This is a genomic window from Amorphus sp. 3PC139-8 (assembly GCF_040750475.1).
Taxonomy (GTDB): Bacteria; Pseudomonadota; Alphaproteobacteria; order Rhizobiales; family Amorphaceae; genus Amorphus.
This window is the reverse complement of record NZ_JABJVY010000005.1, coordinates 1-56174: the sequence shown is the minus strand read 5'-3', so window position 1 is coordinate 56174 and position 56174 is coordinate 1. Positions and strand designations below refer to the sequence as shown.

At 64.0% G+C, this 56174-nt stretch carries 52 protein-coding genes, 1 tRNA gene and 1 pseudogene (1 of these 54 running past the window's edge); 31 read left to right on the top strand and 23 right to left on the bottom strand.

The window, feature by feature from the left end; all coding sequences use genetic code 11:
• On the top strand, positions 1 to 553 hold the 3' portion of the coding sequence (locus HNS03_RS06820; RefSeq protein WP_367193976.1) for a branched-chain amino acid ABC transporter permease. It extends 431 nt beyond the left edge of the window; only the last 553 of its 984 coding nucleotides appear in the window; its start codon lies off the left edge, out of view; the stop codon is at positions 551 to 553.
• 124 nt (positions 554 to 677) lie between these two features.
• Here HNS03_RS06820 and HNS03_RS06815 read toward each other — a convergent pair whose 3' ends face one another.
• Positions 678 to 1418: a FadR/GntR family transcriptional regulator gene (locus HNS03_RS06815; RefSeq protein ID WP_367193974.1), complete on the bottom strand. Its 741-nt coding sequence runs from the start codon at positions 1416 to 1418 to the stop codon at positions 678 to 680.
• Between the two features lie 110 nt (positions 1419 to 1528).
• Between HNS03_RS06815 and HNS03_RS06810 the strand changes: the two genes are divergently transcribed.
• The 7 genes from HNS03_RS06810 (at position 1529) to HNS03_RS06780 (ending at position 11011) form a co-directional block, all read left to right on the top strand.
• A complete protein-coding gene (locus HNS03_RS06810) occupies positions 1529 to 2746 on the top strand; it encodes a CaiB/BaiF CoA transferase family protein (RefSeq protein WP_367193973.1) in 1218 nt (405 codons plus the stop codon).
• A gap of 6 nt (positions 2747 to 2752) precedes the next feature.
• Positions 2753 to 3526 (top strand): enoyl-CoA hydratase/isomerase family protein, encoded by a 774-nt coding sequence (locus HNS03_RS06805; protein WP_367193971.1) that lies wholly within the window; start codon positions 2753 to 2755, stop codon positions 3524 to 3526.
• The gene (locus HNS03_RS06800) at positions 3527 to 4654 is read left to right on the top strand and encodes a thiolase family protein (RefSeq protein WP_367193969.1); all 1128 of its coding nucleotides are present in this window, start codon (positions 3527 to 3529) and stop codon (positions 4652 to 4654) included.
• 54 nt (positions 4655 to 4708) lie between these two features.
• On the top strand, positions 4709 to 6730 hold the full coding sequence (locus HNS03_RS06795; protein ID WP_367193967.1) for a hydantoinase/oxoprolinase family protein: 2022 nt from the start codon (positions 4709 to 4711) through the stop codon (positions 6728 to 6730).
• Complete coding sequence (locus tag HNS03_RS06790) at positions 6730 to 8523, top strand: hydantoinase B/oxoprolinase family protein (protein WP_367193966.1); 1794 nt, start codon at positions 6730 to 6732, stop codon at positions 8521 to 8523. The genes HNS03_RS06795 and HNS03_RS06790 overlap by 1 nt, the downstream gene beginning before the upstream one ends.
• On the top strand, positions 8507 to 9379 hold the full coding sequence (locus HNS03_RS06785; protein WP_367193964.1) for an oxidoreductase: 873 nt from the start codon (positions 8507 to 8509) through the stop codon (positions 9377 to 9379). The genes HNS03_RS06790 and HNS03_RS06785 overlap by 17 nt, the downstream gene beginning before the upstream one ends.
• Positions 9380 to 9580: 201 nt before the next feature.
• On the top strand, positions 9581 to 11011 hold the full coding sequence (locus HNS03_RS06780; protein ID WP_367193962.1) for an NAD-dependent succinate-semialdehyde dehydrogenase: 1431 nt from the start codon (positions 9581 to 9583) through the stop codon (positions 11009 to 11011).
• A 182-nt stretch (positions 11012 to 11193) separates the two neighbouring features.
• Here HNS03_RS06780 and HNS03_RS06775 read toward each other — a convergent pair whose 3' ends face one another.
• Both HNS03_RS06775 and HNS03_RS06770 read right to left on the bottom strand, forming a co-directional pair.
• Positions 11194 to 12522 (bottom strand): pyridoxamine 5'-phosphate oxidase family protein, encoded by a 1329-nt coding sequence (locus tag HNS03_RS06775; RefSeq protein ID WP_367193960.1) that lies wholly within the window; start codon positions 12520 to 12522, stop codon positions 11194 to 11196.
• Positions 12519 to 13004, bottom strand: coding sequence for a pyridoxamine 5'-phosphate oxidase family protein (locus HNS03_RS06770; RefSeq protein WP_367193959.1), 486 nt, complete (start codon positions 13002 to 13004; stop codon positions 12519 to 12521). Before HNS03_RS06770 ends, HNS03_RS06775 begins: the two co-directional genes overlap by 4 nt.
• Before the next feature lie 164 nt (positions 13005 to 13168).
• On the opposite strand from HNS03_RS06770, the gene HNS03_RS06765 reads away from it, so the two are divergent.
• On the top strand, positions 13169 to 13804 hold the full coding sequence (locus tag HNS03_RS06765; protein WP_367193958.1) for a YceI family protein: 636 nt from the start codon (positions 13169 to 13171) through the stop codon (positions 13802 to 13804).
• 138 nt (positions 13805 to 13942) lie between these two features.
• A complete protein-coding gene (locus tag HNS03_RS06760; RefSeq protein WP_367193956.1) occupies positions 13943 to 14767 on the top strand; it encodes an arylamine N-acetyltransferase in 825 nt (274 codons plus the stop codon).
• Positions 14768 to 14927: 160 nt separating this feature from the next.
• On the opposite strand, the gene HNS03_RS06755 is transcribed toward HNS03_RS06760, so the two are convergent.
• From HNS03_RS06755 to HNS03_RS06740, 4 genes are read right to left on the bottom strand one after another with little or no spacing between them, the layout of a single operon-like run.
• Positions 14928 to 15845, bottom strand: coding sequence for an alpha/beta hydrolase (locus HNS03_RS06755; RefSeq protein WP_367193954.1), 918 nt, complete (start codon positions 15843 to 15845; stop codon positions 14928 to 14930).
• A complete protein-coding gene (locus HNS03_RS06750; RefSeq protein ID WP_367193953.1) occupies positions 15835 to 16632 on the bottom strand; it encodes an ABC transporter permease in 798 nt (265 codons plus the stop codon). Before HNS03_RS06750 ends, HNS03_RS06755 begins: the two co-directional genes overlap by 11 nt.
• Positions 16629 to 17453, bottom strand: coding sequence for an ABC transporter ATP-binding protein (locus HNS03_RS06745; protein ID WP_367194198.1), 825 nt, complete (start codon positions 17451 to 17453; stop codon positions 16629 to 16631). The genes HNS03_RS06750 and HNS03_RS06745 overlap by 4 nt, the downstream gene beginning before the upstream one ends.
• Positions 17454 to 17485: 32 nt before the next feature.
• Positions 17486 to 18541 (bottom strand): ABC transporter substrate-binding protein, encoded by a 1056-nt coding sequence (locus HNS03_RS06740; RefSeq protein WP_367193951.1) that lies wholly within the window; start codon positions 18539 to 18541, stop codon positions 17486 to 17488.
• A 468-nt stretch (positions 18542 to 19009) separates the two neighbouring features.
• On the opposite strand from HNS03_RS06740, the gene HNS03_RS06735 reads away from it, so the two are divergent.
• Positions 19010 to 19921, top strand: a complete 912-nt coding sequence (locus HNS03_RS06735; RefSeq protein WP_367193950.1) for a LysR family transcriptional regulator — start codon at positions 19010 to 19012, stop codon at positions 19919 to 19921.
• A gap of 18 nt (positions 19922 to 19939) precedes the next feature.
• Here HNS03_RS06735 and HNS03_RS06730 read toward each other — a convergent pair whose 3' ends face one another.
• From HNS03_RS06730 to HNS03_RS06695, 8 genes are all read right to left on the bottom strand, one after another.
• Positions 19940 to 21076, bottom strand: coding sequence for an FAD-dependent monooxygenase (locus HNS03_RS06730; RefSeq protein ID WP_367193948.1), 1137 nt, complete (start codon positions 21074 to 21076; stop codon positions 19940 to 19942).
• A gap of 133 nt (positions 21077 to 21209) precedes the next feature.
• On the bottom strand, positions 21210 to 21746 hold the full coding sequence (locus HNS03_RS06725) for a cupin domain-containing protein (RefSeq protein WP_367193946.1): 537 nt from the start codon (positions 21744 to 21746) through the stop codon (positions 21210 to 21212).
• Positions 21747 to 21751: 5 nt separating this feature from the next.
• On the bottom strand, positions 21752 to 22666 hold the full coding sequence (locus tag HNS03_RS06720; protein ID WP_367193944.1) for an aspartate dehydrogenase: 915 nt from the start codon (positions 22664 to 22666) through the stop codon (positions 21752 to 21754).
• 267 nt (positions 22667 to 22933) lie between these two features.
• Positions 22934 to 23719 (bottom strand): ABC transporter ATP-binding protein, encoded by a 786-nt coding sequence (locus HNS03_RS06715; RefSeq protein ID WP_367193942.1) that lies wholly within the window; start codon positions 23717 to 23719, stop codon positions 22934 to 22936.
• On the bottom strand, positions 23719 to 24813 hold the full coding sequence (locus HNS03_RS06710; RefSeq protein WP_367193940.1) for a FecCD family ABC transporter permease: 1095 nt from the start codon (positions 24811 to 24813) through the stop codon (positions 23719 to 23721). Before HNS03_RS06710 ends, HNS03_RS06715 begins: the two co-directional genes overlap by 1 nt.
• A gap of 8 nt (positions 24814 to 24821) precedes the next feature.
• Positions 24822 to 25925: a DUF2218 domain-containing protein gene (locus tag HNS03_RS06705; RefSeq protein ID WP_367193938.1), complete on the bottom strand. Its 1104-nt coding sequence runs from the start codon at positions 25923 to 25925 to the stop codon at positions 24822 to 24824.
• Between the two features lie 46 nt (positions 25926 to 25971).
• Positions 25972 to 27126, bottom strand: coding sequence for an ABC transporter substrate-binding protein (locus HNS03_RS06700; protein WP_367193937.1), 1155 nt, complete (start codon positions 27124 to 27126; stop codon positions 25972 to 25974).
• Positions 27120 to 29279: a TonB-dependent siderophore receptor gene (locus tag HNS03_RS06695; RefSeq protein WP_367193935.1), complete on the bottom strand. Its 2160-nt coding sequence runs from the start codon at positions 29277 to 29279 to the stop codon at positions 27120 to 27122. Before HNS03_RS06695 ends, HNS03_RS06700 begins: the two co-directional genes overlap by 7 nt.
• Positions 29280 to 29627: 348 nt before the next feature.
• Here HNS03_RS06695 and HNS03_RS06690 point away from each other — a divergent pair, with 348 nt between their 5' ends.
• Positions 29628 to 30353 carry a TetR/AcrR family transcriptional regulator gene (locus HNS03_RS06690; RefSeq protein ID WP_367193934.1) on the top strand — a complete coding sequence of 242 codons (726 nt, stop codon included), beginning with the start codon at positions 29628 to 29630 and terminating at the stop codon, positions 30351 to 30353.
• Between the two features lie 178 nt (positions 30354 to 30531).
• On the opposite strand, the pseudogene HNS03_RS06685 reads toward HNS03_RS06690, so the two are convergent.
• Together HNS03_RS06685 and HNS03_RS06680 are read right to left on the bottom strand one after the other, a co-directional pair.
• A pseudogene (locus tag HNS03_RS06685) lies at positions 30532 to 31120 on the bottom strand (IS5 family transposase).
• 94 nt (positions 31121 to 31214) lie between these two features.
• Positions 31215 to 31304 (bottom strand) — tRNA-Ser (locus HNS03_RS06680).
• A 591-nt stretch (positions 31305 to 31895) separates the two neighbouring features.
• On the opposite strand from HNS03_RS06680, the gene rplU reads away from it, so the two are divergent.
• The 14 genes from rplU (at position 31896) to HNS03_RS06610 (ending at position 44354) form a co-directional block, all read left to right on the top strand.
• Entirely contained in the window at positions 31896 to 32219 is a 324-nt protein-coding gene (rplU, locus tag HNS03_RS06675; protein ID WP_367193932.1) for a 50S ribosomal protein L21, read from the top strand.
• A gap of 38 nt (positions 32220 to 32257) precedes the next feature.
• Entirely contained in the window at positions 32258 to 32527 is a 270-nt protein-coding gene (gene rpmA, locus HNS03_RS06670) for a 50S ribosomal protein L27 (RefSeq protein WP_367193931.1), read from the top strand.
• 120 nt (positions 32528 to 32647) lie between these two features.
• Complete coding sequence (locus tag HNS03_RS06665) at positions 32648 to 33217, top strand: GNAT family N-acetyltransferase (RefSeq protein ID WP_367193930.1); 570 nt, start codon at positions 32648 to 32650, stop codon at positions 33215 to 33217.
• 492 nt (positions 33218 to 33709) lie between these two features.
• Positions 33710 to 34753 (top strand): GTPase ObgE, encoded by a 1044-nt coding sequence (obgE, locus tag HNS03_RS06660; RefSeq protein WP_367193928.1) that lies wholly within the window; start codon positions 33710 to 33712, stop codon positions 34751 to 34753.
• Positions 34750 to 35904: a glutamate 5-kinase gene (gene proB, locus HNS03_RS06655; RefSeq protein WP_367193926.1), complete on the top strand. Its 1155-nt coding sequence runs from the start codon at positions 34750 to 34752 to the stop codon at positions 35902 to 35904. The genes obgE and proB overlap by 4 nt, the downstream gene beginning before the upstream one ends.
• Before the next feature lie 26 nt (positions 35905 to 35930).
• Positions 35931 to 37202, top strand: coding sequence for a glutamate-5-semialdehyde dehydrogenase (locus HNS03_RS06650; protein WP_367193924.1), 1272 nt, complete (start codon positions 35931 to 35933; stop codon positions 37200 to 37202).
• A complete protein-coding gene (locus HNS03_RS06645; RefSeq protein ID WP_367193922.1) occupies positions 37199 to 37834 on the top strand; it encodes a nicotinate-nucleotide adenylyltransferase in 636 nt (211 codons plus the stop codon). The genes HNS03_RS06650 and HNS03_RS06645 overlap by 4 nt, the downstream gene beginning before the upstream one ends.
• A gap of 260 nt (positions 37835 to 38094) precedes the next feature.
• Entirely contained in the window at positions 38095 to 38511 is a 417-nt protein-coding gene (gene rsfS, locus HNS03_RS06640; RefSeq protein WP_367193920.1) for a ribosome silencing factor, read from the top strand.
• A 141-nt stretch (positions 38512 to 38652) separates the two neighbouring features.
• On the top strand, positions 38653 to 39135 hold the full coding sequence (gene rlmH, locus HNS03_RS06635; RefSeq protein WP_367193918.1) for a 23S rRNA (pseudouridine(1915)-N(3))-methyltransferase RlmH: 483 nt from the start codon (positions 38653 to 38655) through the stop codon (positions 39133 to 39135).
• A 105-nt stretch (positions 39136 to 39240) separates the two neighbouring features.
• The gene (locus HNS03_RS06630) at positions 39241 to 40575 is read left to right on the top strand and encodes a murein hydrolase activator EnvC (protein ID WP_367193917.1); all 1335 of its coding nucleotides are present in this window, start codon (positions 39241 to 39243) and stop codon (positions 40573 to 40575) included.
• Positions 40572 to 41900 (top strand): S41 family peptidase, encoded by a 1329-nt coding sequence (locus HNS03_RS06625; RefSeq protein WP_367193916.1) that lies wholly within the window; start codon positions 40572 to 40574, stop codon positions 41898 to 41900. The genes HNS03_RS06630 and HNS03_RS06625 overlap by 4 nt, the downstream gene beginning before the upstream one ends.
• 162 nt (positions 41901 to 42062) lie before the next feature.
• Positions 42063 to 42557 (top strand): RNA pyrophosphohydrolase, encoded by a 495-nt coding sequence (locus HNS03_RS06620; protein WP_367194196.1) that lies wholly within the window; start codon positions 42063 to 42065, stop codon positions 42555 to 42557.
• A 251-nt stretch (positions 42558 to 42808) separates the two neighbouring features.
• The gene (locus HNS03_RS06615) at positions 42809 to 43540 is read left to right on the top strand and encodes a BA14K family protein (protein WP_367193915.1); all 732 of its coding nucleotides are present in this window, start codon (positions 42809 to 42811) and stop codon (positions 43538 to 43540) included.
• Positions 43541 to 43727: 187 nt separating this feature from the next.
• Positions 43728 to 44354, top strand: a complete 627-nt coding sequence (locus HNS03_RS06610; protein WP_367193914.1) for a BA14K family protein — start codon at positions 43728 to 43730, stop codon at positions 44352 to 44354.
• A gap of 81 nt (positions 44355 to 44435) precedes the next feature.
• Here the strand turns inward: HNS03_RS06610 and HNS03_RS06605 are convergent, their stop codons facing one another.
• The 3 genes from HNS03_RS06605 to HNS03_RS06595 all read right to left on the bottom strand — a co-directional run bounded on the left by HNS03_RS06605 (position 44436) and on the right by HNS03_RS06595 (position 48519).
• Positions 44436 to 45641: a porin gene (locus HNS03_RS06605; protein ID WP_367193913.1), complete on the bottom strand. Its 1206-nt coding sequence runs from the start codon at positions 45639 to 45641 to the stop codon at positions 44436 to 44438.
• A 609-nt stretch (positions 45642 to 46250) separates the two neighbouring features.
• Complete coding sequence (locus HNS03_RS06600) at positions 46251 to 47657, bottom strand: aminomethyl transferase family protein (RefSeq protein ID WP_367193912.1); 1407 nt, start codon at positions 47655 to 47657, stop codon at positions 46251 to 46253.
• Between the two features lie 112 nt (positions 47658 to 47769).
• Complete coding sequence (locus tag HNS03_RS06595; RefSeq protein ID WP_367193911.1) at positions 47770 to 48519, bottom strand: GntR family transcriptional regulator; 750 nt, start codon at positions 48517 to 48519, stop codon at positions 47770 to 47772.
• Between the two features lie 186 nt (positions 48520 to 48705).
• On the opposite strand from HNS03_RS06595, the gene HNS03_RS06590 reads away from it, so the two are divergent.
• The 4 genes from HNS03_RS06590 to HNS03_RS06575 are packed head-to-tail and all read left to right on the top strand — an operon-like array spanning position 48706 to position 50915.
• On the top strand, positions 48706 to 49416 hold the full coding sequence (locus tag HNS03_RS06590) for an alpha/beta fold hydrolase (RefSeq protein WP_367193910.1): 711 nt from the start codon (positions 48706 to 48708) through the stop codon (positions 49414 to 49416).
• Positions 49409 to 49750 carry an extradiol ring-cleavage dioxygenase gene (locus HNS03_RS06585; protein WP_367193909.1) on the top strand — a complete coding sequence of 114 codons (342 nt, stop codon included), beginning with the start codon at positions 49409 to 49411 and terminating at the stop codon, positions 49748 to 49750. The genes HNS03_RS06590 and HNS03_RS06585 overlap by 8 nt, the downstream gene beginning before the upstream one ends.
• A complete protein-coding gene (locus HNS03_RS06580; RefSeq protein ID WP_367193908.1) occupies positions 49750 to 50592 on the top strand; it encodes a class III extradiol dioxygenase family protein in 843 nt (280 codons plus the stop codon). Before HNS03_RS06585 ends, HNS03_RS06580 begins: the two co-directional genes overlap by 1 nt.
• Complete coding sequence (locus HNS03_RS06575) at positions 50592 to 50915, top strand: YciI family protein (protein WP_367193907.1); 324 nt, start codon at positions 50592 to 50594, stop codon at positions 50913 to 50915. The genes HNS03_RS06580 and HNS03_RS06575 overlap by 1 nt, the downstream gene beginning before the upstream one ends.
• A gap of 222 nt (positions 50916 to 51137) precedes the next feature.
• Here HNS03_RS06575 and HNS03_RS06570 read toward each other — a convergent pair whose 3' ends face one another.
• From HNS03_RS06570 to HNS03_RS06560, 3 genes are all read right to left on the bottom strand, one after another.
• Complete coding sequence (locus HNS03_RS06570) at positions 51138 to 52022, bottom strand: methylenetetrahydrofolate reductase (protein ID WP_367193906.1); 885 nt, start codon at positions 52020 to 52022, stop codon at positions 51138 to 51140.
• Positions 52023 to 52061: 39 nt separating this feature from the next.
• On the bottom strand, positions 52062 to 52910 hold the full coding sequence (gene purU, locus HNS03_RS06565) for a formyltetrahydrofolate deformylase (protein WP_367193905.1): 849 nt from the start codon (positions 52908 to 52910) through the stop codon (positions 52062 to 52064).
• A gap of 513 nt (positions 52911 to 53423) precedes the next feature.
• The gene (locus HNS03_RS06560; protein ID WP_367193904.1) at positions 53424 to 54344 is read right to left on the bottom strand and encodes a LysR family transcriptional regulator; all 921 of its coding nucleotides are present in this window, start codon (positions 54342 to 54344) and stop codon (positions 53424 to 53426) included.
• An 81-nt stretch (positions 54345 to 54425) separates the two neighbouring features.
• Between HNS03_RS06560 and HNS03_RS06555 the strand changes: the two genes are divergently transcribed.
• The gene (locus tag HNS03_RS06555) at positions 54426 to 55928 is read left to right on the top strand and encodes a CoA-acylating methylmalonate-semialdehyde dehydrogenase (RefSeq protein ID WP_367193903.1); all 1503 of its coding nucleotides are present in this window, start codon (positions 54426 to 54428) and stop codon (positions 55926 to 55928) included.
• Positions 55929 to 56174 lie beyond the last annotated feature (246 nt).

Below are 56174 nucleotides of genomic sequence, written 5' to 3'. Positions count from 1 at the left end.
AGCTCCGTTCACCGGCGGCGAGGATGGGCTGCAAGGGGTCCCTCGCGGCGCGCTGTTCTCGGTTCTCGACCTGTCGTCAGACATAACGTTGTACTGGGTGGTGCTCGCCATCTTCGTGCTCGGTTGGTTCGGCACCTACAGGATCGTGCACTCGCCATATGGACAAGTTTTGCGAGCCATTCGCGGTAACGAGGAACGCGCGATGTCGCTCGGCTACGATGTTTACCGTTACAAGGTGTTGTTGTTCGTTCTGTCTGCGGGATTCGCAGGTTTGGCCGGAGCAACGAAGGCGATTGCGTTCCAACTCGCGACGTTGACGGACGTCGCGTGGACGATGTCAGGCGAAGTCGTTCTCATGACGTTGGTCGGCGGCATGGGTACGTTGTTCGGTCCCGTCGTCGGGGCGGCGCTCGTGGTTGCGATGCAGAACTATCTCGCCCACCTGGGTGCCTGGGTCATGGTCGTCCAGGGCGTCATTTTTGCGGTGTGCGTGTTGACCTTCCGAGAAGGCATCGTGGGCGTGGTCGCCAAATTCACCCGAAAAGAGCTGTAGAGGCGACAGACGCCTTTCGCGTCGGCCAGTGCCGGCCTGAGGGGAGCGGGAATAGTCCGTTTCCTCTTCATTTCAAGGCGTTTCGGAGCCCGTGGTCGCGCTCAATTGCGTGAGGCGGTCCAGCTTACTCAAGCTCGATTTCCCGCGGAGCGACCTCGCCGAGCTCGCCCGAATAGGCGTTCAGATGGCGCGCCATCCGCCGATGTGCGGCAGCGGCGTCCTGAGCTTCGATGGCCTCGAAAATGCGGCGGTGGGCGCGGATCAGGTCCTTTCGCAGCTCGTCGGATCCATAGTCTTCAAGCGCGGAGGCGCGAAGGCAGGCGCTGGCGATCGAATTCATGAAGGCAGTCAGAAGCTCGTTGTGGCTTGCTGCGGCAACCGCCAGATGCCAGCTCACATTGAGACTCGCCATATCGCCTTCCGCATCCGTATGGGCCTGCTCTAGTGCGAGCGTCGCCTCCTGAAGAGTGGAAAGATCCGTCTCCGTGCGATTGAGCGCGGCAAGCTCTGCCAGCGTCGGTTCGATCGCCTGTCGCGTTTGTAGCAGCGTCTCGAACTTGATCCGGCGGCCCTTGATGAACAGGTCGACCAGCCGGCCGATCGCCCGCTCCGCTCCCTGATGGACGATCGTCCCGCCATATCGGCCCGGTCGGGTCTGGACGAGGCCTTCTGCCTCCAGGACGCGCAGCGCTTCGCGCACCGACCCGCGGCTCAATCCCGTTTGTTCGACGAGCTCTCGCTCGCCGGGCAGGACCGTTCCGTTCGCGTATTCGCCGGAAAAAATCTTCTCTCGCAGGACATCGGCAAGCACATCGTAGCGGTTTGGCACTTTGATGCGGTCGAGCTTCGGGCGGGAGGGCGCCATTTGATCTCCTATGTTGACGTCTTTAAGCGAAGGTGGGATAGGTGACGTCAAATGGTCTAACCATTGAATTTGTGATTCTCGCCGCCTTTTGTAGCTTGGGATGTCCGCGCTTGAAACCGCTCACCGGCATACGGGTCGTCGACATGACAAAGGTCGTCGCTGGCCCCCTGTGTACGCAATATCTAGGCGACATGGGCGCCGAAATCATAAAGATAGAGCCCCCACAAGGCGATGATACACGCCGTTGGCCACCATTCCACGAGGATGAAGGCAACGGAGATCGCACGGGTACCGTCTTCCTCAGCATGAACCGCAATAAGCGGAGCTTCGCAGTCGACCTGAAGACGGCGGAGGGGCAGTCAATTGTCCAGCAATTGATTCAAAGCGCCGACGTCGTCGTCGAAAGCTACGCAACGGGCGTTACCGAACGCCTTGGGGTGGACTATGAGACGGTTCGGAAAGTCAATCCAGGGTTGATATATTGCTCGATCTCCGGCTTCGGCCGAAACGGGCCGATGAAGAACGCCAAAGGCTACGATCTCATTCTGCAAGCCTATAGTGGGATCATGGCCATGACGGGCGTGCCGGGCGGCCCTCCGATCCGTACTCCCTTGTCCCCGATCGACCAGGCGACCGGCCTTAATGCGCAGAACGGTATCCTTGCGGCGCTGTTTCATCGCGAGCGAACAGGGGAGGGCGCCTATCTGGAGGTCTCGCTGTTCGAGACGGCTTTGGCCTTGCTTGCGTTTAACCTGCAGCGCAGCTGGCGTCGCGGGACGCCGCCTGAGAAGTCCGGGACGGGGCATGAATCGCTTTGCCCTTACGAGGTGTTTCAGGCGAGCAATGGCGACGTGCTCATCGGGATCGCGAACGACAGCCTCTGGCAAAAATACTGTGAGGCTGTCGAGCGGCCGGAGTTGGCTTCGGAAGCTCGTTTTCTCACCAACGCGGACCGGGTCCGCAATCGCAAGGAAACCAACGGGCTCGTCCGCGAGATCACCCGTTCGCGGACCATCGAGGAATGGGTCGCGGCGCTGAATGCGGCGGGGGTGCCGTGCGTTCCGGTCAACACGGCTCTCGATGTTCTCCGAAGCCCCCAGACCGCCGCGCTCGGGATGGTGATCAACTACGACCATCCGCAGTTCGGAGAGCTGAAGGCGATCGCAAATCCTGTTCATTTTGCCGGTGACGACCGCGGCGATGTTAATCCGCCGCCGGCGCTAGGGCAGGACACGTCCGCGATCCTGAGAGATCTCGGCCGGGACCAGGCGGAGATCGACCGACTGATCGACACCAAGGTCGTGTCGACCCCTGACCGGCGGGGATAGCGAAACATGGCTATCGATTTTGAGGTCGCCGACCACATTGCGACCATTACGATCAACCGACCCGAGCGTCTCAACGCCCTCGATCAAGAGCACTACGAGGCTCTGTCGCGCGCTTGGATGGAGGTTCGCGACAATCCAGAGATCCGTGTGGCGATCGTCACCGGGGCCGGCGAGCGGGCCTTCAGCGCCGGGGCGGACCTCAAGACCTACGATCCCGCATCGAGGGAGTGGTCAACGTTCTGGACAACCCAGCGCGATGCACTCCTCAACCGGGGGCTCGAAGTCTGGAAACCGGTCATTGCCGCCATCAACGGATATTGCGTCGGGGGCGGCCTGACGCTGACGTTGGCGACGGACATTCGGGTTGCCGTGCCGGAGGCGCACTTCGGTCTGTCCGAGGTCAAGCGCGGTATCATTGCGGCGAATGGCGGTACCCAACGTCTGATCCGCCAGGTGCCCCACGCGATTGCGATGGAGATGCTTCTCTGCGGCGACATGGTCGATGCGGAGACCGCGTTGCGGTGGGGGCTGATCAATCGGATCGTGGAAGCCCCCGACCTCATGGACGCTGCGACTGAATACGCGCGTCAGATTGCCCGCAACGCGCCGCTCGCCGTGCAGGCGAGCAAGGAGCTCGCGGTGCGTGGCCAGGATCTCGACCTTGTCGCCGGGCTTCGTCTGGAGCAGATGAGCGCACGGCTCTTGCGGGAAACGGCAGACGCGAAGGAAGGCCCCATGGCCTTTGCAGAGAAGCGGCTACCGAATTTCGAGGGTCGTTAGATGCGGGGTAACGTCGTCATCGCCGGAGTCGGCCACACCGCATTCGGCAGGCTGCCGGGACAGACGCCCGTTTCGATGATCGTGGACGCGGTGGCAAATGCGCTGGACGACGCCAGGATCGAAAAGGACGTGATCGATGGCGTTATGGTCAAGTTTCCGACTTCGCAGCCTCAGTTCATGTACGGCCAACGGGTGGCTGAGGCGCTAGGGCTGCAGCCGAAGGTCGGAGGTGTCTGGGACCAGGGTGGCGCCGCCAATATCGGGCTGATTTCCTACGCGTCGCTTGCGATCGAAGCCGGGCTCTGTGAAGTCGCCGTCGTTTGCTTCGCCGACAATCCGAAGACCGGCAGTCGTCACAACTACAGCCGTCCCCACGGCGAAGACGCCGTGCATGGCTGGTTCGGCACGCCGGCGGGCTACGCGATGATCGCGCGTCGCCACATGGCCGATTTCGGCACCACCGAGGAAGAGTTGGCCGCGGTCGCGATGGCGTCCCGCCGACACGGTGCGGCCAACCCCAACGCACAGCTTCGCAAGCCGCTGGATCTTGACGGCTATAGGACGTCGCCGCTGGTGGTGTCGCCACTGCGTCGCGACGACTGTGCGCTCATCAGCGACGGCGGAGCGGCGGTCATTCTCATGAGCGCCTCTCGAGCGCGCGAACTGAATGTGCGCGCACCGGTTCCGGTCTTGGGCTTCGGGCAGGGTCAGACGTCATGGAACGTCGTGCAGAGGCCGGATCTGACAACGACCAAGGCGCAGGAGTCCGCGGCCACAGCCTTCGAGATGGCCGGTCTCACACCGAAGGATATCGATGTCGCGCAAATCTACGACTGCTTCACGATCACCGTCCCGATGACGTTCGAGGACTACGGCTTCTGCCGCAAGGGCGAAGGCGGCCGCTTCGTGTCCGACGGTCGCATCGAGATCGACGGTGAGCTGCCGACGAATACGTCCGGCGGACTGCTTTCGGAGACGGGTATGCCCGGTCTTCAGCTTGTCATCGAAGGCGTCCGCCAGATGCGTGGGGAAGCAAATCTTCAGGTCAAGAATGCCCGCACGTGCATCGTCAGCAATCAGGGAGGCGTGATGACGACGCACGCCACCTTGATCCTCGGCCAGGACTGACGAGCCGCCGGCAGAAATATGGCTCGGGCTGAAGCCCGGCTGAGAGGAGACAGGATGGGTAGGATAGTCGGCATCGATGTCGGTGGTACCTTCACCGATTTCTACAGTCAGGATTCAGAGACCGGCGCCCGTCGTGTCTTGAAGGTGCCTTCGACACCTGATCAGCCGTCGCGGGGACTTCTGAACGCGCTTTCGGCGGCCGAACTTGCACCGGAATCGATCGATGCCCTGGTGCATGGGACGACCATTGCGACCAACGCCGTGATCGAGCGCAAGGGCGCTCGTTGTGCGCTGATCACCACGCGGGGTTTCCGCGACGTGCTCGAGCTCGGGCGGCGCGACCGGCCGGAGATCTACGGCCTCAACGGGGTCCAAAATCCCCTGATCCCTCGCGACCGCCGCTGGGAGGTCCTTGAAAGGGTCGATTATCGCGGTGAGGTGCTGATCCCTCTCGACGAGGAGGCCGTGAGCCAGCTCGTCGACGTAATGCGGCAGGATCGGATTGAGTGCGTGGTCATCGCCTTGCTGCACGCCTACGCCAATCCGTCTCACGAAGTGGCTATCCGAGACATCTTTCATCGTCAGGCGCCCGATTTGCCGGTGGTGCTCGCAACCGATGTGCTGCGCGAGCAATACGAATTCGAGCGGACGAGCACGGCTGCGGTACAGGGATTTCTGCAGCCATTGATTTCTGGCTACGCCGACAAGCTTAGCTCCGCGCTGAAGGAGTATGGCTACGACCAGGACGCGCTGGTCATGCAATCCAACGGGGGCGTCATTTCCCTCGATCAGCTCGGCTCCCGCGCCACGAACATCATTCGCTCCGGTCCTGCCGCCGGCGTCGTCGCGGCTGCCCGGATCGCGGCGCAGGCCGGTTTCAAGAATGCGATCACCGGCGATATGGGCGGCACGAGCTACGACGTCGCCGTCGTCATCGATGGCAAGCCCGACATCGCGGAAACGACCCTCCTCGATTTCCGGGTTCCGTTGAAGGTGCCGATGATCGACGTCCACACGATCGGCGCCGGCGGTGGCTCGATCGCCTGGGTGGATCGCGGCGGAATGCTGCATGTCGGCCCTCAGAGCGCCGGCGCGTCGCCCGGACCGGTCTGCTATGGCCTCGGTGGCACCCAGCCAACTGTGACCGACGCGAATCTCGTGCTGGGCCGGATCAACGCCGAAAAGCCGATCGGCGACGGCAAGCGGGCCGCCCTGGATCTGGACGCTGCGCGAGCGGCCGTTGGCGAATTGGGGAAGGCTCTGAAGCTGGGCGTCGAGGAGACGGCTGCGGCGATCCTGGCCATCGTCAACCAATCCATGGCCGGCAGGACCCGCCTGATGTCGGTGGAGCGGGGCTACGATCCGCGTGACTTTGCGCTCGTGATTTTCGGCGGAGCCGGTCCACTCCATGGAGCCGCGATCTTTGCCGACGTAGGGATCGGGACGATGATCATTCCGCCCTATCCCGGTGTCTTGTGCGCGATGGGCTGCGCCGTGGCGGATCTCCGCTACGACTTTGCCCGCACCCTCGATCGACCGCTTCCCGCAGTGGACCTCGAAGAGCTCGGGCAGATCCTTGCCGAACAGGAAGCCGAGGGGCGGGCTCGTACGGACGAAAACAAGGTCGAGCTGAGCGAGATCGAAGTGATCCATTTGGCCGACATGTCCTATGCGGGTCAGATCCACACTATCCGCGTACCGCTCCCCGTGTCTCTGACACGGGACGAGATCAAGGCTGTCTTTGAGAAGGCCTACCTCGAGCACTACGGCGTCAAGCTCGCGGACGTCGATCCGGTGATCGTGACGCTTCGAACGACGGTGACAGGCATGCGTCGGGCGCAGCCGGTCGACCGTGTCGCCAGCGAGGAGGCGACGGAGCCCACCCCTTCGGAACGGCGTCAGGTCTACTTCGACGCTTGGCGCGATACGCCCGTCTATTGGCGCGAAACTCTCAAGCCGGGAGATGTCTTCATGGGCCCGGCGGTCATCGAGCAGAGCGACACAACCAGCATCATCGAGCCAAAGATGCGCGCCCGGGTCGACGGAATCGGCAACATTCTGGTGGAGCTGGCCTAATGGATACCGTTACGCTTTCCGTCGTCCGCGGCGCTCTGGAGCAGGTCGCGAACGAGATGGACCTGCATTTCATCCATTCTGCGTTCTCGCCGATCATTTCGGAAATGAACGACTGCGCCAACGGCATCTACCATCCGACCACGGCCGAGACGATTTCCCAGGGGCAGTACGGCCTGCCCGTCTTCCTGGCGAACATGCAGCTTGCGGTGCGAACGCTGATCCCCGTGGTGGAAGCCGCGGGCGGTTGGCGGCCGGGGGATGTGTGGGCCGTAAACGACCCCTATCTCGCCGGGACGCACCTCTCCGACGTGACGATGGTCGCTCCCTACTACAGGGACGGAAAGGTCGTCGCACTTCTCGCCAGCACGGGCCATTGGATGGATATTGGCGGCGGCGCAGCCGGTGGCTGGGCTCCGCAATCTACGAACATCCACCAGGAGGGCATCCTCATCCCGCCGATGAGGCTCGTCGAAGGCGGCGTCCTGAACGAGACGCTGACGGGCTTCATTCTGCGGAACTTGCGGCTTCCGGCCGAAGTCCGCGGCGATATCGCTGCCATGCAGTCGGTGTTTGATGTCGGTCAGAAACGGCTCGACACGCTATACGACCGATATGGCGTGGAAGAAATGGAGTCGGGCATCGATGAGATGATGGCGCGCTCGGAAACGCTGATGCGCTCCTACATCGCGGAAATGCCGGACGGGGACCACCGGTTCGTCGACTATATCGACAACGACGGTCACTCCGATCAGCGGCTGCCGATCGAGTTATGCGTGACGGTGAAAGGAGATCAGCTCCACCTGAATTTTGCAGGTACCGCACCGTCTCCCAAAGGGACGCTGAATTTGCCCGAGATCACCACGATTTCGGTCTGCTACGTCGCAATCAAGCACCTGTTCCCCGAAGTTCCGGTTAATGGCGGAACGTTCCGGCCGTTCACGTTCGACATTCCGGAAGGATGCCTGCTGGCGGCAGAGTATCCGAAGCCGGTTGGCGGATATCTGGAAGTCTCGAGCGCCGTCATGAATGTGCTGTTCGGTGCAATGGCGCCAGCGTTGCCGGATCGCGCCAGCGCCGCTTGGTTCGGAACGACCGGTGCTCTGACATTTGGGGGCACGCATCCCGAGACCGGCCGCTATTTCGTGTCCACATGGATTTACCCGGGCGGCTACGGGGCCAGCAAAGCGGGCGACGGTCTGGTCCACGGAACGTCGCCGCTTTCTCTGGCCAGGATCATGTCCTTCGAGCTGGCGGAGCGGCGTGCGCCGATCCGCTTCAAGGAAGTCGCCTTGCGGGAGAATACCGGCGGTGCGGGTTGGCACCGCGGGGGATGTGGCTCGACCTACGAAATCGGTGTCTGGTCGGAGTGTTCGGTCTCGATCCTCGGAGACCGGTCCGAACACACGCCCTTCGGCATCTTCGGCGGCGCCGCGGGGGCTGGCAACGAAGTGGGCTTCAAGACCGACGATCGGTCATGGACGCCCGAGATGCGCTCCAAGTGCCAGAACGTGACGCTTCGTCCCGGAGACCAGGTCCGGGCCTCGTCGCCGGGCGGCGGTGGTTACGGCGATCCTTTGGATCGGGCCCTGGAGAGCGTCGAGGCGGATCTGAACCTGGGCTATGTGAGCGAGGCCACAGCACAGGATGTCTATGGCGTGGTCGTGGCTTTCAAATCGCCGATCGGAGACCGGTGGCGCTACGAGCTCGACAAGGACGCCAGCCGCAAGGTTCGGCAGGACCGGAAGCGTCAAAACGAAACGAAGGGAGTAAACGGCGATGGCATTGCCCACTGATGACCCAAAAGTCTGGCTGGTCACCGGTTGCACGTCGGGGTTCGGCCGCGCGATCGCGGAAGTGCTCCTGGAGCAAGGCTACCGGGTGATCGTCAGCGCCATTCGCGCGGACGACGTCCGCAATTTGGCAGAGCGTTATCCCGAGACGGCGCGCGCGGTCACCCTCGACGTGACCAAACCTGAAGACGCCAAAGCCGCAGTTGCCCTTGCGGAACGCGAATTCGGGCGCGTGGACGTCCTCGTCAACAATGCCGGTTTCGGGTTTATGGGCGCGGTAGAGGAAAGCGCGCCGGACGAATATCGGCCGATGATGGAGGTCAATCTCTTCGGTGCCATCAACATGATGCAGGCGGTGTTGCCTGGAATGCGGGCGCGCGCGAGTGGACACATCTTCTCCATTTCGTCCGTCGGTGGATTTACGGCATCGGCCGCATTCGGCCTGTACGCCGCGTCCAAGTTCGGGATCGAGGGTGTCTCGGAGGCTCTGGCTCTCGAAGTCGCGCCGCTCGGCATTCGCGTGACCGTCATCGAGCCGGGCCAATTCCGGACGAACTTCCGGGGCTCCTCCATGAGCCGCGCCAAGCAGGTGATCGACGCTTATGCGGAGACCACCGGCAAGACGCGGTCGTTTATCGACAGCTCCAACGGGACCCAGGCCGGCGATCCGCGCAAAGCCGCTGGCGTCATCATCTCGGTGGCCGAGGATCCCAACCCGCCGTTCCGCCTTCCGCTGGGTGCGGACGCCTATGCGCGGATCAGGGCCAAGCTGAAGAACGTCGAAGCGGACATTGCGCGCGTCGAGGCACAGGCTTGCGACGTGAACTTCGAGGGTACCGAGACGACGATGAGGGTCTAGAGCGCTTCCCGTTCAGGTTGATTCTGTCTGAACGGGAAGAATCCTCATAAGTCATTGAATTTGCATTGTTTCTCTCTCGATCAGGCGGTTTCGCCTGATCCGGCCGAGCTTTCGCACTATTCGGACGGATGCGTGGTCGCCCCCGCGTCTACGACTTGCTCGCGTCGATGTTTCACCAAGACCGTCCAGGAAGGCGCTTCCATGTCCCAGCAATACGGATCCGTAAACCTGTTCATCGATGGCGCCTGGCGCGAAACCGTGCGGACGGATGCGGTCGTCAATCCTGCGACCGGCGCGGAGATCGGGCGTGTTGCTCATGCCGAAGCGGCCGATCTCGAACAAGCGCTGGATTCGTCCCGGCGCGGCTTCGAGATCTGGCGCGACACGGGTGTCGACAAACGCACCGCGATCCTGTTGGAGGCCGCTCGGCTGATCCGCGAGCGGGCGGGCATGATCGGCGACCTCATGAGCCAAGAGCAGGGCAAGCCAGTGGCCGAGGCCCGGGGCGAGGTCATGCGGGCGGCCGCCCTTATCGGATGGGACATTGAGCAGGGTCGGCGTATCTATGGCCGCACGATTCCGGGGGCTCAGGGGTTTTCGAACATGGCTCTGAAATTGCCGATCGGACCTGTGGCGGGCTTTACCCCTTGGAATTTTCCCGCGAGCATTCCGGCGCGTAAGCTGTCGGCTTTGGCCGCTGGCTGTTCGCTCATCCTGAAGGCCGCAGAGGAAACACCGGCCACGGCGGCTGCTCTGGTGCAGTGCTATGCGGACGCCGGCCTGCCGGCCGGAGTCCTCAATCTGCTCTTCGGCGATCCCGCCGAGATTTCGGAGGCGCTGATCTCGTCGCCGGTCACACGGATGGTGACGCTGACGGGCTCGCTGCGTGTCGGCAAGCTGCTGGCAGGGTTGGCGGCGAGCCACATGAAGCCGGTAGTGATGGAGCTCGGCGGCCACGCGCCTGTGATCGTTTGCGAAGACGCCGATGCGGCGGCCGCTGCCCGGATGGCGGTTGCTGCAAAGTACCGCAATTGCGGTCAGATCTGCACGTGCCCAACCCGGTTCATCGTGCATGAGGCTGTCTACGACACCTTCGTCTCCACGTTCGTTGAGGCAACGAAGTCCGTCAAGATCGGCGGTCCGTACGACGAAGGTGTTCAAATGGGGGCGGTTCAGAACCAGAACCGCATCGCGGCGCTCGAAGCCCTCGTGGCAGATGCCCGCGCCAAAGGCGCGAACGTACTGCTCGGCGGCAATCGGATGGGGCGTGAAGGTTTCTTCTTCGAGCCGACGATTCTGGCGGACGTGCCGACCGATGCCGAAGTGCTTCAAGAGGAGCCGTTTGGACCGGTCGCCGTTATCCAGCGTTTTGGAGACCTTGACCAGGCGATCGAAATGGCAAATGCCACGCCTTATGGTCTTGCGAGTTACGCTTTCACCAATGCCTTAGACACCGCCGCGCGTCTTTCCGAGCGGGTGGAGGCGGGCCACATGTCGATCAATCATCTCGGAGCTTCCCAGCCGGAAGGGCCGTTCGGCGGCGTGAAAGGCAGCGGCTACGGTCGGGAAGGCGGCATAGAGGGCGTCGAAGAATATACGTTTACCAAGTATATTTCTGCGAAAGTCGGTTAAGGGCCTTTGATCAGGCTAACGAAGGTTGAGCTGTTGTCGGTCTCTCGGATACCGAGATTGGTGTTTGATGGACGCGAAGCCCAGTTCGCGGCCGACAACGGCTCGAGCGCTTGATGCGGGAGAACGATCTGGCCACCCGAGCGCGCCGCATCGCGTTCACCGGTCCGACAGGAAGAGATCACCTATGGACGGTTCCGCAGAGCTGGCGCGCCATAAAGGACGAGCCTGATCTGGCCCCGGCCCTGGCGCGACAGCCGTACCGGTAGCGAACGCTCGTCGAGCCGGCGCTGCAAGAGCAGCAGCCGCGTCTCCAAATTGTCCTTGAACTCCGGCAGCCTCAGTTCCCGCGACAGACGGATCTCGCGGTTGGTGAAGTCTGTCCGCCCCTCGCGCAAATAGGCTTCAAGCATGTGGACGAGCAGGCGGCCTGCGACGCCCTTGATGACATAGCTGCCGTCGATAAAGACGCTGTCGTCGAAGGCGTGATGATCGACATGAAAGATCGGCGCGGCCGGCTCCGCGATGGTCGTGGCGGGATCGGCGGGAGTTGCCTCCCGCGACAACGCCTCGGCGAGCGCCACCGCAAGCGCGGCATGTCGTGCTACGATCGACAGTCCAACCTCCGCCTTGGCTCCGAATGCCATTCGCTCGCGGCTTTCGGCGAAAAGCACGCCCTGCATCCCGCCTTGGACAAGCATCGGAACGGCGATCTGGCTCATGGCGTCGGGCAGGCCGGGCAGCGCGATGGTTCGCAGACGGTCCTCGTCCATACCCGACGCGCGCACGGCGGCGCCGTAGCGGCGAACGCGACTCATGTCGCTGACCTTGACCGTCTGGCGCCGAGCGGCGGCCATGCCGATCACGCCGTCACCGACCGCCACTTCGGAGCCGATGCCGGAGCGCGCGTAGCCGAGGCTACCCACCGTGGTCAGCACATCGCCGATCGGGCCAAGCAGGATCATGATGCTGCCAAAGCCGAAATGGGCTTCTGTGGCCGTGAGTGTCGCGTCGACCACGGCTGTCAATTCGCTCTGCGCGGAAATCGCTTCGATCGCGCCCGCGACTCCATCGAGATCCGGCTCGCGGGCGAGCGGTGTCGAAGGCGCGCGGGAGGGCGACGGATAGGCAACGATATCCTCGACACGGAAGAGGTCGACACTGCGCAGACGCATCACGCCGGCCATTCCGACCTGGGCGCTGCTTGCGGCGAGTTGTGCCGCGACCCGCTCAAACAGCGGCCCGCCTTCGACCGCGCGCACAAAACGCACCCCAACGCGGAACTGCCTGCCATCCCGTCCATCGACGAGGAGCAGCGTCGCAACAGGATTGGCGCGTAGGTTCGCGGCCGTTTTCGTGAAGAACTGGTTCGACAGCGCAAGGTGGTTTTCGTCCACCATCACCACGTGGGAAAGGTAGGAAACGTTGGGCGTGCCATCGTCCGAAACGGTCGCCACGATCGACGGAATGACGCCTTCGAAGCAGGCGGCAAGGTCGGCCAGGTTCGGAGTCACAGCGCCCCCTTAAGCGCAGCGCCGGCTCCTGGTCCGGGCGTTTGCACGAAAACCGCCTCGGGCATGACGCGAACCAAAGTCGGTTCGCGGCTCGTTAGCCAGGCACCCGACATTTCGGGCGTGACACCGAGCAATGCCAAAGTCTCCGTCATCGCGGCAATGTAGCGGGCGGACAGCACGAGCCCCGCAGGCCCCGCCTCGCTTACGCTCGCCTTTCCTTTGATCTGATAGCAGACATAGTCGGACGGGCGCACGAAAGTGATGGCGATCGCACCACCGTGCCGCAGATTGTCGATCGTGGCGCCGTATTGCCAAGCCGAAACGACCAGTTCCAACCCGGAGCCGTCGACCGTTGTCCTTGCGCCGACGGCGCGACCAATGTCCGGCCGGCCCGCCCGGTCGCGTGTCCCAACGATCATCATCACGGGGCTGGTCATGAATTCGGCAAGGTCTGAGCCGATGAACATCGCCTTCGCAGCCAAGAATAAACACTTCAGACAACGGCAAGACTGATCTTAGTCGACTTTTAGGATTTGGTCGCCCGCTTTAGGAGCCAATTAGGAAGCGGTGCGCACGCCCCTTTCGTAGGAACTCCCGCGACGCGGCCGAAAGCACTCGGCGGCACATCAACAAGGGAGCTGCGAAAATGGAATTCCGTCCTTCGGCAAGCGTCGGTCCGCTGGGTCTCGCCCTTGCCGCTGCACTTGTCGCCTTCATTCCGGGATCCCCGCAGGCCGAGCCGGCCCCCGCGCCATCCGGGCATTATATAGCCGACCCGGCGCACACCAGCCTGGTCTGGCGCATCGGCCATTTCGGCCTCTCGCACTACACCGCGCGGTTGACCGCCGTGACCGCCGAACTCGACTGGGACCAGGAACAGCCCTCGCTGTCCAAGCTGACCGTCGCAATCGATCCGATGTCGACGAGGACGGAGTTCCCGTTTCCCGAGGTCGAGAACTTCGACGAGAAGATCGGGACGCACCCCGATTTTCTGGCGGGTCAGCCCATCACCTTCGTCTCGCGGTCGATCAAGCAGACCGGCGAAGATGTCGGCTTTATCCGGGGCGATCTGACCTTTCGCGGCGAGACGCATCCGATGACCCTGAAGGTTCGCTACAACGGCTCCATGGCCGAGCATCCGATGGAAAAGGTGGCGAAGCTCGGCTTCTCCGCGACGGGCGTGGTGAAACGTTCCGACTGGGGCTTGGACTTCGCCATTCCGGCGCTGAGCGACGAGGTGGAGCTCGTCATCGAGAGCGAATTCATGCCGCCGCGGACGTAGCACGACAAGACCGTGCTCGAGCGATTGGTCGTGAGCCATTTCTTGTCGTGCAGGTGTTTTCACCCGCGCGGAAAAGGCTCCAAGTTCGACCTCCATTCGGCAAACAAGACTTCTCATCTCCCCGACAGGATGACGATCATGACTTTCGACCTGGAGACCTATTTCGCCCGGATCGGCCTGACGATGTGCCTTCCCACCTTCGACGGGTTGGAGACGCTTCAGTGCGCGCAGATGGCCTCAATTCCTTTCGAAGACGTCGAACCTTTTCTCGGGCGTGTGCCGGATCTTGCGCCGGAGGCCGTGTGGCAGAAGCTGGTCGCGCAGCGGCGAGGGGGCTATTGCTTCGAGCTGAATGCCCTGTTCGGCCAGGCTCTGGCGGCCGTGGGCTTTTCAGCAAGGCCGATCCTCGCCCGTGTCCGCATGGGAGCGCCCATCGGCGGCATCCGTGCCCATCTCGCGTGGATCGCCACGGTGAACGGCCGCGAATGGCTGGTCGACGCGGGTTTCGGCGGTCCCGGCCCGTTCGGGCCCCTGGAACTCGTTATCGGGCCGCATCAGACGGTGTCGGGCTCAACATTCCGATGCACCAGCGACCGGCAGACCGGGGAGACTGTGCTGGAACGGAGGGACGGCGAGAGCTGGCTGTCGCTCTTCGGTTTTGATGAGAGCCCCTTCGCTGCCGTCGACGTGCAAAGCGCCAACTATCTTTGCACGCACTGGCCACTCGGCGCACCATTTCCTCAAAACCTTATGATGAGCCGCGTCGGATCGGAGGCTCAGCTTAGCCTTATGAACCGAGAGGCCAAGGAGGTGACGCGGCGCGGCACGAGAAGCTGGACGATCGCCTCGGAAGCCGAGCTGGAGCGAACCATCCTCGAAGAGTTCGGTCTGCACTACGACCGTGCGACGATCGGAGCGCTCTGGGAGAAGCTGATGACCGGTCAGGTCGGACTTGCGGCCTGACCCAAAGCCTTGATGCCGGACATGATAGCTACGCCTCTGCCATCGGTCCCCGCGGCAGAGGCGAGATGACCAGCCGACTTGACCGCGCGGGGGCTGGTTACTGCGCTCAAAGTCCCGACCTGTCACTCCCTTACGGCCAGCTCCGTCCCGGCGCCACCTGCTATTTCAATCCGGCGATGAACGCGAGAATAGCCTGAGCAAGTCGGTCTTCGCTCGTGTTGATGTGGGCTATGATCGAAGTGTGATTGTGCCCGGCCAGGCGAACGACCGGCGGTGCGCGCCGCTTTGCGGCGGCTAGCCGATAAGCGAGTTCGAGACAATAGACGTCGAGAAGCGGGTTTTCGTATTCGGCGTAGGCGATGAACGTCGGGGGGCTGCCGGCGTCGACATGGCTGACTGCCGAGGCTGCGTCCAGGATCGCCGGGTCCGAACTGCCGTAGTAGGTTTCGACCTTCGCCGCATTCGGATTGTCGGGAGCGGTATCGGCGCGAACCCGGCCGCTTACCACGATCAGGCCGGCCAGGCCGGGTCCTTCCGCTGGATGGAGGCGCCGGTCATAGGCGTAGCTGGCGGCGTGGGCCGCGCCTGCAGAATGGCCCATCAGCACGATCCGATCCGCGTCGACGCCGAGGCGCTCGGCGTTGGCGCGGGTCCAGGCGATGGCCGCCGCCACGTCCTCGCTCGCGCCGGGAAAGGTGGCCTCCGGGGCGAGTCGGTATTCCACGTTGATACCGACGATGCCGGAGCGGGCGAAGCGATGCATCACATTGGCGTAGATTTCGTCCGTGGAGTTGCGGTCCCCCTGCACGAAGGCACCGCCATGGACGAACACGAGCGCCGGACCCCGCATGGGGGCTCCGATGTCGGGATGGTAGACGTCGAGCCGGTGGCGCGGATGCGGGCCGTAGGCCTGGTCGCGTTCGATCCGCGAGACCTTTGGCGCAGCGGCAAGCAGCGGGCCGAATGCCCGGGCCATCTGCCGGACGTGGCTGGACACGTCCTCGGCCCAGCGCGGGCCGATATCCGCAAGCTCTCGCAAAAGGTCGGCCGGCAGCGAAGAGGCCTTGTCAGTTTCCAAACTGGTGCACCTCGGTGCGGTGTTGATTGCGAGTGGCCCAGCCCGTGGTGCGGCGCTCGATCACGGCGAACAGCAGGTAGGTCGCGACGCCCATCAGGCCAATCACGATCAGGGCTGCGAACATCAGCGGCACACGGAACTGAGTCGATGCCTGCAGCATGAGATAGCCGATACCCTCGTTCGAGGCGATCGTCTCCGACAGCACGGCACCAACGAAGGCGAGCGTGATGGAGATTTTGAGCGAGGCGAAGAAATAGGGCATTGCGCGGGGCAGTCCGACCTTGGTCAGAACGTCCAACTTGGAGGCGCCGAACGAGCGCAGTAAGTCCTCCATCTCCGGCTCCATCGTCGCGATGCCGGTGGCGACGTTGACGATAATCGGGAAAATCGAAAGCAGACAAGCGGTCGCGATCGCCGGAGGCTCGCCGATCCCGAGCCAAAGGACGAGGATCGGCGTGATGGCGACCTTCGGCACCGAGTTGAGGCCGATCAGCAGCGGATAGAGACCGGCATAGGCGAGGCGCGACGCCCCGATCGCGACCCCGAGCACAAGGCCGAGAACGATCGCGAGCCCGAAGCCGAGCGCCGTGTTCTGCAGCGTGAACATCGCGTGGCGAAGGATCGTCTTGTGGTAGGTCAACAAGGCCGCGACCGTGTCGAGCGGCGACGGCAGAACGATCGAGGACACTTTCAGACCGCTGACGGCAAGCTGCCAGATCGCGATGAAGGCGACGGCGACCAGCCAAGGCATGGCCCGTTCCAGGCGGTGCCAGGAGCGACGGGTCATTTTACTTCTCCGACAGCGCCATGGGGCCGGTCGATTTGATGACGGATGGTCTTCACCAGCTTGGCGAATTCCGGCTCGAACGTGATGTCGAGCGAACGCGGACGCGGGAAATCGATCCGATGCTCGGCAATCACCCGGCCCGGGCGCGGTCCCATGACGAAGACGCGGTCGGACAGGTAGACCGCTTCGCGCAAGTCATGGGTCACCAGAATGCAGGTGAAGTCGTGCTCTTGCCAGAGCCGCTGCAGCAGGCCCCAAAGCTCTTCACGAGTGAAGGCGTCGAGCGCGCCGAACGGTTCGTCGAGCATTAACAGCTCGGGGTCGTGGATGAGCGAGCGGCAGAGATTGACGCGCTGCTGCATCCCGCCGGACAACGCCCACGGGTTCTTGTCGGCAAAATCTTCCAATCCGACCAGCGCCAGCAAGTTCTTCGCCTTGCGCACGTCCGCCTCGCGGTTCCCGAAGCGCTTGCGGCGCTTCATCCGGGAGACCTCGGTTGGAAGAAGCACGTTACGCAGCGTAGAACGCCACGGCAGCAATGTCGGGTTCTGGAATGCCATGCCGACGATGTGGAGCGGATCGCGCACCACATCGCCCGCGACGCGGATGGTGCCGGCCGAGCATGGCAGGAGGCCGGTCACCAGCTTCATGAGCGAGGACTTGCCGCACCCGGACGGGCCGACGACGCTGACGAACTCGCCTTTCCCGACCGTCATCGACAGGCCATCGAGGGCCATCGTCCCGTCCGCTTCGCCGAACATCAGCTTGACGTCCGAAAGCTCGACGAAGGGAGCGGACAGGCTGCTTTCCTGTGCCAGCATGTGGGGGGAGAGACGGGTATCGACGACGGTCATCAGATGTTGGGCTGTCTTTCTGAGAGGGGCGGGAGGAAGCTCCCGTCATAGACTTCGGCGACCTCGGGCGTACGCGGGAGGTCGAGACCTTCCGCCACCGTCTTCACGCCGCGTGCCAGCCGGTCGGGTTCCAACGTACCGAGACCTTTTTCGCGGAACTCCGGGGTGAAGACATGCTCGTCGAGCACCCAATGCAGACGGGTGGTCTCCAGCTCTGTGTCGATGAGGTCATCGCGCTGCTTGATGGCGGCGATGGTTGCATCGGGATCGGCGAGGGATGCGAGCCAAGTCCTGGCGGCAGCGAGCGCGATACGCTTCACCAATTCCGGGTTCTTTTCGATCTGCTCTTGAGACGCGATCAAGCCGTTGGCGTAAAAGTTGAAGCCGTAGTCGGCGAAGGGGAGGATCTCGATGTCCTCGCGGGCAATTCCGTTCGACATTAGGTTCAGCGTGGTGGTGTAGTCGAAACCGATCACGGCATCCGCCTGATCCTGCAGGAGCAAGGCATCGCGTAGGGGCGGAGTGGTGACGACGCGCTCGATGTCGCTGCCGTCGACCTCGTTGTATCGCAGCAGCGAGGGGAAGATCCGCGAGCCGCCATCGGTTGATGTCACTCCGAGCCGCTTGCCTTTGAGCGCGGCGAGCGAATCGATCCCCTTCGACTTCAGCGAGATGATCGATTGGGCCGGCCGCTCGAACAGGACCATAATCATCTTCGGAGCGATGTCGGGCTGCTGAGCGGCGAACTCCACCAGGCTGTTGAGATCGGCGCAGCCGAAGTCATAGGCGCCGCTCGCGACCCGCTTAATAGCGTCGACAGAGCCGGACGACCCGTCAACCGTGGCGTCGATGCCGAGATCCTCGAACAGGCCGAGATCCTTGCCGTAGAACCAGGGTGCGGTTTCGCCGTACATGCGGAAATCGCAGGTGAACATCACCTTCGTTGCCTGGGCTTGCGCGATGTGCGGGAAGCCGAGAGCGCCGACAGCAGCGGCTGCGCTACCAGCGGCCAGGAATTGACGGCGGTTGAGACGGGACAGGGGCGGCTTGGTCATCGACTGCTCCGGGCTGGCGCGGCAGGTGGCGCCATCGCCACGAGACGGACCGAAGGGAAGAAGGCCCGAAAGGCGGACGCTGGCGGCGACGGTTCGGCCGATCCGGATCCTGGACAGAGTCACGTGCTGGCCGACGGCGTCATTTATCCCGTAGATCTACCCCGGTGAGATATAGCGAAGGTTCGACGGTGGTGTTGCTTTAGATTGGACGCAATTGCTGCTCGTGTCGCGTTTTTGCTTAAACGGCGGGCTCTCTGCCTGAATTGGCGTCAGCCTGCGTCGCGAATGGAGGCAACTCCTTGCAGGCACGCGGCCAAGGGCAGCCGATGTGCGTGGGGCCCGTGGCGTCTAGCCGCGATGCCAATGGTCCGCTCTTTGCTTCGCTCCGCGCCGTCGTGATCGAGTTAGTCGCACACCGCGCCACGATGGAGCCGCCGACGAGGGCTCGCGTAAGAAGGAGCCACCGTCATGTTTCCCGGACCGTTGCGTGCATTCTACGAAGCCGTTCGAAGCGGGTCCGTCCGCAAGGCCAGCGACCGGCTCGGCCTCGCGCCGTCCTCGGTTAGCCGCCAGATACTCATCTTGGAGCGCCAGATGGGTGTTCCGCTGTTCGATCGCTCGACCTCTGGCGTCACGGTCACCCACGCCGGGCGCTTGGTGGCGGAGTACGCTCGGTCCGTCATCCTGGACTACGATAGCCTTCGGGAGGATTTGAACGGACTGAAGGGCACACTGCGGGGGCTCGTGCGCGTTGCGTGCGTGGAAGGTGCGGTGTCGGAGGTGGTGCAGGGCATCACCGTGTTTCGGACCCGCTATCCGGACGTGCAATATCAGGTGCGGATGCTGACAGCGCAGAAAGTGGTCGAGGCGATCAAGCTCGGCGAGTGCGATATCGGCGTGACGTTCTGCGGCCGACCGGACGTGGAACTCCGCCAGGAAGCCCGTTACCGCGATCCGATCGTGTTGGTCGTTGAGCCGGGACATCGGCTTGCGGGCGCGGAACGGGTCTCCATCCACGAGCTCGCGGATCTCCTTCTCGCCGTGCCTGAAGGGGCGTTCAACATCCGCCAAGTCCTTGAGGAGGTGAGCCAGGAGGCCGGCCACGCTCTCAATCCGGTGCTGACGACCGATTCCTTCGTCGCGCTGAAGACGTTCGCACGCGCGAGCTCCGGGGCCTCCGTGATGGCGCGGATGTCGGTTCAGGCGGAGGTTGAGCTCGGGCTTCTGAAAACGGTGCCCATCGATGCGCCGCTGCTTGAGCGGACCACCATCGACCTTTTGACGTTGAAGAAGCGGCGGCTGCCGAGCGTGTCGAAGTTTCTGCTGACGGAGCTGAAGCGGACGCTGGAGAGCGTCTCGCTCGGGGTTGTCACTGGCTGATCGCCGAAGGAGCGACGGTCAGTCGATGATGCCGTTCCAGGCGTCGTAGCCGTAAAGCCAGTCGGTATCGGTGTCACTGGCCGTATGCATCCACTTGTTCTGCGAAGCCGCTCGTTGGATGCGGGTGGTGCGGGGGATGCGGTGCGCCTCGTAGACCTTCAGCGCGGCGGGATATCCGTCGGGGTCGGTCTTTGAGAGGAGCCGTGCCAGGATGATGGCATCTTCCATCGCGCTGCCGGCGCCTTGCGCCATGTACGGCACCATCGGATGCGCAGCGTCGCCCAGAAGGGTGATCCGTTCGTCGGACCAGCTCTGGAGAGGTTTGCGCACCGCCAGCGCCCATTTGCGCACGTCCGGCGCCGATTCCAGAACGATCCGGGCGTCGGGATGAAAGCCCTCGTAGGCGGCGAGCAACGTGTCGCGGTCGCCGAGGGCAGACCACGATTCCACTTCGAAGTCCGGTTCCGGTGTCGAGGCGATGAAGTAAAGTTCCTCGCGTCGCGGGTCGATCTTGTAGGTTACGATGTGGCGTTCCTCGCCCCACCATTTCACGCGATCGTCGATTTTGCGCCCCAGCCGCTCGGATCGGTAGACCGAGCGGTAGGCAACACGTCCGGTAAAGGAGAGGGCTTCCTCGCCGACCAGGGTGTGGCGGACGATCGAATGGATCCCGTCGGCCCCGATTACCAGGTCGGCTACGACGCTGTCGCCGTCCTCGAAGCTGAGCCGCACCGCGTCGCCCTCCCGGTCGACGCCGGCAAGCACCTTGCCGAATGCGATCTGCTCATGGGGAATTTGCGACTCCAGCGCGCCGTGCAGCACCGCCCGGTGCATGGAGAGGTCTGGCGCATCGTAACGATCCTCAGTGACCTTTCCCATCGGATGCAAAAAGGTGACGTCGCCGGTCCGAGCATCGCGATTGTAGCCGACCTCGGGCGCGAACGCCGCGGCGCGGACCTGCTGCTCCAGCCCGAGCACGCGCAGCACCTTGACCGCGTTGGGCGTTAGCTGGATCCCGGCCCCAACGCGCCCGAAGGCCGGTGCCTGCTCGTAAATGGTTGCCGGGAGGCCGAGTTTTCGGAGTGCGGCGGTGACGGTCAGGCCGCCGATGCCGGCCCCAACGACGGCAATCCTTGGAGGCCGGCGATCGGACATTTTGTGGAACTTTCGGTGCGGTTAGAGCATGTCCAGGCCAAGTGGAAACCGGTTGGACGTCCGGACATGCGTTAAAGCAAAGGGTTAGAGCCCCTCGGCGTTTCCGTGAAACGCTGACAGGCTCTAGAGGCGGTCAGGCAAGGTGGGAGTCGCGCTTGGCGAACAGCTCACTGGAGGCGAAGCCGGCCGTTTCGGGGCGGCCCCGGCCGAGCATCACCTGCAGGTAGCAGGGTTCCAGCGTTTCGTTGACGTAGCCATGGATCACGCCGGCTGGGCAGGAGATGCATTCCCAGGGACCCAACGTCTCCGAGACCCGCTCGCCTTCCTCGGTCTCCAGGAACACGGTGAGGTAGCCCTGCAGCACGAAGAAGCACTCTTCCACCTCGTGGGTGTGAGCCGCATTCCCCTGACCCGGCGGGACGTGCATGATGGAGAGCGTGAAGTTGCCGGCCGGAATGATATCGGACGCGTCGTGCTTTCCCGATGCGCCAGCACCGATAAAGCGGAACTGGGCGCGCTTGAAGCCCTCGATGCTGGCATCGGCGAAGGCGTTCCAGTCGGCGCGTTTGTCTTTGTACTTGCCGACATAGGTGGCCATGATCTCGTCCAGCGAGGCATCCTGCAGCTCTGGCGGGCGTGGATGCCGGGCGACGTTCGACTTCTCACTCATCGTCATCACTCCTGACGGGTTTTCCGTTCACCGACCGTAGACAAGCCGGCCATCGGGACGAAGTGCAAAGGCTGATTGACCGTGTTGCGGGACGCGTGACGGGGATCGTCGCCCGAGGAGCACGCGACCGCGGCAAGGGGCATGCCGATTCCGTAACGGGCGCACTCCAGCAGCGAGTAGGCGGTCAGCATCGAGGACTTCGGGTTCGACGGAAAGGCGTGGGCGTAGATCTCGAACCGGAACCAGCCGAACGCACCGGAGGCCTCGACGACTCCGAGTGGGTCGGTGACGCGTCGCGACGAGACGAGACGGACCTGGGTGCGCTCCGGTCCGATGCCGGCCAGCGCGATCGCGGCGGAAACGTTGGCGTTCTTGGGGAACCGGACGGCGGCGTCCCGCGCGGTGCCTTCGAAGAAGACGACCTCATCCTCGATGTGGTCGAAGTCGAGCGTGCCTTCTGCCGCCGTGCCGAGCCAGGCGTGCGGTGGCTTGTGCGACGTGTAGCGCACTTCATCGAGCCCGGCGAGGCGGGCCGCGACGAGCCCGTCTAGTCCTGCGATCGCTCCCGATGGAATGAGCACCTTCCCCGGAGCTGTGTCGTCTTTTCCTAGAAGTGTCGCCATCAGCGTTTTGTCCATCAGCGCGCCAACGGATGAAGCGACGAGGTCGATGCCGGCCGCCGCGACCGCCGGGCCAATGTGGGTCAGTGCGCGCTGACCAGCAGCCTCGATAACGACATCCGGACCGGAGGAAAGAAAGTCGGCGAGGTCATCGAAAAGCGGAAGGTCGTCGGCCGGCTTCCGTCCCGGTCGGATCAGAACGCAAGCGAGGTCGTCAAAGGTCCCCTCGAGCCGTAGCCGCTCCACGATCGCCTGGCCGATGGCGCCGTAACCGATGATGCCAAGTCGACGCGCGGGCAACGGGAACGCACTCCTGCCATTGGTCCGGAGCGGCCGGCTTCGACACAAGACATCGGCCGCGAAGGTGTCCCGCGATGCGCGAGACCGGGATGCCGCACAAATGGATCAGCGATGGGGTGTGGCGGAAGGCGAAACCGTCGAACACCGCGGTGCGCGATACGGCGCATCCAATTTGCGTCGCCTGACGGAAAACACGTGGGCTGGGATGTGTGCGTGATTTAGAAACAGGGCGCGGTGCGTAAGGGAGGCGACGGCGTTCGATCGCATTCAATCGATCTTGCCATCGATGAGCACATGGGATTGGCCGCGCGAACATCGCTCGATCCGGGCTGCGACTTTGTAGGCGTCCGCCAGCGTCTGAGCCGTTACGGCGTCCTCGGGAGGCCCCGAGGCCGTCACGATGCCGTCCGCAAGCAGGGCGATCGTGTCCGCCCAGCGCAGTGCGAGATTGAGGTCGTGCAGGACGGCAAGCACGATCGTCCGGTCGGTGATGGCGCTTTCTCTGACCGCTTCCATCACATCGATCTGGTGACGCGGATCGAGCGCGCTTGTGGGTTCGTCAAGAAGCAGGATCTTTGGGCGGCGAACGATCGCCTGCGCCAGGCTGACGAGTTGCCGCTGTCCGCCGGAAAGCCTGTCGAGCGGGGACAGGGCGAGGTGGCCGATATCTAGCCGCCGCAGAATGGCGTTGACAGCGGCGTGTATGCTCTCTGCGGAGATCGGGCCGGAGGAGGGCGCTGCGCGAAGCGCTGTGGCTATGGCTTCCACCACGGTCAAAGCTACGCCTTGGGGGAGCGATTGCGGCATGTAGGTAACAAGGCGGGCCCGCTCGGCTGGTCGGCATCGCAACAAGTCCCACTTGCCGAAGCGGACTTCGCCTGCCGCAGGCAGAAGACCTGCCAAGGCGCGAAGGAATGTGGTTTTGCCGGCCGCGTTCGGACCGATCACCGCGGTCAGCGTTCCCGCCGGCAAGGACGGCAGCGACAGGTCAGTAATCACCTGGCGGTTCGGATACTGAACGGACAAGCCATCGATCTTCAGTGCGTGTTCCATCAGGCCTCCGAGCGGCGGAGGATCAGCGCGACGAACACGGGAATGCCGATCAGGGAGGTCATGATCCCGATCGGCAACAGTGTGCCTGCGACCAGAATTTTGCTGACCAGCGAGGCGAAGGAGAGCACCGCAGCGCCTGTTAAGAGGCTCGCCGGGAGGAAGAAGCGGTGATCCTCGCCGACCAGGAGCCGCGCGATATGGGGACCGACCAGGCCGATGAACCCGATGGTTCCGACAAATGCGACGGAAAGCGCGGCCAAGAGGCTGATGCGGATGAGCACCACGAACCTTAGCCTTGCCACGGGCACACCGAAGCTCTGTGCTCGGTCCTCGCCGAACCGCAGCGCGGTCAGGTGCCAGCGCGCGGCAAATGCGGTTGGAAAGGCAAGGGCAAGTGCTGCGGCAAGCAAGGCAACTTCCGGCCAGCCTGTGCGCGAGATGGACCCCATGGTCCAGAAGACGAATTGCTGCAGAGCGGTCTCGGACGCCACGAACTGAACCAACGCCACCAGCGCGTTGAAGGAAAAGACCATGGCGATGCCGAACAGCACCAAGCGATCCGATCCAGCGCCGCGCCTTAAAGTCAGTGCCTGCAGGACCAAAACCGAGCCGAACGCGAACAAGAAGGCGTTGGTGGGCACCAGCCAGGTGGTCGGTAGAAAGGGCAGGCCTGCCCCCAGGATCATGGCGAGGGCGGCCCCGAACGAAGCGGCCGACGACACGCCGAGCGTGAACGGGCTCGCCAGCGGATTGTCGAGGATCGTCTGCATCTCGGCCCCGGCGAGCGAAAGGGCCGCGCCGACAAGAATGGCGGTGAGCGCTTGCGGCAGGCGGACGCTCCAGAGGATGACGATGTCGGTCCGGCTCGCGCCTTCGATGCCGAGCAGTGCTTTCAGCGATTGATCAAGGCTCAGGCCCGCCGGGCCGATTGCCACGTCCAGGACGAAAGCGATGAGCAGGATGCCGAGAAGCGCGACCAGCACGCGCTGGCGTCGACGGATCAGGCGGTCGTAGCCGCCGGTCTGGTCCGGAGCTTCGAGGTCTATCGGCGCGGTGTGCGTCTGATCGGGGAAGAACGGACGGCGTGACCGCATGGCGGATGTCATGCGGAAATGGCCGACGCGCCGGCCTCGGCAATCTCTTCTTCGCTCATGCCGCGCCGCCAGTGGGAGAAGGCGACGATGCGGGAGCGCGGAAGTCCGATCTCCTGGGTGAGATAGGTGCGCATGGTCTTAAAGGTGGCGAACTCCGCACCGCCCCAGAAGAAGAGGCCGGTCTTGTCTGCCGGCAGATCCAGGGCGCACACGGTATCGGCTAGAAGAGAAGTCGTGCCCGAGGCGGCACCGTTGCGGTGCAGCCAACGGATCTCGACCCCTGAGGGGCCCTCGATTGGCTGTTCCTCGCGGGTATCCGCCACCTCGATCAAGGCGACGCCTTGGGCTGAGGCCGGCAGGTTCTCCAGAATACGGGCGATGCCGGGCAACCCGGTCTCGTCTCCAGCAAGCAGGACCCAGTCCGCGGGTTTCGGCCCATAGGCGGCAGGGCCCAAAATTCCGACGATGTCCCCGGGGGAAGCCGTGTTCGCCCATTTCACGCCCGGGCCTTTGCCGCCATGCATGAAGAAATCGATATCGAGCGTGCCAGACGCCGGATCGATCCGGCGGATCGTGTAGATCCGGGTCGCCAGCTTGCCGGCCGCTGGCCAGAGGATACGGCCGTTGTCGCCGAGGTGCGGCCATTCGGGACTATGTGTCCCCTTTTCCTGAAACAGTAGGCGACAATGGATTTGGTCGGACACGGCGTAGCGGCCGAGATCGTCGCCCTGCAGCGTGAACCGGCGCATCCGGGGGGTCAGGTCGTGGACCGTGCGGACGGTGAGGATCCGAAGGTCGGGCGGTGGAGCGGCGCCGGTCGCGTCGCCGGTCCAGACGATCGTGAGAGCTTCGGAGCGAGCGACGAAATCGATGAGGCTCGTGAGATCGTGCTTCATCCGATTGAATGCGGCCGGATCTTCAGCCTGGACGAGAAGGTGCAGGGCAGAAGGTGCGGTCTCCAGGTGCGCCGTTCCAAACGCCGACCTCACATCATATCCGTCGCCGTCGGCCTGAACGTCCATGTTGTGTGCCGCAAGCGATGCGGCAATCTGGTCAAGATAGGCGTCGATATTGGGAAACGCGATGGCCGCTCGGGCCGTGAACTGGGGCATAGGGAAAAGCTTTTCAGGTTCGCGATTGCGTTGAGCCTTGCCGTGGTCAGGCGGCAAGGCTCAGCCAGCACGGGCCCGGAAGGGGCTTCGCCAGGAACTGCTCGTTAAGCGCGTTGAGCGTGTCCGTCGGCTCGAGATCGGCAAAAAGGTCGGGATGCAGCCACTTGGCGGCGCATTCGACGAACAGGATGTTGAACGGTGCGATCGTGAGAAGTCCGGTCCACACGCCGTGCACCCGGCCATCCTGAACGGCCGGCAGGGTCTCAAACCCGGTGCGTTCGGTCAGGCGGCGCAGCCCCTCGCCGCCTTCGTCCGGATCGAGACCCGGGCCGATCGCGGGCCGGATCCCGCGTCCGAAAGCGCCGCCGGAGGCGATGTAGATTTCCGGCGCTTCGGCGATCAATTGCTCCAAGGCGACCTTCGCGAACCAAGGCGCGTCGACGGCGGAGAGATTGTGTCCGCCGGCCAGCGCGAGCAGGTCTCCCCAGATGCGGTCGCCCGCTGCCCAGCAGCAATCATCATAGGTCGATTGGACCTCCAGATAGGCCTTGGTCGGCGAGGTGGCCCCGAGCCGCTGCCGCACCTCGTTCAAGTGCTCGTGGGCGAAGCCTACGAACGTTTCCGCGCGGTCGGATTTGCCGAGGATTTGCCCCCACATCCGCATGGTGCGGGCCATTGCGGCGAAAGGATCGCGGTCGGCCTCGGTCGTCTGTTCGTTCGATGCGGTGTTGCTGAACACCACCGGAATACCGGCCGCTTCCAACCGCCTTGTCAGGACGCCGTCGCCGAGTTCCGGCTCCATGTAGGCGGTTGTCACCACCAGGTCGGGCTTGAGGGCAAGAATGCGCTCAAGCGACACGGTCGTGGCTGTTTGTCCGCCAACGACCGCGATCTCGCCGCTTCCGTCCGGACGCGTCTCATAGTGCCGGCGCAGAAGATCGCTGTCCAAGGTGTCGGCGCCGGCCCAACCGATCACCACGCGCGCCGGGTCAGGGTGTAGAACCGCCATGCTGACGATGTCGCGGGCATCCAGCAGGACGATCCGCTCCGCCGGTTTGATCAGGGAGACCTGGCGGCCGGCCATGTCGACGACGCCTTCGGCCGCCGCCGCGACCGCGAACGATGGCGACAGCAGGATTGCGCCAAGACCGGCGGAAAATTGGCGGCGATTCAGCATCAGAGAGCGGCCGTTGGTCACCATTCGTATTGCAGCCCCACCAAAAACTGGGTGCCGTTGCCGAATTGGCAGTAGTAGTTCGAGCTGCAGCTTCCGTAATATTCCTCGTCGAGAAGATTGGTGACCTTGAAGGTCGCGCGAGCGCCTTCGAATGTCGGATTGATGTTGCCGAAGTCATATTTCAGGGCCGCATCGACCACCGTGTAGCCGGGGGTGCTGATGGTGTTGGCATCGTCGGCGAAGCTACTGCCCACGAAGCGCACGCCCCCGCCTATGGACAGCCCGGTGAGCGGCCCGCGGTCGACCATGTATTCCGCCCAAACCGACGCGAAATATTCCGGAACGCCTTGCGGGCGGTTGCCGATCGCAGCCGGGTTGGTGGATTCCGTCACCTCGGTGTCGAGGAACGTCAGGGCGCCGATGACTTCCAGGTTGGGCAGGAGGTTGCCGCGACCTTCGAACTCCAGACCGCGCGAGCGGATCTCTCCTTGCTGAACGCTGAAGCCGGGCATGGATCCGGGCGTGAGGACATTCTGCTGATGAATGTCGAAACCGGATGCGGTGAACAGCGCATCCATGAAGGTGGGTTCGTATTTCACGCCCACCTCCCATTGCTGTGCCTCGGTCGGAACGAAGCTGTTGCCGGCGGCATCGACGCCGATGACCGGCTCGAACGAGGTCGAGTAGCTGACATAGGGCGCCAGGCCATTGTCGAACATGTACAGAAGTGCGGCGCGATAGCTCGGCGACCCGCTCGATTGGTCGCTGGTGGTGTTTGTCAGCCGATTGTGCGTTTCCTGATCCGTCCAGTCATAGCGGGCGCCGAGCACGGCTCTCAGATTGCCGAGGCTGAGCTGGTCCTGCACGTAGAGTCCGGCCTGCTGCAGCGTTTGCCGGTTGTCGATGATGGTGGCCAGGGGGCCGACGGAGACACCGTATTGCGGGTCGACGACATTGAGGGAGGGGGCGAGGCCGAACTGGTATTCCCAGTTGCTGGTGGAGTGCTGGTAATCGAAGCCGGTGAGGATCTCGTGCCCGACCGGTCCGGTGATCACGTCGAACGTGGCGTGGTTGTCCATCGAGACGCCCTGCACGTCCTCGATCGAGCGCAGCGCCTGCCTGGGAAGCAATCCGTTGGGTGTCAGCGGCGCCATCATCTGGAGCGAGCGAAAGTCGAGATCGATCGTCGAATAGCGCAGGTCGGAACTGACTGCGAAGGCTTCGTTGAAGCGATGATCGAAGGCGTAGCCGATCCCGTACTGTTGCCGGTCGAAATAGTCGTAGGTGGGGTCGCCGACATTCAGTTCGGGATTGAGGTAGGGCTTGTAGGCTTCGGGCGCGAGGAAGGTGGGATAGATGGAGTTGAAGTAGCCGCCGTCGGGATCATCCTGGATAAAGCCGCGCACTGTCAGTCGGGTATCTGCGCCCGGCTCCCAGGTGAGTGCAGGCGCCAGGCCGAGGCGCTGTTCGTCGACGTCGTCGTAGCGGGTGCCGGAGTCGCGCCCGATCCCAGTGATGGCGTATTGAAACGTCCCAGCCTCGTCGATCGCGCCACGGCTGGTAAATCCGCCCTGGAGGCGGCCGTAGCTGCCTCCTTCCACCCGCACCTCGTTTTGGGTGGCGGCGGACGGCGCCCGGCTAACTTGGTTGACGAGACCTCCCGGACTGCTTTGGCCGTAAAGGACGGCAGATGGCCCCTTCAGCACATCGACCCGGTCGAGCAGGTAAGGATCGACCGCGGGCAAGGCGAAGGCCTGACCGCGTGGAAGCCTCAAGCCGTCGAGAAAATCGACAACGTTGGTTGAGGTGCCAAACCCGCCGAAGCCGCGCATGAACACGCTGTCATAGCGGCTTGTGGTGTCGATCCCCGAAAGCACGCCGGAGGTGTAGTTGAGGGCCTCTCGAACCGTCTGGGGGGTCTGGTCATTGAGCTGTTCGCGCGTGATCGTCGAGATGGACTGCGGAATTTCGATGACCGGCGTATCCGTTTTCGTCGCCGTCGTGGCCATCGGTGCGAAATATTCATCCTCGGTCGACGTCAACGCGCCAGAACCCTGCACAACGATGGTGTCGAGCTGGGCCGGCGGATCCTGCGCGGAAACCATGGTCGGGACGAGCATCAAGGGCGCCAGGACGGAGAGCCTCATCGTCTCCTTGATCGCAAACGCGTCTCCCATTTGATCCAGCCTTTCGTGTTTGCACCACGGACGGGGGCATGGCGCGAGCGGGCAGCGCGACCGCAGCCCCTTGGGCCGACCCCAACTGGCCCTATAAACAAACGGGACCGTCCCGTCCAGAAATATCGGATTAAAGGAGTCAGGTTTTAGTCGGTCAAAAAAGAGCAAGCCGGCAGGTGCTTCCGACAATCGGCTTGCGTGGCAACGGTTGCGGCATAGGCCGCCGGCTCGCGGGTGTGTTGGCGCTCTGGGCGCGAAGGGAGAAAGTGTGGGATAGGATAATGAGACCACGCGGACTCTCGCTCGCCGCGCTCGTCCGGCGAGCGATGAGGCGTTTGGGCGGACGAATTGACGACTTTGTTGGGAAAAACGGGAAGGGAGAGTTACGTGGCGGGCAGTGGACTTGCCTCGGGAGTGGGGCGCAGAGGGCGTCCTTCCAAAGGAGCGGCGGAGGCAACATCGAAACGCATTCTCGATGTGGCGGCCGCCAAGTTCGCTGCGCAGGGCTTTGCGGGAACATCGGTGGAGAAGGTCGCGTCGGAATGCGGCGTCGGGAAAGACACGCTCTACCGGCGCTTTCCTTCCAAGCTCGCTCTGTTCGATGCGGTCGTGGAACATCTGCGATCGCAGACGCTCGAGCGCTTGGACAGCGAAATTGCCGAGGCCGCTGCGATCGGGGATGCCATGACTCGGCTCAAGCGATTGGCCCGGTGGTTTCTCACGATCAACCTCGACCCGGAGATGGTCGCCTTCAAGCGGATTGCTTTGAGCGAGGCGATCGTTTTCGGCGCGCAGCGGTCGGATCCCGAGCAGGGCGATCCAATCTTTGATCGACTCGTCGCGCATGTTGGCGAAGCCCAAAAGACGGGGGCGCTGCGGGCCGAAGACCCTGCTTTTTTAGCCGGCCACCTCCTGAATTGCATTGTGTTCGGGCCGTCCAATGACGCCATGCTCGGCCGTAGCACCTATGCCGCGCGCGCGGCGCAGGACGCGTATTTCGACCGGGCCTGGGTCCTGTTCGTCGAGGGGGCGGCCCGACGTGAGGAGGGGCCGCGGGGCGGCGAGGATCAATAGCTCTTTCCGCCGAAGATTATTTAGTTAAGCAGATACGCTACCTTCGAGTGTGGTCTTTTGAATCGCAAGATCGGCGGCGATGGACCTGAAGTAGGAGAAGGACTTCTTCGAAACCTGCGTCATCGAGTATCGGACAGGCGCTCTCTGAGCTCGGATTGAGGTTAGGGCTGAGACTCGATCAGACCCTGAACGCGATAAGGGTGACGAGCGCGACGGCGGAGAGGAAATTGCGGGCCAGCTTGTCGTAACGCGTGGCGATGCGTCTGAAGTCCTTGAGCCTGCAGAAAGCGTTCTCGATGAGGTCGCGGTCGCGGTATCGGAGCCAGTCTGCATCATATCCCTTCTCCGCAATCAGGTGCCGGACCAGCCGTTTCGAGCAGTTCGTCGGTCATGGCGTGGATCTTGGCGGTCTGACCGCCACGTGACGGGCCGATGGCCTGCGCTTGTGCCCCCTTTTCCCGCCGTGGGCCGCACGATGGGCTTTCATGGGTCGAGTCCACCGAGGCCGTGAGCTCCAGAACACCCTTCGCCACCAGGGCTCAAGATGTTGGTCCACACCCGGCGCCGGGACCAGCGATTGAAGCGATTGTAGATCGTGGTCGGCGGACCATAGGCGGCCGGACAATCCTGTCAGCGGCAGCCGGTCTTGAGGACATGCAGAATGCCACTGATCACGCGGCGATCATCGACCCGCCGCGCTGGTTCTTGGGAAGGTGGGGTTCGATTGCCGCCCAGGCATCCTCACTCAGCCAGAAAAGACCGCTCATATCGCCTTCAGATCATCAATCTTGAGGAGACGAATCTGATTTGTGGCATCCATTCAATGCGTTGATTGGATTTTAATCCTAAGCGGGACTGAAATGGCGGAGAGGGAGGGATTCGAACCCTCGGTACGCTTGCGCGCACAACGGTTTTCGAGACCGCCCCGTTCGACCGCTCCGGCACCTCTCCGCGATGCGTTAGACTGATCGTCCAGCGGGCGCGGACCATAGCGACGGACCCGCCGCGCCGCAAGAGCGTCGAAGCCGCCAATTGGGCCTTTCCACTGGCCTGTGCAAGCCCTGGGGCAGGTGGGCATTGCCTCCGGGTGCGCTGGCGGCCTGACCAGACGTGCACGGCGGAGGCGGAGACGGACATCGATTGCGGGTCGGTCTCGGACGTCGTCGAGCCTCCGAACCGGAGGAGCGTCTCGAATCGGATGGGTGCGGTCTCGCCACCCGAGGCTCTGGCAAGGGCCAGGGAGGCCCGATCGATGGCGTTTCTCCGGCGCGCAACATGGCCGCGGGCTGCGGTCTGCGTCGATGCCTCTTGTTTCGCGCGCGAAGACACCCGATCTCGCGTTGACACCGGCCCCTTCCAGGCTATATTGCACGCCCTTCGGCAAAGGTTTGGATTGGAGGGGCGTGTCCCCGTCACCGGGCGCCGCATTGGTCGGCCGCCAAGCGATCGGGACCGGCCATTCGCGCTGCCGCCGCCGCTTTCGTGCGGTGGGCGGCGCATTCGACATTGGGCAGAGTTTCAGAAGAACTGGTCGACAAGACGATGTTTGCAGTGATCAAGACCGGCGGGAAGCAGTACAAGGTGGCCGCCGGCGACGAAATCGAAGTCGAGAAGCTCGACGGAGAGGCCGGCGCGGCGCTCACCTTCGACGATGTGCTGATGGTTGCGGGCGATGGCGGCGTGACCGTCGGTGCCCCGATGGTGGAGGGCGCCTCCGTTGCCGGCGAGATCGTCGGCCAGAAGCGCACCCGCAAGATCATCGTGTTCAAGAAGCGCCGGCGCAAGTCGTCGCGCCGTCGCAACGGTCACCGTCAGGCGCTGACCGTCGTGCGCATCACCGACATCAACGCCGGCGCCGCCGCGTAATCGCGCGGACCGGATAGAGAAGCAGGAAAGGCGAAGCCATGGCTCATAAAAAGGCAGGCGGTTCCTCGCGCAACGGTCGCGATACGATCGGTCGTCGTCTCGGCGTCAAGAAGTATGGCGGCGAGCGCGTGATCGCGGGCAACATCATCATTCGTCAGCGCGGCACCAAGTGGCATCCGGGCGACAACGTGGGTATGGGCAAGGACCATACCTTGTTTGCGCTCGTCGAAGGCCACGTCGCCTTTCAGACCAAATCGGGTGGGCGAACCACCGTGAATGTGGTCCCGGCTACGGAGACCGCCAACTAGGCCGGCTCGAGGGCGACCCTCGCGCCGGTGTCCCGCGACCCGGCATGCGAGGAAGGTTCGAACGCGAAGGGGAGACGGGACGACCGCCTCCCCTTTGTCGTTTGAACGCGAGCGCGCCCGATGGACATTCTGGTCGATGCCTGGTCCGAACGCCTTCCCCTGTTCACCGATCGTCTGTCGCTGGTCGCGATCGCGGCCGACGACATCGCGACGCTTGCCGAGCTCGGCAATGCGTTCGAGATCGCCAAGAACACCTCCCGCGTTCCCCATCCGCTGACGAGCGAGTCGGTCGCGGCCTGGCTTCAGGCCCAGGGGCGGAGCGAGCGGGCGCTGAAAATCTGCCGGCGCGACGATGGCCACATCCTCGGAATCGTCAGTCTCGCGGGTCTCGAAACCGGGCGCGGTGAACTCGGCTACTGGCTGGGGCGCGACCATTGGGGCAATGGCCTTGCCACCGAGGCGGCCCAGGCGATCATCGATTTCGGGTTCGATGGTCTGGACTTGGGCGAGATCGAGGCCGCCTGCCGAGTGACGAACCCGGCGTCCCGGCGCGTGATCGAAAAGTGCGGGTTTCAGCCGCGCGGCCATGGGCTGATGCACTCCGTTGCGGTGGGTGGCACGGTCGCAATCGAACGATACGCTCTTGACCGCAAGACCTGGTGCTCGTTGAAGAAGTGGGCGCGGAGCTAGAGCGGGATGAGGAAAAGTGGGCACCGGTTTTCCACCCGCATCCCGCTCTCGCATAAAGAACGATCAACTCGCCCCTTCGGACAAGAGCCCGAAGGGGTTGATCTTGAGCGGGATGAGGAAAAGTGGGCACCGGTTTTCCGCCCGCATCCCGCTCTCGCATAAAGAACGATCAACTTGTCCCTTCGGACAAGGGTCCGAAAGGGTTGATCTTGAGCGGGATGAGGAAAAGTGGGCACCGGTTTTCCGCCCGCATCCCGCTCTCGCATAAAGAGCGATCAACTTGTCCCTTCGGACAAGGGTCCGAAAGGGTTGATCTTGAGCGGGATGAGGAAAAGTGGGAGCCGGTTTTCCGCCCGCATCCCGCGTTAAAGGTATCGTGATCTGAACCGGGCCGGTGTCGCCTGATATCGGCACCAGACGCGCGGACGACACTGCGCAAGGCGCTGAAGAAGGAAGGTCGGCCGAATAGGCGGCCGACAGGTGAGGCGAGCCGTGAAGTTTCTCGACCAGGCCAAGGTCTATATCCGCTCCGGCGACGGCGGCGCCGGGTCGGTCTCGTTCCGGCACGAGAAATATGTCGAGTTCGGCGGCCCGGACGGCGGCGATGGCGGGCGGGGTGGCGACGTCTGGGTGGAAGCGGTCGATGGTCTCAACACTCTGATTGACTATCGCTACCAGCAGCATTTCAAGGCGAAGCCCGGCGTGCATGGCATGGGCCGCAACCGCACCGGCGCGAGCGGGGCGGATGCGGTGCTCAAGGTGCCTGTCGGTACCGTCGTCCTGGACGAGGACAATGAGACCGTAATCGCCGACCTGACGGCGGCGGGCGATCGGGTCTGTCTGGCCAAGGGCGGCAATGGCGGTTTCGGCAATGCGCGTTTCAAATCGTCGATCAACCAGGCGCCGCGCCGGGCCAATCCCGGTCTTCCGGGCGAGGAGCGCTGGATCTGGCTGCGGCTGAAGCTTATTGCGGACGCCGGCCTGGTCGGGCTGCCGAATGCCGGCAAGTCGACCTTCCTGTCGCGGGTATCCGCCGCCAAGCCGAAGGTTGCCGACTATCCCTTCACCACGCTGCACCCGAATCTCGGCGTCGTCACCGTCGACACTCGCCGCTTCGTGCTGGCCGACATTCCCGGCTTGATCGAAGGCGCCCACCAAGGCGCCGGCATCGGCGATCGCTTCTTAGGCCATATCGAGCGCTGCCGGGTTCTCCTGCATCTGGTCGACGGCACTGAGGTGGATGTCGCTGCCGCCTACCGCACCGTGCGCGAAGAACTCGTCGCCTATGGCCAAGGGCTTGAGGACAAGACGGAAATCGTCGCGCTCTCCAAGGTCGATGCGCTCGATCCCGAAACCCGGCGCGAGCAGGCGGAAGCGCTGGGCCGAGCGGCCGGCAAGGTGCCGCTCCAGCTCTCCGCTGCGAGTGGCGAAGGCGTCGATGCCGCGCTGGCGTCGCTTTTGCGCGCCATCGATCAGGCCGATCAGGCGGAGAAGGACGCACACCTGTCGGAAGAAAAGCAGGAGTGGCGGCCGTGAGCGAGAAGGTGGCGGAGTGCCGCCGGGTGGTCGTGAAGATCGGGTCATCGTTGGTCGTCGATTCGGCGACAGGCTCCGTGAAGGCGTCGTGGCTGTCGAGCTTGGTGGACGACATCGCGGACCTGCGCGCCGGCGGGGCGGATGTCATCGTGGTGTCATCCGGCGCCATCGCGCTCGGGCGCGGAGTGCTGGGGCTGCCGGGCGGGGCGCTCAAGCTGGAGGAGAGTCAGGCCGCGGCGGCCGTCGGCCAGATCGCGCTTGCCCGCGCCTGGTCTGAATTCCTCGGCCTGCGCGGCTTGACCGCAGCCCAGGTGCTGCTCACCCTCGGCGACACTGAGGAGCGGCGACGCTATCTGAACGCCCGCTCCACCATCCAGACCCTAATCGGTAAGGGCGCGGTCCCCGTCATCAACGAGAACGACACGGTGGCGACTTCGGAGATCCGCTACGGCGACAACGATCGGCTCGCTGCGCGCGTGGCGACCATGGCGAGCGCGGATCTTCTGATTCTGCTGTCGGACGTGGATGGTTTGTACACCGCGCCGCCGGCGCTCGATCCCGAGGCGACCCTGATCCCGGTGGTCGAGGCGATCACGCCGGAGATCGAGGCGATGGCCGGGGCGGCGGGGTCGGAACTGTCGCGCGGGGGCATGCGCACCAAGGTGGAGGCGGGACGGATCGCCACTGAAGCCGGCACCGCCATGGTGATTGCATCGGGCCGGCGCGAGCATCCGATCGGCGCGATCGATGCCACCGGCAAGGCGACCTGGTTTCGCGCCCTCGACAATCCCGCGGCGGCACGCAAGACCTGGATCGCGGGACGATTGGAAACCCGGGGCGCGCTGACTATTGACGATGGCGCCGCGCGCGCGCTGATGTCCGGCAAGAGCCTGTTGCCGGCTGGGGTGGTGGCCGTGGAAGGACTGTTTGACCGTGGCGACGCGGTGCGCATTCTGGACCGCTCCGGGCGCGAGCTCGGTCGCGGACTGATTGCCTACGATTCGGGGGATGCTGTTCGAATCGCGGGCAAAAACAGCCGCGCCATCGAAGGAATTTTGGGGTATCGGGGGCGGACCGCGATGGTCCACCGTGACGATCTGGCACTTCAGGCCGGCGCACGCCCCGTCGGGAGGAGAAGCTCGGTATGTTGAATGCGGCTGCTGCAACGACGCAAGGCATGCACGATCAAGACGACGTCGAAGCGACCATGCTCGCGATCGGCCGTCGGGCCAAGACGGCTGCGAAGGCGCTGGCGACCGCCGCACCGGAAACCAAGACCGCGGCCCTCATGGCCATGGCGAAGGCGGTGCGCGCCGACGCGGCCGCGATCCTGGCCGCCAACGCAGCCGACATCGAGGCGATGCGGTCGGCGGGAACGTCGTCGGCGATGATCGATCGTGGCACGCTCTCTGAAGCCCGTATCGATCAGATTGCCGGTTCGATCGAGGCGGTCGCTCAGCTCGACGATCCGGTCGGGCAGATCATTGCCGATTGGCGCCGGCCCAACGGGCTGGAAATCGAACGCGTTCGCACGCCGCTCGGCGTTGTGGGCATCATCTACGAGAGCCGGCCGAACGTGACGGCGGATGCTGGCGCGTTGTGCCTGAAGGCGGGCAACGCGGCGATCCTGCGCGGCGGCTCCGATACCATTCGCAGCTCTGCCGCGATCCACCGTGCGCTGGCGGCCGGGCTGGAGGAGGCCGGGCTGCCGGCTGATGCGATCCAGATCGTGCCGGTGCGCGACCGGGCGGCGGTTGGCTTTATGCTGACGGGGCTTGAGGGAACGATCGACGTGATCGTGCCGCGCGGCGGCAAGGGCCTTGTCGAGCGCGTGCAGGCGGAGGCGCGGGTGCCGGTGTTCGCGCACCTGGAAGGCATCTGCCACGTCTACATCCATTCCGCCGCGGACCTGGAGATGGCGAAGACCATCGCGGTCAACGCCAAGATGCGGCGGACGGGGATCTGCGGCGCCATGGAGACGCTGCTGATCGATCGGGCGGTGGTGGAGACCCACCTCCTGCCGGTGGTCGAGGCACTGCAGGCGGCGGGCTGCGCCATTCGAGGCGACGAGACGGTCGTGGCACGTTGCCGGAACGTGACGGCGGCCAGCGACGCGGATTGGGCGACGGAATATCTGGACGCGATCTTGGCGGTGAAGGTGGTCGACGGGCTCGATGCCGCGATCGCGCATATCGAGCACTATGGCTCGCACCACACCGATGCGATCGTGACCACGGACACCGTAGCTGCGGCCCGCTTCCTGTCGGACGTCGATTCGGCGATCGTGGTTCACAACGCCTCCACCCAGTTCGCCGATGGCGGCGAGTTCGGCATGGGCGCGGAAATCGGCATCGCCACGGGCCGCTTCCATGCGCGCGGGCCGGTTGGCGTGGAACAATTGACGAGCTTCAAATATCGGGTCCACGGGAGCGGGCAGACCCGTCCATGACAGATCGTCCCGAGAGCGGGGCGGGCCGCCCCGACTATCTCCGCATTCCGCGGGTCGGGATCGGGCAGCGCATTGCGCTGTTCGGCGGAACCTTCAACCCGCCTCACAAGGGCCATCGCCATGTGGCGCTGACCGGGCTGGCGCGGCTGGCCGTCGATCAGGTCTGGTGGCTGGTCACGCCTGGCAATCCGCTGAAATCGCACGAAGGGCTGACGACGCTGGCCCAGAGGGTTGAGGAGACTCGCGCCTTTGCCGACCATCCGCGCATGGTTGTGACTGCATTCGAGGCGAACTACAGCTTCCGTTACACTGCCGATACGATCTCGTTCGTTCGGCGCCGCTTTCCGACCGTGAAATTCGTCTGGCTGATGGGGGCGGACAATTTGGCGACGCTGCATCGCTGGCAGAATTGGCGCGACATTATGCAGCTCGTGCCGGTCGCGGTGGTCGATCGCCCTGGTGCGTCCATGTCGGTGATGTCGGCGCCGGCGGCGCGCGCCTATGCCGGCGCGCGCATCCCGGAATCCCAGGCGGCGGCGCTGCCGGGAACCAATCCGCCCGCCTGGACGTTCTTGCATGTGCCTCTTGATCCGACCTCGTCGACGGCCATGCGGGCGGCGCGGCGCGGGTGAGCGCCCATCGGGTTCGTACTTTCACGTCTTGAAAGTGTCATCCCGGCGGACCTATCTTTGTGACCAGACGGTGGATTCGCCGTCGGGTGGCAACCCGTTGATGCAAGGGCATCTGGTTGAAACCCCCGCCTTCGGGCGGTCCGGATGCCCAGTTGAACACGGCTTGAGCCGGACGTCGCGGTGTAAACCGAGGCCAGGGCTTAAGGCGGTGGTCGTAAGACCGCGCATGCGCGGCATGGCGAAAGGGCAAACAGTCGACCATGACATTTGAGGCAGAGGGCGCGACGCTCGATCGTGAGCCTCAACAATGCTCCCTCCATCCGAACGATCCGTCGGAGGAGGCGCTTCGCACCGTCCTGAAGAGTCTCGACGACTCGAAAGCTGAGGACGTTGTTTCCATCGACGTGGCAGGCAAGACGCCGCTCGCCGACTACATGGTGGTCGCCTCCGGGCGTTCGCACCGTCATGTCGGGGCGGTGGCCGATCGTCTGCTGCGCGATCTCAAGGACGCCGGCTATGGCACCTCCCGCGTGGAGGGGATGAGCCATTGCGATTGGGTGCTGATCGATACGGGCGACGTGATCGTCCACTTGTTCCGGCCCGAAGTCCGTGAGTTCTACAACCTCGAAAAGATGTGGTCGGCCGATCAGCCGGCGAGCATTCACGTGGTTGGCTGAGATCGCGTAACGGGCGCTCCGCGCTGTCGTCCGGTGGAGCATTTCCCGTTCGGATTGGACCGATCTGAACGGAAGGGAATTGCTCAAGTGTTTGAATCTGGAGCCGTTTGATCGAAAGCGGGTCCAGGTGCGGAGTGCCGAATGCGGGTTTCCATTGCTGCTGTCGGCCGCTTCAAGAAGGGGCCTGAGCGCGATATTGTCGAGCGTTACCTGGATCGCGCCCGCAAGATGGGGGGCAATCTGGGGCTCGATATCGGCTCGGTCCGCGAAGTGCCGGAAGCCCAATCAGGTGGTGTCGGCGAGCGGCGTCTTGCCGAAGCCCAGGCTCTGTCGCGCGGGTTTGCAGATCGCGGCGTCATCGTCGCGCTCGACGAACACGGTGAGGATATCGCCAGCACCGCCTTTGCCGAGCTTTTGGCGGATTTGCGCGACGATGGCGTGCCGGAGACGGTGTTCGTGATCGGTGGTGCGGACGGCCTGGACCCGACACTGAGGGATCGGGCGCGCCGAACGCTGGCCTTCGGGCGCGCGACCTGGCCGCATCTGCTCGTGCGTGTGCTCCTGAGCGAGCAGATCTACCGCGCCACCACGATCCTTGCCGGACACCCCTATCATCGCGAGTAACGAATTCTTGACCATGATCGCGTACGTTGGCCAAGCGCGATCGGCCCGGACCTGGTTCGTCTCGGGTGAGGGCGCGCATCCCGGCACCGAAAGGGAATCATGGCGATGACCGCGCGCGAGCGGAGGCGCAAACGGACTGCCGGTCGGGCGGTGCGGTGCTGCGCGTTCGTCTGCGCGGTTTTGGTCGCTCTGGCGTTTCCTTCAAGAGTGACGGTGGCCCAGGACGCCACCCCTGATAAAGACGCTCAGGCGCGGATCGAGGAGCGTCAGCGCGAACTCGATGCGCTGCGCGAGCAGGCACGCATCAGCGAGGCGCGTACCGAGGAGCTGGCCGCCGAGGTCGAGGCGCTGGAGAAGGACCGCAAGGCCCTCAACGAGGAGCTGGTCGGGACCGCGGAACGGGTCGCGCAGCTTGAGCGCCGCATCTCCGACAGTGAGGAGCGCCTGGGCTCCCTGTCGGAAAACGAACACTGGATCCGCCAGTCCCTGAACGAGCGCCGCGGCGTGATCGCGGAGATTTTGGCGGCGTTGCAGCGTATCGGCGTGCACCCGCCGCCGGCAATTGCGGTGAAGCCGGAAGATGCGCTGTCGGCGGTGCGCAGCGCCATCCTGCTGGGCGCGGTGGTGCCTGAGCTGAACACCGAAGCGGAAGCGCTGGCCGCCGATCTGAACGCGCTGACGACGCTGAAGGCGGAAATCGCGAGCGAGCGGGCGCGTCTGGCCGCCGATCTCGGATCCCTGACCGAGGAGCGCACCCGCGTGGAGCTCCTGATTGCGGAGAAGAAGAAGCAGCGCGAGGAGAAGGCGGAGACGCTGGCGGCCGAACGCCAGAAGGCGGAGGAACTCGCCGGCCGCGCCGACAGTCTGGAAGATCTCATCGCCAGCCTGGAAGACGAGGTCGAAAGCGCGCGCTCGGCGGCGGAGGCGGCTCGGGCGGCAAGTGCGGCCGGCCGGACCCCGTCGGCCAGCGATGCGGGCCGGTTGGCGCCGGCGATTCCGTTCGCCAAGGCGCGCGGTCGGCTTCCGCTCCCGGCCGAAGGCGCCGTGCTGCGCACCTTCGGCGAACCCGATGCGACCGGCGACACCGCGCTCGGGATTTCGATCGCGACGCTACCCGACGCCCAGATCGTGGCACCGGCCGACGGCTGGGTGGTTTATGCCGGGCCGTTCCGCAGCTACGGGCAACTCTTGATCCTGAATGTCGGCGGCGGATATCATGTGCTCTTGGCCGGCATGAAACGAACAGAGGTGCAACTTGGCCAATTCGTCCTGGCCGGCGAGCCTGTCGGCGTAATGGGTGCTCAAAGGTTCGCGAGCGCAGCGACGATGGACATCGAATCGCCCCGACCTGTGCTCTATGTAGAGTTTAGAAAAGATGGGACGTCCATCGATCCGGCCCCGTGGTGGGCGGATAGGGTAGATGAAGAGGTTCGTGGATGATGACCCGTATTTCCCTCATCGGGGTCGGCGTGCTGATCGGGGCGGTCGCGGTGGCCACGCTCGACGGTGTGCGCTGGATGCCGACCGGCGTGGCGGAGGCGGCGTCTTCCGACACCTATCGCCAGCTCAACCTATTCGGCGACGTGTTCGAGCGGGTCCGGTCGGACTATGTGGAGCAGCCTGAGGATTCCAAGTTGATCGAAACCGCGATCAACGGAATGCTCTCCGCGCTCGATCCCCATTCCTCCTACATGCCGCCGAAGGACTTCCGCGACATGCAGGTGCAGACCCGCGGTGAGTTCGGCGGGCTCGGCATCGAAGTCACCATGGAAGACGAGGTGGTGAAGGTCGTCTCGCCGATCGACGACACGCCGGCCCAGAAGGCCGGTATCCTTGCTGGCGACAAGATCATCGCTCTCGACGGCGAGACCGTGCGCGGTCTGACCTTGTCCGAAGCGGTCGAAAAAATGCGCGGCCCGGTCAATACGGATCTCACCGTGACCGTGTTGCGCGACGGGACCGACGAGCCCTTCGAGGTCACCATCACCCGCGAGATCATCAAGATCCAGTCGGTGAAGTGGCATCCGGAGGAGGACGTCGGCTACATCCGCATCACCCAGTTCAACGAGCGCACCTTCGACGGTCTTACCGAGGCGATCGACGAGCTGGAGAACGAAATTCCGGCCGACAAGCTCAAGGGCTTCGTCATCGACCTGCGCAACAACCCGGGCGGGCTGCTCGACCAGGCGATCTCGGTGTCGGATGCGTTCCTCGACAAGGGCGAGATCGTCTCCACCCGTGGCCGCGAGGAAGGCGACACCCAGCGCTTCAATGCGCGTCCGGGCGATATGATCGACAGCAAGCCGGTGATCGTGCTCGTCAACGGCGGATCGGCCTCGGCCTCGGAGATCGTTGCCGGTGCGCTTCAGGACCATCGGCGGGCGACCATTCTAGGCACCCGGTCGTTCGGCAAGGGCTCGGTGCAGACCATCATCCCGCTCGGCTCCAATGGCGCCCTGCGGCTGACGACGGCGCGCTACTACACGCCGGCGGGCCGCTCGATCCAGGCCAAGGGCATCGATCCGGATATCGAGGTCGATCAGGAGCTGCCGGAGGAACTCATCGGCAAGGTCACCGCGCGTGGCGAGGCGTCCCTTCGCGGCCATCTGGAGGCGGAGGAAGGCGAGGAGAGCACCGGCTCGTTCGCCTACGTCCCGGCCGACGAGGAGAAGGACCAGCAGCTTCAGGCGGCCCTCGACCTCCTGCGCGGGCTCCAGGTCAACAGCGCCTTCCCGCCGGATCCGTCCGCGGGCGTGCCGAACTGATCGTCAGTTCGACCGAACGCGAAAAGGGGCGCCACGAGCGCCTCTTTTTGTGTGTGCTTGTGCGTCTTCCTGCCAGCCTCACGCGGAGTTGATCCGCGCTTGACCATGGCCTTTCCGTGGGCCTACTTGCTGGCACTCCTGCATGATCTCCAAGAGGCTCCCGTGGTCGATCCCGATACGCTTCCCTACCGTCCGTGCGTCGGCGTGGCCCTCTTCAATGCCGACGGCCAGGTGTTTGTGGGCGAGCGGCGGGGCGGATCGGAGCACAGCCTCACGATGGCCTGGCAGATGCCCCAGGGTGGGATTGACGACGGCGAGGAACCGTTCGCCGCGGCCCGGCGGGAGCTCTATGAGGAGACCTCGATCTCGTCCGCCAGCCTGATTGCCGAAGCGCCAGACTGGCTCACCTACGATTTGCCGCCCGAGCTCGTCGGCGTCGCCTGGAAGGGGCGCTATCGCGGGCAGCGCCAGAAGTGGTTCGCTCTTCGCTTCGAAGGCTCGGATGCGGAGATCGACGTCCTGTCGCCGCCGGACGGGCACAAGCCGGAGTTCGCCTCCTGGCGCTGGGAGGCGCTGGAGCGGCTGCCGGATCTGGTGGTTCCGTTCAAGCGTCATGTCTATGAGCAGGTCGTCAGCGCTTTCCGCGACATCTGCTAATTGGCTCCGGCCTTCGTTTCCCCGACACTCTTCCCCGCCCGGTGCTTTGGTCGAGCCTCTAAGCCAGACGCCGTTTCACCGGCCTCCATCGTTGCCGCTTCCGCTTCGGCTCCGTTGATCTGGCCCAATGGCGTTCATGTCGCGTTCAGGCAGGATTGGCGATATCCGCAGGGTGAAGTGGGGCGACACTTCCTGGCGCGGCGGCGGAACAGGTCCTTGCGCCGAGCGTTTGATGTCGGTGGAGAAACGACATGAACAAGCGATGCCTGGCTTTCGCTCTGGCATGGGCGACAGGGTTGGGTGGGTTCGTCGGCAGCGTTTCCGGCGCATCCGCGTTGTCGGGCGTTGCCGCCCCCCAAACGCGTTCGGCGATCGTTGAAGTGCAAAATCGCTGGCAGCGCGTCGGTCCGGGCGGTGGGGGCGGAGAATATCGCAGCGATCGCGGCGGATGGCGGCCACCCCCCGGCCAGGCCCGGCCACGGGGCGGACCGGGGCCCGGACGCCATGACGGCCCTCCGCCCGGTGGAGGGCGTCATGCGGGACCGCCGAGGGACCGTGGGGGACGTCACGCCGGATCTCCTCCGCGTGGCGGACGCCATGGTCCCCCGCCGCATCGCCGTCACGCCGGACCGCCGCCGCGCGGATGGCATGGCGGGCCTCCGCCGCGAAGGTGGCACCGCCCACCACCGCGGCGCGCTTGGCGCGGACCTCGCCGGGGCTACTATCGCGGTCCCGTCTGGGGGTACGACAACTGGAATCCCTGGTATGGCGGCTGGCCTTACGGATTTGGCGCCGGCGTCGTGATCGGCGGTACGCTTGCGGCCCCACGGGGCACGGTTCAAAGCGGTGCTCCGGTCACACGGAACGGTATACCGCCGTGGACGCCGGCCTGGTATCAGTACTGCTCCAATAAGTATAAGTCTTTCAATCCGCAGACCGGGCTCTATCTCGGTTACGATGGCAAGTATCACTATTGTCGATGAGTGAAGGTGGGCGATAGAGCATTTTCCGTCCGGGTTAAGGCGATCCGAATGGATGCGAATTGCACAAATTGTGGAATCCGGAGCGCTTTCTAGACGATCAAACGAGTGCAGATGATCGGAAAAGGCTCTCGGTGCGTTGGAACCGGGTTCGGCAGAGCCGGATCGGGTCGGAAAGGATAGGTTCAACATGCGCAAGCCACTCGCACTTGCTATGGCGTTGAGCTTGGCGGTCATGCCGGTGTTGCCGGTTGTCTCCGCCAGGGCGGCGCCGGTGATCCAGGCGGCAGGCCCGGCGATGGCCGGTGACGGCGCGATCCAAAAAGTCGGTGACGGCCAGGGTTGGCGCCGGGTTCCGGGTGGGCATCCTGCGCCGCCTCCCGGCGGGCGCTACCACCACCGCGGTCCGCCGCCGAACCGCTACCACGGGCCGCCTCCCGGCCGGTATCGTGGCCCGCCCCCGGGTCGCTATCACCATCGTCCGCCGCCGCCCCCGCCGCCGGGTTGGGCCCGTGGTCGTGGCGACTGGCGCTGGCATGACGGGCGTTACTGGTGGCCGCGGAACAATGGCTGGTACGTCTACAATGACGGCGCCTGGGTGGCCGCCGCTGCGCTGGGGCTTGCTGCCGGGGCCATGCTGGGTGCGGCGGCGTCCAGCCCGCCGGCAACGGTCCAGAGCGGTGCGCCCGCCACGCGAAACGGTATCCCGCCGTGGACGCCAGCTTGGTACGAATATTGCTCCAACAAGTACAAGTCGTTCAATCCGCAGACCGGGCTCTATCTCGGCTACGACGGCAAGTATCACTACTGTCAGTAGGCCGTTGGCCGCGCTGACAGGCGACAAAAGGCCCGGCGGTTTCCCGCCGGGCAATTGATGGACGAAGGACGTCCGCCGAGGTCAGAAGGTGCGCTGGACGCGGAACGCGGCCGCCCAAAGGCCGCCGTCGTCGATGCCGGAGCCTGACGCCGCATCCACGTAGCGATAGTTGACTTCCGTGCCGATCAGGAGGCCGGACACCGGCTTCCAGCCGATGTTGCCCTGCAGGTCGTAATTCTTGAAGTCGTTGAGGGCGTTGTCGCCGTCTTCGTAGTTGAGGTAGCCGGCCTGGATGGCCGCCTCGACGGTCGGGCTGAAGTTGAAGCCGAGGCCGCCGGAGACGCTCCAGGCAGTGGCAAGGTCCAGATCGCCGGTGACAGGGTTCCAGGTCGCGTCACCGCCGTCGAGCGGCGTGGTTATGTCGCTTGAGGCGTAGTGGACCGCACCCTGGGTGTAGGCGCCGGTAAGATTGAACTTCGCGCCCGCGAACGGCAGGTTGAGCACGACGCCGGCATTGAGACCCCAGCCGACTTCGCTTCCCGGCGTTGCGCCGGTTGCGTCGTAGCCCGGCCAAACTTGATGCAGCGCGCCGCTGAGCTGCGCCGAGCCCCAGCCTTGATCGATCCGGACGTTGGCGATCAGATCGGGATATTTCGTGCCGCCATAGCCGGGCGTGTAACCGGCGATGCCGTAGCGGCGGGTTTCGGTGCTTTCCACAGACAGGCTGGATGAGACGCCGTTGCCTGCGGCAAATGTGTAGGCGGCGACGAACTGGCGCTGGCTCGATTCACTCGGCGTGAACATGAACGCCCAGGTCGCATAGTTGCCGAAGTCGTAGAAGGAGCCGGTTTTCCCGAAGGTGAAGCCGCCGAACTGAATCAGAGAGTTCCAAAGGTCGATCCGCGTGCTGGAGCCACCAGTGGAGCTGAAGGGAAGAACGGAATCGTGCGTGATCCAAATTTCGTTGTAGGCCCGCAGTAGGCCGAATTCGGTGTTGGTGCGGGAGTCCATGTAGACATAGCCGCGGGCCCGGAAGCCGGTGGAATTGAAGTCGCGCCAACGGGGTGCGAAGTCGTTGTCATAGTAGCGCATTTCCGCACGGACCCGGCCTCGCAGCGCCAGACAGGTGTCCGTACCGGGAATGTAGTAGTAGCCCGCTCCGAAGGCGTCACAGACGCGGACGTAGTCGATCGGTTCCGGTGCGATCGGTAAATCGCCCGCCTCTACACCGGTTGTTGCCAACAAGCCGATGCCGGACCCGATAAGAAGCTGCTTTAGGTTGATCAAATCATGACCCTCCGGGTTTGTTTTGTTTTCTGTGAAAGTATTTTTGCGCGTTGGCGACTGCGCGGAGCGGATCGCTCCCGAACCATGTTTTCGTCACGGATGGATAGAGCTCAGGCATAGTTCGCCGTATTCCCGGTTCGATTTTGTTCTCGAATCGGAGGAAAAAATCATCAAAGTCGCTGGGATTTACAGCTTATCCGGCTGTCGATATGCGATGCATTGCGTTCTCCCTGGCTCGCCGAATGCAGAATGACGAGTCGTTTTCTGTATTTATTCTGTTGTGGGAGAGTTTGAATAAAGTGATTGTGATGTCAACGCCGCCAAATCGCGAAAAATGGCATTTAAGCAATTGAAATTTAAGGCCTTTCGCGAGATGCGAAAGCAGTTTCTTTCCAAGTCCGTTGGGGAACTCGCGTGAGTTTCGCTTGGAGCGTTTCCGGGCCAACCGGTTTCCATTTGGCCCGGAAACGCTTTCGAGATGGCATCGGGTGTCCCGGCCTGCGCGCCGTTCTGGCAGGTGCGGGATGGCACGAAAAAAGGGCCCGCGCTCAAGGCGCGGACCCTTCATGTCAGGCTTCGCGGTTCGTCTTGGTTTTATGTTTTGAAAAGTTAGGCCGTCTTTTCGCGCCAGCTTCCCGAGGCGTAGGACTCGCGGGCTTCGCTGGAGTATGGCGTCGGCGACACGAGCACACGGATCTCCGTCTGCTTGTGCTTCTCCGTCGAGGTCTTCTGGGTGTGCTCCGGCTCGCCCCAGACCAGCGTCAGCTCGTCGCCGATCTGGACATCGTCATTGACCACGCCGAGCGACAGCAGGCAGCGCTCGTTGTAGCTGTAGCCGTTGAACATCGACATGCCGACGTGCTTGCCGTCGCGCATGATCATGTCGGCGGACGACGAGGCGTAGTTCGGCTGCGGGAAGTCGATCCACTTGAAGGGCTCGCCCTTCTCCAGGTTCGAGGCGATCACCTTCAGGACATCCTCACGATGCCACTCGAAAGTGACCTTCTTGCGGTTCTTGCCGTCCTTCATCTTGGTGAGGGCGTCCTTACCGATGAAGTCGGACTTCCAGCCGATATAGAAGCCGTAGCCGAGCTCGAACGGATTGACGTAATAGTCCTCGATGTTGTCGGAGACCAGGCTGCCGCCGATCGAGCCGGTCGCTTCGTAGCTGTCGGCGCCGAGCCAGTCGCGGTAGTCCTTCATCATGCCGTCGCCGGTGTAGATACCCGGCAGCGGGGAGGGGATCCAGCCCGATTCCAGCGTGTTGGTGGAGTAGGCGCGGCTGCCGCACTGGTGCATGTCGACGCCGGCGTCTTTGGCCGCCTGCAGGATCACCGAATGGATGTAGTGCTTGTCGGCGTAGGGGCCCCAGATTTCGAGGCCCGGCGCGCCGGCCATGCCGTGGCGCAGTGCCTGCACCTTCTTGGAGCCCACATTGATCCAGTCGACATGGAAGAACTTGATGTCCTGGATCGGTCCGCCATTGATCTTCTCGAAGATCTTCGGAGCCTCCGGGCCCTGGATCTGGAAGCGATAGTGGGTGCGGTAGACCGCCTTGCCGTCCGGGCGGCTGTCGGAGCGCGGATCGTGGGTTAGGCGCACCTTCCAGGACCCGACCGCGGCCTGGAACTTCACCCAGTTCGCCGTCGGCGCGCGGCCGACCAGGATGAATTTGTCCTCGCGCTCGCGGAAGATGATCATGTCGCCGATCACGTGCCCGGCCGGGGTGACCGGAACGAAGTGCTTGGCGCGGTTGAGGTCGAAGTTGGCGAACGAGTTGATGCCGACATGCTCGAGGAAGGCAGCCGCATCCGGGCCCTCGACGATCAGCTCATCCATGTGATGCGACTGGTCGAACAGCACCGCCGTCTCGCGCCAGGCGCGCTGCTCGTCACGCCAGTTGCTGAACTCCGGCGCGACGACAGGGTATACATACATGCCAATTCGCGAGTTGCGCAGCATCTCGACAGGGTTGGCATAACCCTGCAAAACCGAACTTAAGCTCTGACCTGCCATGGTGGGATCCTCCCGAGGGTTGCTTAAATGTATACATAAACTAGCGACTCGCCTGCCACCTCGACAAGCGAAATTTGATGGCAAGGACATGACGACGCGGCAGGCGTTGAGATCAGGCGCTGTCGCCCGGCTCCATCAGGGCGAGCGCCGGGTTTCCGAGGGCGAGGTCGCCGCCTTCGTCGAACAGGAGCGCGAGATTGTTGCGCGCCGAGCGGGCGTGCTCGCGCGCCAGCGCCTCCGCGCGGGCGCCTTCCCGAGCTTCGATCGCCTCCACGATGGCGCGGTGCTGGGATTGGGCCTCGCGCAGGGATTGTCGAAACAGGCCGGGCTGTCGGCGCGAGGGCAGGAAGGCGGATGGCGAGGCGAACGGCAGACGGGTGACCTTGGCGAGTTCGCGCATCATCGTATGGCTGCCCGGAAGTCGCCAGAGCGCTTCGTGGTAGGCGCTGTTGAACGCCGAGTAGCGCTCGAAGTCGACATCGTCCAAGTCGCGGCCGAAGCAGGTGTCGAGTTGGGCGAGGATCTTGCGCATCTCCGCCATCCGGGGGGCGGGGACGCCGCGCTCCGCGGCAAAGCGCGCGACGGTTCCTTCCAGCACGCCGCGCAGCTCAATCGTATCGACGACGTCGGAATAGGCGAACCGGCGCACCAGGAAGCCGCCGCCGCGCGCGCGTTCCAGAAGACCCTCTTCGGCCAGCCGCGACATGGCCTCGCGCACGGGCGTGCGGGAAATCTCCAGCTCCTCCGCCATCGCAACCTCGAGCAGCCGGGTTCCGCCGGGAAACTCGCCGCTGAGAATGCGGCGGCGCAGCTCTACCTGAGCCCGCATCGTGTGGGTACTTGCACCTTTTGCCTCTGACACGGCCGTTCTCCCTTCCACTTGTGTGGGACGTTCCCTACTCCACCCTTCAATGCGTGTCGCCCACTTGCCAGTCGAGCCCAAAAGTGGGACGCATTAATGTATACATTTTCGTTATTTTTGGTTGCCTTTTGGGGGTTCGTATCCCATTGTCCGGTTTCAATGTATTCACAAAATCAGACTCATGAAATGATCACGTTGCTTCTCATTCCGGGTCTCGTGTCGGATCAACGGGTCTGGCGGTCGGTGGCTGTCGCCGCGCCCGACGGATTTGCTCCGCGCGACGCCGATGTGACCCGGGATGTTTCGATCCCTCGGATGGCGGAACGGCTGCTTGGCGAGGTTGATGGTCCGCTGATCGTGGTCGGTCATTCCATGGGGGGGCGGGTCGCCATGGAGATGGCGCACCAGGCGCCGGAGCGCGTGCGCGGCCTGGTGCTCGCCAACACCGGCCACGGCCCGAAGAAGCCGGGCGAGGAGCCGAAACGGCAAGCCAAGGTCGATCTCGGCCATGAGGACATGTCGCGGCTGGCCGCGGAGTGGCTGCCGCCAATGCTCGATCCGGCCCGTGTCGGCGATACCGATCTGGTTGCCGACCTGACCGAGATGGTTCTGGCCGCCGGCCCGGACGTGCATGAACGCCAGATCCGCGCACTCGTCGACCGGCCGGATGCCTCCAGCTACCTGCCGTCGATCGCGTGCCCGGTCCTGCTTTTGACCGGCGCCCAGGACGGATGGTCGCCAGAACAGCAACACCGCGAGATCGCCGAGCTTTTGGCGGATGCGGAGCTCCAGGTGATCGACGGGGCAGGGCACTTCCTGCCGGTCGAGCGTCCGCAGGAGACCGCCGCTGCCATCACCGATTGGCTCGTGCGCAACAAGGACAGGTTCGATGCCTGAGACACTGGAAATCGCCCCCACGCCCCTTTTCGATCGCGACGCCAACCTGCGGGGCTACCGCCTCAACAAGATGGCGATGGCGCTGGGTGAGCCCGCGAACCGCGCCGCCTTCGTGGAAGACGAGGACGCCTATCTGGACCGCTTCGGCCTGAACGCGGAAGAGAAGGCGGCCGTGAAGGCGCGCAATTGGCACGAGATGGTCCGCCTCGGCGGCAATCTCTTCTTCATCCTGAAGATCTCTGCCATCGACCCGACGCCGATCACCCAGATCGGGGCCGCCCAGGTCGGCATGGACCACGACATCTTCCTGAAAGAGCGACTGGGAAAGCACTGATGGCGAAAATTATCGGCGGTCTCGGCACCAGCCACGTGCCGTCCATCGGCGTCGCCCTGGACAAAGGGCTAACGGAAACGCCGGACTGGAAGCCGTTCTTCTCCGGCTACGACGAAGGCAAGCGCTGGGTCAAGGAAGCGCGTCCGGATGTGGCCGTGGTGATCTTCAACGATCACGGCAACTCCTTCTTTCTGGACCGCGTGCCGACCTTTGCCGTGGGCGTTGCCGATCGCTACAACCCGGCCGACGAAGGCTGGGGCCCCCGCAACATTCCGCCGTTCGAAGGCGCGACCGATCTCGCCTGGCACTTGGTGGACCTGATGGTGGAGCGCCATTTCGACCCGCTCGTTTGCCGCGAGATCGATGTCGACCACGGTTTCCAGGTCCCGATGGAGCTGTTCTTCGGCCGTCCCGAAACCTGGCCGGTGAAGGTGATCCCGATCTGGGTCAACACGATCCAGTTCCCGATCCCGACGCCGCAGCGTTGCTGGGAGCTCGGCATCGTTCTGCGCAATGCGATCGAGAGCTTCCCGGGCGACGATCGGGTGGTGATCATGGGCACTGGCGGGCTGTCTCACCAGCTCCAGGGCACCCGGGCGGGCTACATCAACCGCGAGGCCGATCTCGCCTGGCTGGAAGGTATTGCCAACGATCCCGAGCGCTACCGGCAGATGTCGCGCGAGGACTATGTGGAGATGTTCGGCTCCGAAGGCGCCGAGCTGATCATGTGGCTGGTGATGCGCGCCGCGCTCCAGCCCAAGGTCGACCTCGTGCACAAGCACTACCACGCGCCCGCCTCCATGACCGGTGCCGGCATGGTCATCCTGGAGAACGCGGCCTAATGGCGTTCTTCCTCATGCGCTGCCTGCATCATCCGGGTCAGGATGCCGCCCGCGATGCGCGCCGGCCGGAGCACCGTCAATGGGTCGGCTCCGGCGGCAACGGCTTGGTGTCGGTTCTGATCGGTTCGGCCCTGGTCGACGACCAGGGATCGTCCACCGGCAATTTCGGGATCCTGGAAGCGGCATCGCTGGCCGATGCCAAAGCCTTTGCCGAAGGCGATCCGTTCTATCTGGACGGTATCGTGGCCGAGGTGGATCTCACGCCGTTGCCGGAGACCTTCCAGGCGCATCGGATTGCCGAGCCCATGAGCCCGCGGCTCTAAACACATTTCCAGGAAAAGCGGGTACCAGTTTTCCGTCCGGAAGCGCGTCCAAACCAAAGGCCGGCGCGCCGTCGCGCGCTGGCCGCAGTTGATTTTCTCCGTTCACGCTTGCGAAAGCTGCCAGTCCGGCCAGGCTCCCATCGTGTGAGAAGCCATAAAAAAGGCCTCCGATCCGGGATCGGAGGCTTTTGTTTGTCCGTGGGATGAGCGGCCGAGGCGGCTCTACAGCGTATACATCGAGACGTTCTGGCGCTCCGTAGGCCAGGATCCGCGCTCCTCGAGCCAATGGGCGGCTTTCTTGATGCCGCCGAACGGGAACACGTGGATCTGCTTGATCGGCGATGCCGGCGTCTCGATAACGTGCTGCTCGATCGGTCCGACCACGCTTTCCGGCGAGTGGCTGGTTGCCAGGGTCACCAGCGAGCGCGAGTGCTTGCGCAGGAAGTTGACCGAGTTGCCGACACCGCACATGGCCGCGTACTTGATCAGCGTGGTGGTCTTCGCCGGGCCGGCGACACCGAGATGGATCGGCAGCTCCACGCCGTGCTCCTTCAACCCCATCGCCCATTTGATCGCCTGGTCGGGATCGAAGCCGAACTGGGTCACGATACGGACTTTGATGCCGCTTTGTTCGCCAAACGTCTGCTTCAGGCGCAGCGCTTCGTAGGCCGTGTCCTCGGAGAAGTCGGGGCTACCTTCAGGATGACCGGCAACGCCGATCTCCTTGATCCCGAAGCGCTCCAGCATCCCGGTCTCCAGGACCGTCATGGTGGAGGCGAAATCGCCCGTCGGCTTGTCCAAGCCGCCGCCGATGATCAGCACTTCATTCACGCCGACCTCTTCGGTCAGGGCGCGGATGCGCTCTTCGAACGCCGCGGTCGTCGTCAAGCGGCGCGCGGCGATATGGGGCACCGGAACGTAGCCGAGATCGCGCACGCGCTTGGCGGCTTCCACCAGGGTCGCAGTCGGATCGCTTCCCACATCGGTAACGTAGACCCGAACACCGTCCGGAAACAGGCCGGGAAGATCGCTCGATTCGATCGCCTGTTTCGGCGAGATCTCGATCGAGGCGGCAATCTTGTTGGAATTCTCGTCACGCCCACTCATGGCGTCACTCCCTGTGCTTCGTCCTATCTGAAGTCGGCCCTACCGCTTGAACACCACCGTCTTGCCGTCGTTCATGAGCACACGGTCTTCCAGGTGATAGGAAACGGCACGCGCCAAAACGCGTCGCTCGATGTCGCGGCCCTTGCGCACCAGATCGTCGGGCCGGTCGGCATGGGTCACGTGCTCGACGTCCTGGGCGATGATCGGCCCTTCATCGAGATCGGCGGTGACGTAGTGGGCGGTGGCACCGATCATCTTCACGCCGCGCTCGTACGCCTGGTGGTAGGGCTTGGCGCCCTTGAATCCCGGCAGGAACGAGTGGTGGATGTTGATGCAGCGCCCGGAGAGATAGGCGGAAAAGTCGTCCGACAGGATCTGCATATAGCGGGCGAGCACCACGAGCTCGGCGCCGGACTCCTCGATCACCTTCTTGATCTGCGCTTCCTGCCCGGCTTTCGTATCCTTGGTGACCGGCAGGTGATGGTAGGAAATGCCTTCCTGCAGCGTCAGATGGAGGGCGGAGCTCGGATGGTTCGAGACGATGCCGACGCACTCCATGTTCAACTCGCCGATGCGCATGCGGTAGAGCAGGTCGCCCAGGCAGTGGTCGAACTTGGAAACCAGGATCAGCACCCGGCGCTTGGCGTCGGCAGGCCGTAGCGTCCAGGTCAGGTCGAAGCGCTTCACTTCTTCCGCGAAGCCGTTGAGGAAATCGTCGATCGGCTCGGCGATCGTGAAGGCGACCCGCATGAAGAAATTGCCGGTCTCCTTGTCCTCGAACTGCTGGGCTTCTTCGATATTGCCGCCGCTGTCAGCGAGCCGGGTGGTGACGCGGGCGACAATCCCGGGTCGATCCTGGCAGCGAAGCGTCAGCACATAAGTCTTCATAAAGGGCACTCCCTCGACATCGGCGATCGGGGTGGCGTTTAGCGACGCGCTCCCGTCGCGACGACGGTCGGGTTTCGCGGCGATGCGAAGGACCGGTCACTTGGGCCGGTGCGACGCCAATCCGGAACCCGCGACCGGAGGATCAGCCGGGTCCAACCGGCGAGATCGCGACGATTTCGAAACAAAACGATCCGAAATTCTGAAACGCGACTAATCCCAATAGGTTAGAGCGAAATTCACGTGGAAAGCCGGTTCCCGCTTACCCGCGATCCTGCTCCTGGTTTGCGGCCGGTCGTCCGCTAGTTCGCCGAAAGCCACCCTCGCTGGCTCGTTATGTATACATATTTGGAGAAAATTTAGCGGAACTCAAGCGAAGAATCCGACTTCTCGCGATTTATGTACACACTCGAGTGCCCGGCGCTCCGGGCGTTCGGGTCGATGCTCTGGGGCTGACGCTTTGGGGGGAGGGAAGGCGTAGCGCGCGCGTTCGATCGATCCGCTCGACTTGCCGGGTTATCGGGCCGTGAAGTGAGCTTGGTTGGCGCGCACCGCATCGGCCAAGAATGCCATGGTGGCCCGAATGCGCGGGAGGTCGCGCAGGCTCTCGTGGCTGGCAAGCCAGTAGGCCCGGGTCGCGGATAGCTCGGGAAGCACGCGGACGAGGCCGGGAACCGGGCGCGCCAGATAGTCGTGCAGAACGCCGATGCCGACGCCGGCGCGTACGGCTTCAAGTTGGCCGAGCGCGCTGGAGACTTCCACGTCGGAGCGCCAGTTGCGCAGGAATTCGCGCGCATAGTCCAGCGCGGGGGTAGGGATCAGATCGTCGACATAACCGACCAGCCGGTGGCGGGCGAGGTCGGTTGGGGCGGTCGGCCGCCCGTTGGCCTCCAGATAGCGCTCGCAGGCGTAGAGGCTGAGCGTGTAATCGGTGAGCTTGCGGGCGACCAGGCGGCCGGTGTCCGGCCGGCCGACCAGCACGGCGACGTCCGCCTCGCGCTTGGAGAGGGAAAAACTGCGCGGCACCGGCACGAGCTGGGGCCTGAGGCCCGGATGGCGGGCGACGAGATCGGCCAGCCGCGGGGCGATGAAGCCGACCCCAAAGCCGTCGGGTGCTCCAATGCGGACGGTGCCGGCAAGAGCGGCTTCATGGTCGCCGATGGCGGCCTGCGCCCGGATAAACTCCGTTTCCACCCGCTCCAGAGCGGCCACCAGCCGATGGCCGGCCTCCGTCAGCTCTGAGCCATGGGTACGCCGGATCAGAAGCTTGCTGCCGAGTGCCGTTTCCAATGCGGCCACCCGACGGCTCAGCGTCGCCTGGTTCAGGCCGAGCGTGCGTGCGGCCGCGAGAAACTGGCCCGCGCGGGCGACGGCGAGGAACACGCGGGCATCGTCCCAATCTAAGCCGGCAGCGTTGTTGAGTGCGGATTTTTGCATATCTATTGTTTATTATATTAGATTGCTTTGCGGAAATTAAACCGCAAGCGTGGGGCCCGCAACGCAAGTCAGGAATGTCCCATGCCCGATCTTTCCCATTATGTCGGCGGCGCGCGCGTCGCCGGTCGCTCCGACCGCTTTTCCGACGTTTTCGATCCCGCGACGGGAGAGGTGACCGGGCGTGCGCCGCTGGCAAGTGCCGATGAAGTGGCCGATGTCGTTGCCGTCGCCAAGGCGGCCTTTCCGGCGTGGGCCAAGACGCCGCCGCTGCGCCGCGCGCGCATTCTCGACAAGTTCAAGTTCCTCCTCCAGGAGCATGCCGACCGGCTCGCCGAGGCGATTTCCGCCGAACATGGCAAGACCCATGAGGATGCGCTGGGCGAGGTCACTCGCGGCCTGGAGGTGGTCGAGTTCGCCGTTGGGGCGCCGCACCTTCTGAAGGGCGAGATCACCGAGAATGTCGGCACCGGCGTCGACAGCCATTCGTTGCGCCAGCCGCTAGGCGTTGTCGCCGGCATCACGCCGTTCAATTTCCCGGCCATGGTGCCGATGTGGATGTTCCCGGTGGCGCTGGCCTGCGGCAACAGCTTTATCTTGAAGCCGTCCGAGCGCGACCCGTCCGCCTCGCTCCTGATCGCCGAGCTTCTGACCGAAGCCGGTCTGCCCGAAGGCGTCTTCAACGTCGTCAACGGCGACAAGGAGGCGGTGGACGCCCTTCTGACGCATCCGGATGTGAAGGCGGTGAGCTTCGTCGGCTCCACCCCGATCGCGCGCTACATCTATGCCACCGGCACGGCGCACGGGAAGCGCGTGCAGGCGTTGGGCGGCGCCAAGAACCACATGGTCATCATGCCGGACGCCGATCTGGACATGGCCGTCGGCGCGCTGATGGGCGCGGCCTATGGCTCCGCCGGAGAACGCTGCATGGCGGTGTCGGTCGCGGTGCCGGTGGGCGAGAAGACCGCCGACGCCCTGATCGAGCGGCTGGTGCCGAAGATCGAGGCCCTGAAGATCGGTCCGGCCGTGGACCGTTCGTCGGAGATGGGGCCGCTGGTCACCGCCCAGCATCTCGCCAAGGTGCGCGGCTATGTCGATGCCGGCGTCGCCGAGGGCGCGGAACTCGTGGTCGACGGGCGCGAGTTCCGGATGGATCGCCAGGGCTACGAGAACGGCTTCTTCATCGGTGGGACGCTGTTCGACAAGGTCACGCCGGAGATGTCGATCTGGCGCGAGGAAATCTTCGGCCCGGTGCTGTCGGTGGTGCGCGCGGCCGACTATGACGGCGCGGTCGACGTGATCTCCCGGCACGACTACGGCAACGGCGTTGCGGTCTTCACTCGCGACGGCGATGTGGCGCGGGCGTTCTCACAGGACATCGAAGTCGGCATGGTGGGCGTCAATGTGCCGATCCCGGTGCCGATGGCGTTCCATTCCTTCGGTGGCTGGAAGGCGTCGCTGTTCGGCGACCACCACATGCATGGGCCCGAGGGCATGCGCTTCTACACCCGGCTGAAGACGGTCACCACGCGCTGGCCGACCGGCATGCGCGCCGACGCCGACTTCGTCATGCCGACGATGGGCTAAGCAATTTTTTCGCTCACGCCGGCTCGTTCCACTCGCGGCTGCGCGGGCGCGGCCTATCGGCCGGCGCGTGGTCGCGCGCTGGCCTGAGCAAAGCCCAGGCGAAGTGGTTTCCGTCCGAAATTGCAGCCGAACAAATTGACTAGAGCGTGTCATTTTGTGACGGAAGCGTATCCTGCGTTTTGGAAGTAGTTGGCGCATTCGTCGGATGGGATGGTCTGGACGAGATGCCCGACGTGACGCCATGTG

What these genes read in the sequence shown, in the direction of transcription:
- HNS03_RS06650 (WP_367193924.1), top strand. Translation starts at nt 35,931, where the DNA reads ATGCACGATCAAGACGACGTCGAAGCGACCATGCTCGCGATCGGCCGT.
- HNS03_RS06610 (WP_367193914.1), top strand. Translation starts at nt 43,728, where the DNA reads ATGCGCAAGCCACTCGCACTTGCTATGGCGTTGAGCTTGGCGGTCATG.
- purU (WP_367193905.1), bottom strand. Translation starts at nt 52,910, where the DNA reads ATGAAGACTTATGTGCTGACGCTTCGCTGCCAGGATCGACCCGGGATT.
- HNS03_RS06580 (WP_367193908.1), top strand. Translation starts at nt 49,750, where the DNA reads ATGGCGAAAATTATCGGCGGTCTCGGCACCAGCCACGTGCCGTCCATC.
- HNS03_RS06700 (WP_367193937.1), bottom strand. Translation starts at nt 27,126, where the DNA reads ATGGTGACCAACGGCCGCTCTCTGATGCTGAATCGCCGCCAATTTTCC.
- HNS03_RS06735 (WP_367193950.1), top strand. Translation starts at nt 19,010, where the DNA reads ATGTTTCCCGGACCGTTGCGTGCATTCTACGAAGCCGTTCGAAGCGGG.
- HNS03_RS06645 (WP_367193922.1), top strand. Translation starts at nt 37,199, where the DNA reads ATGACAGATCGTCCCGAGAGCGGGGCGGGCCGCCCCGACTATCTCCGC.
- HNS03_RS06805 (WP_367193971.1), top strand. Translation starts at nt 2,753, where the DNA reads ATGGCTATCGATTTTGAGGTCGCCGACCACATTGCGACCATTACGATC.
- HNS03_RS06725 (WP_367193946.1), bottom strand. Translation starts at nt 21,746, where the DNA reads ATGAGTGAGAAGTCGAACGTCGCCCGGCATCCACGCCCGCCAGAGCTG.
- HNS03_RS06625 (WP_367193916.1), top strand. Translation starts at nt 40,572, where the DNA reads ATGATGACCCGTATTTCCCTCATCGGGGTCGGCGTGCTGATCGGGGCG.
- HNS03_RS06695 (WP_367193935.1), bottom strand. Translation starts at nt 29,279, where the DNA reads ATGGGAGACGCGTTTGCGATCAAGGAGACGATGAGGCTCTCCGTCCTG.
- rsfS (WP_367193920.1), top strand. Translation starts at nt 38,095, where the DNA reads ATGACATTTGAGGCAGAGGGCGCGACGCTCGATCGTGAGCCTCAACAA.
- HNS03_RS06715 (WP_367193942.1), bottom strand. Translation starts at nt 23,719, where the DNA reads ATGGAACACGCACTGAAGATCGATGGCTTGTCCGTTCAGTATCCGAAC.
- HNS03_RS06575 (WP_367193907.1), top strand. Translation starts at nt 50,592, where the DNA reads ATGGCGTTCTTCCTCATGCGCTGCCTGCATCATCCGGGTCAGGATGCC.
- HNS03_RS06750 (WP_367193953.1), bottom strand. Translation starts at nt 16,632, where the DNA reads ATGACCCGTCGCTCCTGGCACCGCCTGGAACGGGCCATGCCTTGGCTG.
- HNS03_RS06785 (WP_367193964.1), top strand. Translation starts at nt 8,507, where the DNA reads ATGGCATTGCCCACTGATGACCCAAAAGTCTGGCTGGTCACCGGTTGC.
- HNS03_RS06800 (WP_367193969.1), top strand. Translation starts at nt 3,527, where the DNA reads ATGCGGGGTAACGTCGTCATCGCCGGAGTCGGCCACACCGCATTCGGC.
- HNS03_RS06585 (WP_367193909.1), top strand. Translation starts at nt 49,409, where the DNA reads ATGCCTGAGACACTGGAAATCGCCCCCACGCCCCTTTTCGATCGCGAC.
- HNS03_RS06600 (WP_367193912.1), bottom strand. Translation starts at nt 47,657, where the DNA reads ATGGCAGGTCAGAGCTTAAGTTCGGTTTTGCAGGGTTATGCCAACCCT.
- HNS03_RS06790 (WP_367193966.1), top strand. Translation starts at nt 6,730, where the DNA reads ATGGATACCGTTACGCTTTCCGTCGTCCGCGGCGCTCTGGAGCAGGTC.
- HNS03_RS06705 (WP_367193938.1), bottom strand. Translation starts at nt 25,925, where the DNA reads ATGCCCCAGTTCACGGCCCGAGCGGCCATCGCGTTTCCCAATATCGAC.
- HNS03_RS06570 (WP_367193906.1), bottom strand. Translation starts at nt 52,022, where the DNA reads ATGAGTGGGCGTGACGAGAATTCCAACAAGATTGCCGCCTCGATCGAG.
- HNS03_RS06760 (WP_367193956.1), top strand. Translation starts at nt 13,943, where the DNA reads ATGACTTTCGACCTGGAGACCTATTTCGCCCGGATCGGCCTGACGATG.
- HNS03_RS06795 (WP_367193967.1), top strand. Translation starts at nt 4,709, where the DNA reads ATGGGTAGGATAGTCGGCATCGATGTCGGTGGTACCTTCACCGATTTC.
- HNS03_RS06730 (WP_367193948.1), bottom strand. Translation starts at nt 21,076, where the DNA reads ATGTCCGATCGCCGGCCTCCAAGGATTGCCGTCGTTGGGGCCGGCATC.
- HNS03_RS06630 (WP_367193917.1), top strand. Translation starts at nt 39,241, where the DNA reads ATGACCGCGCGCGAGCGGAGGCGCAAACGGACTGCCGGTCGGGCGGTG.
- rpmA (WP_367193931.1), top strand. Translation starts at nt 32,258, where the DNA reads ATGGCTCATAAAAAGGCAGGCGGTTCCTCGCGCAACGGTCGCGATACG.
- HNS03_RS06560 (WP_367193904.1), bottom strand. Translation starts at nt 54,344, where the DNA reads ATGCAAAAATCCGCACTCAACAACGCTGCCGGCTTAGATTGGGACGAT.
- HNS03_RS06815 (WP_367193974.1), bottom strand. Translation starts at nt 1,418, where the DNA reads ATGGCGCCCTCCCGCCCGAAGCTCGACCGCATCAAAGTGCCAAACCGC.
- HNS03_RS06590 (WP_367193910.1), top strand. Translation starts at nt 48,706, where the DNA reads ATGATCACGTTGCTTCTCATTCCGGGTCTCGTGTCGGATCAACGGGTC.
- HNS03_RS06710 (WP_367193940.1), bottom strand. Translation starts at nt 24,813, where the DNA reads ATGCGGTCACGCCGTCCGTTCTTCCCCGATCAGACGCACACCGCGCCG.
- HNS03_RS06615 (WP_367193915.1), top strand. Translation starts at nt 42,809, where the DNA reads ATGAACAAGCGATGCCTGGCTTTCGCTCTGGCATGGGCGACAGGGTTG.
- rlmH (WP_367193918.1), top strand. Translation starts at nt 38,653, where the DNA reads ATGCGGGTTTCCATTGCTGCTGTCGGCCGCTTCAAGAAGGGGCCTGAG.
- rplU (WP_367193932.1), top strand. Translation starts at nt 31,896, where the DNA reads ATGTTTGCAGTGATCAAGACCGGCGGGAAGCAGTACAAGGTGGCCGCC.
- HNS03_RS06745 (WP_367194198.1), bottom strand. Translation starts at nt 17,453, where the DNA reads ATGCTGGCACAGGAAAGCAGCCTGTCCGCTCCCTTCGTCGAGCTTTCG.
- HNS03_RS06780 (WP_367193962.1), top strand. Translation starts at nt 9,581, where the DNA reads ATGTCCCAGCAATACGGATCCGTAAACCTGTTCATCGATGGCGCCTGG.
- HNS03_RS06665 (WP_367193930.1), top strand. Translation starts at nt 32,648, where the DNA reads ATGGACATTCTGGTCGATGCCTGGTCCGAACGCCTTCCCCTGTTCACC.
- HNS03_RS06740 (WP_367193951.1), bottom strand. Translation starts at nt 18,541, where the DNA reads ATGACCAAGCCGCCCCTGTCCCGTCTCAACCGCCGTCAATTCCTGGCC.
- HNS03_RS06765 (WP_367193958.1), top strand. Translation starts at nt 13,169, where the DNA reads ATGGAATTCCGTCCTTCGGCAAGCGTCGGTCCGCTGGGTCTCGCCCTT.
- HNS03_RS06555 (WP_367193903.1), top strand. Translation starts at nt 54,426, where the DNA reads ATGCCCGATCTTTCCCATTATGTCGGCGGCGCGCGCGTCGCCGGTCGC.